We start from the raw sequence: 57,671 nt of genomic DNA, 5'->3' as shown, positions 1-57,671 counted from the left end.
AGGAAAATCAGGGATACGTCGTGCTTATGAGACAGGTCGTGGAAAGATCGTTTGTCGGGCAAAATTAGATATTGAAACTTTAGCCAATGGGAAAGAAAGAATTGTCATTACAGAAATCCCTTATATGGTAAATAAGGCAAAATTAGTGTCTCGTATTGCAGAATTACATAGGGAAAAAAGAATTGAAGGCTTAACCTATTTGAATGATGAATCTGACCGAAATGGGATGAGGATTGTTATTGAAGTGAGAAAAGATGTCTCTGCTCACGTTTTGGTCAATAACCTTTACAAGTTGACCCCTCTTCAAACGAATTTTGGCTTTAATATGTTAGCTATTGTTAATGGCGTTCCAAGGACACTCAGTCTAAAAGAAATATTAGTTCATTATCTCAACCATCAAGAAGAAGTGGTTAGACGGCGGGCTATTTTTGATAAAAAGAAAGCGGAAGCTCGTGTTCATATCTTAGAAGGTTTGCAAGTAGCTTTAGATCACATTGATGCGATTGTGGCGATTTTGCGACAATCTAAGACTGGGGAAGAAGCCAAACAAATCTTTATGCAAGATTACGGTTTGAGCGATATACAAGCTCAAGCTATTCTAGACATGCGTATGATTCGCTTAACTGGTTTGGAAAGAGAAAAAATCGATGATGAGCATGCGCAATTGATGGATAAAATTAAGGAATATAACAAGATTTTAGCAAGTGAGCAAGAACGTTTCCGTATTATTCAAGAAGAACTAGCTGAAATTCGTCGAAAATTTGGTGATTCTCGTCGGACAGAACTTTTAGTTGGGGAAGCCTTAACATTTGAAGATGAAGATCTTATCGAAGAAGAATCAGTTGTGGTGACCTTGACGCATAATGGCTATATTAAGCGTCTTCCAGATCAAGAATTTAAGACACAAAATAGAGGTGGACGTGGTGTTCAAGGGATGTCGATGCATGACAATGATTTTATAGAAAACATGTTCGTCTGCTCGAGTCATGATGATATCCTCTTCTTTACGAATAAAGGGAAAGTTTATAAAATTAGAGGTTATGAAATCCCAGAATATAGTCGGACAGCAAAGGGCTTGCCACTGGTTAATTTATTACCAATCGAGGAAAACGAAACAGTTGAAGCTGTCTTGAACATTGATAACCAAATGAATGATGAAGAAGCTTATCTCTTCTTTGTGACCGAGTTAGGAATTGTCAAGCGAACGAAATTATCAGAATTCCAAAATATTCGAACAAATGGTTTGATTGCTATTGGTTTACGTGAAGGGGATGAAGTGATCAAAGTTCGCTTAACTGACGGGAAACAATATGTTATTTTGGGAACTCAAAAAGGACAATCGGTTACCTTTGAAGAAAAGGATGTTCGAGCGATGGGACGGACAGCTAGCGGGGTTAAAGGGATCAGTTTACAAGATGGGGATCAAGTTATTGCCATGGATACCTTTAGCCAAGAATGCGAAATTTTAGCGGTTACCGATAAGGGTTATGGTAAACGGACGCCTTCTTCTGAGTATTCCGTGCATAAACGTGGTGGTAAAGGGATTAAAGCCATTCATCTCACTGAAAGAAACGGACAGTTGGTAGCTCTACGTTGTGTGTATGGTAATGAAGATGCCATGATGATTACAGATAATGGTGTGGTGATACGTTGCAGTATCTCTGGTATTAGTCAAACAGGTCGATCCACTCAAGGTGTGAAGATCATGCGAGTTGATGAAAATTCCAAATTATCTGCTGTGACCTTAGTTGATCCTGAAGAAAATGAAGATCAAAAAGATGATGGCAATATAGTAGATGATAAATTAGACCAGCAAGAAGAGGGGGAAGAAACTTTATCTATGCCAACTTCTGAAGCGGTAAAAGAACATTTACAAGATTTTGCGTCAGAATTAGTGAAAGAAGACAAGTTAGACTCTAGTGATGATTAGATCTTCTTTTTCAGATAGGTCAATAGGAATAAATAAACAGCCCAAAGAATGAATGTCTTTGGGCTTTTAGCCTAGGTATAAAGCGTTTTACTTGCTACACTAATAAATAAGAGATAAAAGTAAAGAGGATACGATTGAGATAGAGATAAGTCAAGTAGAGTATATGGAAAAAGTTATACAAGGAGTGTTTCTCTGATGCTAAGACCGGAAAAAAAGAAAACACTAATATTATGTTGTTTTGTGCTTCTTTTTGTTAGTTTAGTAGCAAGCCTACCTTACTTTTACAAGACATTTGAGAATGGTTTTGTTAACCAAGTATCCTCTAAAAAAAGGGATAATAGACCAATTAAAAAGCTTATTTATAAGGATATGATTCAGTCAAAAGAAGGCGAGAAAGCAAAAAAAATTACCCCAGAAGCTTTGATGCCTAATCGCAATCATAATTATCAAGCACTTTCTTATGCATATAGTGCAAAATGGGTCAATGAAGTTTTGCAGGGGAAGAAACATATAACGGGTAAGAAATTAGTTTTTTTAACATTTGATGATGGACCCAATAATGTGATAACCCCTAAAATATTAGATAAATTAAAAAAAGAAAAAGTTCCTGCCACCTTTTTTACTGTAGGTAAAGAGATAGGGAAGGAAAAGAGAAGCATTTTAAAAAGGGAAATTAAGGAAGGGCATGCAATAGCTCTACATTCATTTACCCATGATTACCATCAACTTTATCCAGAAAGAAAAGGCAATAAAGATGTCATCATTAAGGAAGTTAAAGCTAATCAAGATGCTTTAAAGAAACAACTTGGGGATCATTTTCATAGTAGTGTTTTTCGTTATCCTGGTGGTCATATGTCATGGAAAGATTTAGAGGAAAGTGATCAATTATTAAGTGAAGAAGGGATTCAATGGATTGATTGGAATGCAGCTAACGGAGATGCATTAGATGACAGTCAAGCTCCAAAGACTAAAGATGACATGATCACTTTTCATAAAAAAACGCTCAACTATTTTCCAGATAGAGGCATTCGCGTCATTTTAATGCATGATGCTGTTGGAAAAAAACTCACTTTAGAGGCTTTAGATGCCATAATTAGCTATTATAAACAAGAGGGTTATATATTTGCTGTATTACATTAAAAATTAGCTCAAATTAGCTCTGAGTTAAAAGTTCAAGCGAATATTTAAGGAGAAAATAGACTAAAAATAAAAGTAGCTGGATAATGTTTGTCGGTAAAAGAAAAAAGTAGACAAAAAGAGAAGTCTTTATTGAAAGTTGAGAGGTCTTTTGATAGAATTAATAGGCGTGAGTACTCTAAAAGAGGACTCTCCTTGCTTTCTTTAGAAAGAAAGCCAATAGTCCACAAGGAGGTGCAGAGAATGAGCAAATACGAAATCTTGTACATCATTCGCCCAAATATCGATGAAGCTGCTAAGAAAGAATTGATCGAACGCTTCGATAATATTTTGGTGAAAGATGGCGCTGAAATTGTCGAATCCAAGGATTGGGCAAAACGTCGCTTAGCTTACGAAATCAAGGATTTCCGCGAAGGGATCTACCATTTGATTACTTTAAACGCTAACGATTCTGTTGCTATTGATGAATTTGATCGTTTGGCTAAAATTTCTAGCGATATTTTACGTCATATGATCGTTAAATTGCCAGAATAATGAATGGAATTGCGCTGGCTTTTAAAGAGGTGAGTTAAATGATAAATAATGTTGTGCTTGTCGGACGGTTAACGCGAGAAGTTGATTTACGCTTTACCGGAAATTCTACAGCTGTTGGGACATTTTCTCTAGCTGTTGATCGCTCGTTTCAAAATCGAAATGGTGAAAGAGAGACAGACTTTATCAACTGTGTCATTTGGCGAAAATCTGCAGAAAATTTTGCAAACTTTACGCGCAAAGGATCACTTGTAGGGATCGAAGGACGTCTTCAAACGCGTAATTACGAAAATCAACAAGGCCAGAGAGTATATGTAACGGAAGTTATAGTGGATCGATTCTCCTTATTAGAACCTAGGTCAGTCACTGAACAACGTCCTGTAGGTGATTCACGTCAATCTTCCGGTCAATATAAAAACAATTACCAATCATCAATGGGTGGGAATAATAACGGATATCAGGGCACTAATCATGCGCCAATCGATCGACAACCGAGCGAACCAAGCTTTAGCGATCCATTTGCAGATGATGGTATGATTGATATTTCTAATGATGATCTCCCATTCTAAATAACTTGAGAGCTAATCATTTCAGCTAAGGAGGGATTTCAATGGCTGGACAACGTCGAGGCGGACGTAGACGCCGTAAGGTTTGCTACTTCACCGCTAACCATATTGACTACATTGATTATAAAGATGTAGAATTATTGAAACGTTTTATTTCCGAAAAAGGTAAAATTTTGCCACGTCGTGTAACAGGGACTTCAGCAAAATACCAACGTCCACTTACAATCGCTATTAAACGCGCTCGTGTAATGGGCTTACTACCATTCACAAATAACGACTAATATACTTTATAGTATAAAGTAAAGTCTTTCCATATTTTTGGAAAGACTTTTTTTTAACTTTTTTATTGTGGATAAACTGTGTGTATAATGAGTACCTTATTGGTTAATGCAACTTATTCACAAGAAACACGCTTGGTAAAAAGTTGTGGATAAAATTTGGGATAAGAAATACTGTAGAAAGAAAAAAATAGAAAAAAAGACGATAGTATCAAGCAATTTAACAAGTTAATGTTCTTGAAAATTCTGTGGATAATTGTGTGAAAAGGAGGAGTAGATTGACAAAAATCCCAGAGTATCATTCCTTATACAAAGTAAAAGTAAAATTGTGGATAAGTAATGTTTGAAAACTTATCCACAGATTTAAAAGAGGAATTCTTTGTGGTGAGTAAGGAATTATTCCATTTTAAAACTTTTCATCTACTTGTATTTTTGTGTTGAGGAGGAGGTCTTTTAGTTATGTTTAAACTTTATACTGTTCATGTTTTTGCTTACGAAGGAATAAGTTGAAACGACTTGTATTTTTTTTGCTAGATTTAACAAGTGTATATACACACTTCCGATAAGTAAAAAAAGATGAGATAGCTTTTTATCTAAGAGAGTTTAACTAGGCAAAAACTTACTTTGAATGGAATAGTCTTCATTTGTAGCATAAGAGTCTTGGCTGGAGCTGGAATTGAGAGGAAGCTTTTTTTGATATAAAGGTAAAAAAGTTAGAATTAGAAAGAGTAGGAAAATTTTCTATTAATGGAACTTTGTTAAAAGTCCAAAGAACTTTAGTCAACCTTATGTATAAGTAGAAGTAAGAATTGATGTGACCTTAACAAAATTTTTGAGGATGTAAAAAAATATGTACGGATATTAATCACAAAATGTAGGAGTTAGTGCCTGTCAAGAAGTAACTATATGAAAAAAACGTGGGATAAAACAATGTCTATTCGTGGGGCGAGGGCTGTGCGTGGGAGTTTCATTTGATATGAGAGATGATTTAGAAATAAATTTACTGATGTGAAGTTGAACTAGCAATAATTCAAGCAATTCTTCTTGAAATTTAAGTTTATAAGCTTAGTCATACTAAAACGAATAGGGGTGGGATAGAAAATTAGTAATTATTTATTCGACGTGAGTGTAGCTAGGGATAAGTAATAGGCATTGAGGAGAATGATTTTTATAAAATCAATATTAAATGTTTCACGTGAAACAGTTGTTTTATTATTTACAGGTTAGTGGTTAAAGAGGAAAGTCTCAAAATTCTAACTCCTGCGTCCCCAAAAAAGCTCCATTAATAAAAAAATTGCACTCTTGCTATGGTGGATATTAAGTATTCTGATTGGACGGGCTTATCTGATGGACTGTAGTTGTTAGAGATTATAGATAATTCGTAAATTGTCATGTGATCTAAAAGAGGGAAGAAATATTGGCAAAATTCTTCACTTAAAACTGTTTTCCCAAGGGGATGGGTCAAGTAGCTAGAGAAATAGGGTTGAGCTGATTCTTTTTTTAGAGAGGTCATATTATATTGACCCTTGGGTTAAATCAAAGAAAAGACTATCAGAATTTTCTCTCTAAGGATAAAAGGTTAATCTACTCAAAAAAATAAGAGGGTAGACTTGCTGATCCAGAGTATACTTAAAAATTCCTACAAAACAAATTTTAAAGAGAAAAGTATGACAAAAACAGATATTTAAGTATAAGGATGAGGGTCTAAAAAATTGGATTATTTATTATGTAGCAAAATCTAAATAAGAAAAAATGACCAGCAGACTGTTTCACGTGAAACACTCTACTGGTTAAAATTTTATCTTTCTTAGAGTTTCTTCCAGTCTTTTCGCTATAGTTTTTCAAACTTTTAACTATTGATGTAAATTTAAAGTTAAGGGGGGATAATATAGAGAAAAGAATTTAAAGAATAATAATATTTTTATGACTAATCTCGCCTATCTGAACTTTACCGCTCTTTAATACATATAGGCAAAGGACAGGACCTTTAAAAGTAGTAAGATAGTGACTGATTAAAACTTTACCCCTTTTGAATACGTAGAAAAGAAAAAAGGGAAAGGTAAATTTATTTCTCTTAAAATTTACTCTTTATCTTTAACTAAAGATAAATCCCCCCTCTCCTGGACATAGTAAATAATTATGTCCACCTGTTAAAGAAATAAATAGAGAACTGGTGAATTTTATGAGCAATATCAGTAAAAATGTTAGTGCTAAAAATACATTTTGTAAACTGTCTCTTTTAAGACTTGAATATTAGTAAGCGCAGTATAATTAAATCGTTAATTCTAAATATGAGTTTCTTCCCTTTCCCAGCTATGATAGAAACTTAGAGTAGAAGATTTATGATTAACAAAAAAGGAAGGAAAATAAATTGTTTCACGTGAAACATCGGAATTAAAGAGGAATGTAGGAATTGTTTCACGTGGAACATCGGGAATTAAAGAGGGGTGTAAGAATTGTTTCACGTGAAACATTTGAAAAAAGTAGGCGTCCGTTTCATTTTAGATAAAAAGAAAAAAGTGTCTCAATACAATTATAAAGAAAAAATTTACCTAGAGAATTTACTAAACTTTTCAAAGTTAATAGATAAATTTTTTGGGAGGGAGAGTAAAACTCATTAATTTTTTCGCTAGGTATTAAGAAAACTTTATTGATAATGTAGTTAAAAAAAAATATACAAAATAATTAAAAAGTAACTCTTATAGAGGAAAGTTCGTATAGATATAAATATACTTAAAAAAAGCGAACGTGTGTTCTATATGTATCCAAAAAAAGCCAATAATGGTATAATAGTAGATACTTATAGGCTTAATTACTTTTCCAATACTATGAGGAGTGAATCTTATGAAGGCTTGGAAAATAGATCATCTCCCAGAGTTTATACGGGCAAATAGAGTTAAAATTCCTATTCTAATCATTTTGACCTTACTATTCATCATTTTGGTTATTTCTTTTTTTCATGATTGGAAGTTTGGCTTAACTATTCTATTCCTATTCTCTATTGTCGTGGGGGTTCTCGTATTTCTCTCGGAATATTTGATTGACCAAACCAATAACTATATAACAGACCTATCTTATCGTATTAAGCAAGGTGAACAAGAGGCATTAATACGTATGCCTATTGGTATTATCCTTTACAACAAAAATGGGGAAATTCAGTGGGCTAATCCATATTTCAAAAAAATCTTTAATAAGAAAGATATTTTAGGCAGACCAGTATCAGAAATTAGTCAAAAGTTAGCAGATGTGATTGAAGAAAGTGAAGATGAAGAACTAGTATCCCTAGAAACTAATCATCGCTATATTGATGTGTCAGTTCAAAAGGATATTCGGGCAGTTTTTTTAATGGATACGACACGTTATTCAAAAATAGCTGTAAAATATAAAGATTCACGGATTGTATTTGGTCACATTTTCTTAGATAACTATGATGAAATATCCCAATCATTGAGTGATAGGCGCAAGTCGAACTTGAATAATTTTGTGACCAATCAGTTGAGTAATTGGGCAAATCACCACAACATCTATTTAAAAAGGGTAGATGATGATCGTTTTATAGCGGTTCTTACAAGGCAACGTTTATCTATTTTGGAAAATGAAAAATTTGAAGTCATAGATACAGTTCGTGAAACAACGGCTCGGCAAAATTATCCACTAACATTGAGCATGGGTTTTTCTTATGCTGATGAAAATGAAGATATGGATAACTTTCATGATATAGCACAAGTGGCTCAGTCTAATCTAGATCTTGCTTTGGGGCGTGGAGGAGACCAAGTAGTAGTCAGATCCAAGGAGGAGAAATCCCGTTTCTATGGTGGAAAAACGAATCCAATGGAAAAAAGAACTCGTGTACGTTCCAGAATGGTAGCTCAAGCCTTGCGTGAGCTCATGAAGGATTCGGACCAAGTTATTGTCATGGGACATCAATATCCTGACATGGATGCTTTGGGATCTGCTTTAGGGATTAGGCGGATCGCACAGATGAATAATACAAGAGCCTATATCGCTATTAATCATGATGAGTTAAATAATGATGTCCGCAAGTTAATGAGTGAAATTGTTAAAGATAGTGATATTGCACCATATATTGTGGAATCGAGCGAGTTATTGGATAAAATAACGCCAAAAACTTTAGTTGTTTTGGTGGATGTGCATCGTCCGTCTATTGTATGTAACCAAGAGATATTAGAGGCATGTCGTCAAGTTGTTGTGATTGATCACCATAGAAGAGGGCAAGAATTTCCAGAAAATCCAGTTTTGGTATATCTGGAGCCATATGCCTCATCTGCAGGGGAATTAGTGACGGAATTGTTTGAATATCAATCAAACGAAGCGGATCCAATTTCGAAAATAGAAGCAACAGCGATACTTGGAGGAATTATCGTCGATACTCGCAATTTCTCGCTTAGAACGGGATCTAGAACTTTTGATGCCGCAAGTTATTTGAAGAGTTGTGGAGCAGATACCGTTATGATTCAGCGATTATTAAAGGAAGATATTAATACATATCTTTTACGTAGCGAGTTGATTGAACGGGTAGAAGTTCTAGACGGGCGAATAGGTATTGCAGCAGGGTCAGAAGAACGTCTTTATAATCCAGTTGTCGCCGCTCAGACAGCAGACACCTTATTATCTATGGAAGATATTGAAGCTTCCTTTGTGATTACGAAGAGGGAAGACGGTCGAATTGGGATTAGTGCTAGGAGTTTAGGTACTCTCAATGTTCAAACGATAATGGAATTGATGGGTGGTGGTGGACATTTATCCAATGCCGCAACTCAAATTAAAGATAAATCCGTCGAAGAAGTTAAGAAAGAATTGATGGATATTTTGAAGAAAAAAGTAGAAGAAGATGAGGAGGACTAAGAGATGAAAGTTATTTTCTTACAAGATGTTAAAGGTCAAGGTAAAAAAGGTCAGGTAAAAGAAGTAAAAGATGGCTATGCCCAAAACTTCTTAATCAAACAAGGTAAGGCTAAAGAAGCCACTAAAGCTTCCTTAGCTAAACTAAGAGGGCAAGAAAAAGCGAGAGAAAAAGAAGAAGCAGAACATTTAGAAGATTGTCGCCAATTGAAAGCACAATTAGAAAAAGAAGGGACAGTAGCTGAAATAAAAACAAAAGCTGGTGAGGAAGGAAGAGTTTTTGGCTCAGTACCTTCTAAACAAATTGCAGAAGCCTTTAAAAAACAATACGGTTTAGATATCGATAAAAGAAAGATACAATTGGATGAACCGATCAAAAGCTTAGGTTACCGTCAAGTGGAAGTTAAATTACATCCAGAAGTAACGGCAACAGTAACGGTTCATATTGTCGCAGAATAGCAAAGGAGGATAAGCTTGGAGGATATTTTTCAAGGGCAAGTTCCACCCCAAAATATTGAAGCTGAACAGTCAGTTTTAGGGTCTATATTTTTAGATCCAGATCGAGTGGTTGGTGTGTTGGAATATTTGACGGTAGATGATTTTTACCGAAAAGCCCACCAACAAATTTTCCAAGCCATGCTAGATTTAAACGATCGTGATGAAGCTATTGACTTGGTGACGATCAGTAATCTTTTAGAAGAAAAAGGTCAATTGGAAAATGTAGGGGGACTGACCTATTTAGCTGAATTAGCGTCTAGTGTACCTACTGCGGCCAATATTGACTATTATGCTCAAATTGTTAATGATAAGAGCTTACTTAGACGCTTGATTCAAACCGCTACGACTATTGCGAAGACAGGTTATGAAGACCAAGGTAATGTAGCAGCTGTTTTGGATCAGGCGGAACAAGGTATCTTAGAAGTTTCTGAAAGAACAAATCGATCAGGTTTTAAAAGAATTCGAGATGTTATTGATCAGTCGATTGAAACGATAGAAAATTTAGCTAAAAATGACTCTTCAGTAACAGGCATCCCAACTGGCTATGAGGATTTAGACCGAATGACTGCAGGTTTGCAAGATGATAACTTAATTATTATCGCCGCTCGTCCAGCTGTAGGGAAAACAGCCTTTGCTTTGAATATAGCCCAAAATGTAGGAACAAGAGCTAATGAGGTTGTCGCTATTTTTAGTTTAGAAATGGGAGCTGAGTCTCTAGTTAATCGGATGTTGTGTTCAGAAGGCAATATCGATGCCTCCAATTTGCGAACAGGAAACCTCTCTGAGGAAGAATGGGATAGTTTGATCATGGCTATGGGAACCCTTGGGCAATCCAAAATATTCATCGATGACACGCCTGGTATTCGGGTAGCAGAAATAAGAGCTAAGTGTCGTCGTTTGAAACAAGAACAAGGGGATTTAGGCTTAGTGGTGATCGACTATTTACAGCTAATCGAAGGTTCAAGAAAAGAAAATCGGCAACAAGAAGTTTCTGAAATATCTCGACAATTAAAGAAGTTAGCTAAGGAATTATCTGTTCCCGTTATTGCTTTGTCACAACTTTCTCGGGGGGTAGAACAGCGTCAAGATAAACGGCCTGTTTTATCTGATATTCGAGAATCTGGGTCTATTGAACAAGATGCGGATATAGTAGCCTTTCTATACCGTGAAGATTATTATCGGTCTGAAGATGGGGAAGAACAAGAAGATAACAATATCATAGAAGTAATTATTGAAAAAAACCGGGCTGGTGCGAGAGGGACAGTTCAGTTAATTTTTATGAAAGAATACAATAAATTTACGTCTCTAGCTAATCCAGGACTAACGGAAGCAATGGCTCCACCAATGTAAAGCTGTCAAAGTTTTTAGGGATCAGAAAAAAATGATATGTAGTGTATTATAACAAGAAAGTGGGATTCCAGAGAAATGGGATCCCCTTATTTTTGTGGAGAGAAAAAGTGAAAATTTGAGATCTGAGCTAGAAGAAAGATAGTCTGTTTTTTCTTGCAGGTATCATTAATTATTGATACACTGATAATGTTGGTTTTCAACGGAATAAATTAAGAATTAAGAGGTGTCGACATGTCTTCAATTGTCGTGGTTGGAACGCAATGGGGCGATGAAGGGAAAGGGAAAATCACCGACTTCTTTAGTCAACAAGCTGATGTGATTGCTCGTTATGCTGGTGGCGATAACGCAGGACACACAATTGTTTTCGGTGGGACTACCTACAAATTGCATTTGATTCCTTCTGGGATTTTTTCAAGTGACAAGCTTAGCGTTATTGGAAATGGGGTAGTGGCAAACCCTAAATCTTTGGTTGAAGAATTAAATGGATTGATTGAACAAGGTGTAGATGTATCTGGTCTTCGTATTTCAGATCGAGCACATGTCATTTTGCCTTATCATATTCTTCTCGACAAGTTACAAGAAGAAGCGAAGGGCGATCAAAAAATTGGAACGACCTGTAAGGGGATCGGGCCTGCCTATACGGATAAAGCTGCTCGTGTTGGGATTCGTATGGTCGATTTATTGGAAAAGGAAACTTTCCATGATTTATTGAAACGCAATCTAGATGAAAAGAATGCTATTTTTACCAAAATTTATGGGCATGAAGCTCTCGACTTTGATGAAATCTTTGAAAGTTATTATGCATACGGTCAAGAGTTGAAGAAATATGTTGTAGATGCTTCTGTTCTATTGAATGATGCATTAGATGAAGGTAAAAAAGTCTTATTTGAAGGTGCTCAAGGGGTTATGTTGGATATCGATCAAGGGACATATCCATTTGTCACCTCATCGAACCCATTAGCCGGTGGGGTAACAATTGGGACTGGTATTGGCCCAACCCGTGTTTCCGCTGCTATTGGTGTTTGCAAGGCCTATACCTCACGTGTAGGGGATGGACCTTTCCCAACTGAATTGTTTGATGAAAAAGGCCATCATATTCGTGAAGTAGGTCATGAATATGGGACGACTACAGGACGTCCTCGTCGTGTAGGTTGGTTTGACTCTGTGGTTATGCGGCATACTAAGCGCGTGTCAGGTATCACTCATCTATCTTTAAACTGTATTGATGTTTTAACAGGTTTAGATAAAGTGAAGATCTGTGTGGCTTATGAAAAAGCTGACGGCAGTCGGATTGAAAGTTATCCAGCCAGCTTGAAAGAATTAGCTGGTTGCACACCAATCTATGAGGAATTAGACGGTTGGACAGAAGATATCACGTCTTGTCGTTCTCTAGAAGAATTACCTCAAGCAGCCCAACATTATGTGAAACGCATAGAAGAATTAGTTGGAGCAAAGATTGCTACTCTATCTGTGGGGCCAGATCGTGATCAAACTAATATCTTAATTAACGTTTGGGAAGAATTTTAAAGATAAAGAGGCATAATGCCATAGAAAAAGCTAGTCTTTTAGGTGCCATTAGGGAGTCTTTAAGGCTAGCTTTTCCTTATATTGGCTATATACTTCTTCCTGACTTTGACACCAAAAAAACAAAAAATCGGGTAAAGCTGTCTTGACTTTGACAGTTAAAAAATAAAAAAGCGAGTATAGATGTTGATTTAACAACGTTTATACTCGCTTTGCTTTTTTTGATCTGTATATACTAGAGTTTCACTCGTGTAGTTCTTCCACCAAATGCTAAGGGCTTTATTCGATATAAGCAAAATATAGCTCAAAAAGTTTGAGGCAGAGTTTGTATTTATTGGTATTTTTCAGGCGCATCTGGTATGTCGTCTGGTTCCACATGAATATCAACGAAGGAAATATGGTGCTTTTCAGCTAACATCTTTTCAATTTCTTCCGTAATATGGTGGCTATCTCTCACGTTTAATTCAGGATCAACAGAAATGGTAACGTCCATATAAATTTTTGACCCATAGACTCTGGCTTTTATTGAATCGACATGAGAAACCGCTGGATGGGAAAAGACAGTTGCTTCATAACTTTCAAGTTTATCGACTTTAAAACCATCTGTTAGATCAAAAACAGCTTCTTTAAAAATTTCGATAGCTGTTTTAAGGATGATAATAGAGACAAGAAGAGCCATGACTGGATCGAGCCAAAGGAAACCATACCTTGCTCCAATAAGGGATAGGGCTGTAGCCAAACTGATAAGAGCATCGGATAGGTTATCTTTAGCTGCTGCTTTTAGCCCTTTGGAATTCGTTTGTCTGGCCAGTCTCATGTTATAAAGATAAATAGAGAAAATGACAATAGCAGACAAAAAGGCGACGAGTATGGTTAGAGGGTGTGAATCTAGAGTGGATGATGGTCCATACGTAAAGCTGGTCATGGCATTGGATAAGACGCTAAAACCGATAAAAAGCATGAAGATAGAGGTAATAAGGCTAGCGATAGGTTCATATTTATAGTGGCCATAAGCATGGTCGGAATCAACGGGTTTCCTGGCGAGTTTAAGACCTGCCATAATAGTTATTGAAGAGAGTGTATCCGAGCAATTATTGAAACCGTCCGCCTGAAGAGCATGTGAATGAAAAATAAAGCCGACAAGTATTTTGGCCACCGCCATGATCATATAGACCAGTAGACTAAGTTTAGCCCCTTTTTCAGCATTTTTAATGGCTAAGTCACTATCTGACGTTAGAAAATCTGACATATGAACTCCTTTACTTTGCCTGATGTGATAAAAAGTAACACGAAATAAGTAAATACTCTTGACAGATGAAAAAAGTTAAGAGTAAAATAGACTCCGTTAGCAAATAGATTCATTATAAAGGAGAGGAAAAGGAATGGCAAGCAAGGCACTGCGTAAGTCAAGATCAGTTTTCCCTATTGGGACGGTCATTCGTTTAACCGATTTGACAGCTCGTCAAATTCGTTATTATGAAGAAAAAGGGCTTATTTCACCAAAGCGCACTGACGGGAATCGTCGCCTTTACTCACTGGATGATGTGGATCTTTTGTTAGACATTAAGGATATGTTGGAAGATGGTCTGTCTATTGAGGCTATCCATCAACAATTCCAAGGTCAAGAGGGAAATAATATCGTCGGAAGCCTAACGGATGAAGACGTTCGTCAATTGTTTCATCAAGAATTTTTAACCCTGAGTCGCCTAGATTCGACGCAGAGGTAAATGAATTAAAAGGAAGGTGTAAAAATGCCACGCTACACAGCAGATGAAATCCGGAAGAATGCCCAAGAAGAAAATGTTCACTATCTACGTCTAATGTTCACAGATATTTTGGGAACAATCAAGAATGTTGAAGTGCCAATTCGTCAATTAGATAAAGTTTTAGACAACAAGATGATGTTCGATGGATCTTCTATTGAAGGATTTGTTCGGATTGAAGAAAGTGATATGTATCTCTACCCAGATTTGGATACTTGGTTGATCTTCCCATGGTTAAGCCGTGAAGATGGGAAAATCGCGCGATTAATCTGCGATGTGCGTACAGTTGATGGTAAACCTTTCCCAGGAGACCCACGTTCTAATTTAAAACGTTTATTAGCTGAAATGAAAGAATTAGGCTATGATTCCTTTAACTTGGGACCAGAACCTGAATTCTTCCTCTTCAAATTGGATGAAAAAGGACAACCAACACAAGGTTTGAATGATAATGGAGGTTATTTCGACTTGGCACCTACTGACTTAGGTGAAAACTGTCGTCGAGATATTACACTTGAATTGGAACGTCTAGGCTTTAATGTCGAAGCATCTCACCATGAAGTAGCTCCAGGACAACACGAAATTGACTGGGAATACGCTGATGTCGTGACAGCTTGTGACTATATTCAAACTTTCAAGTTAGTTGTAAGGACTATTGCTCGTAAACACGGCTTGCATGCCACTTTTATGGCTAAACCTCGTCAAGGTATTTCTGGATCTGGTATGCACTGTAATGTTTCCTTATTCAAAGATGGGGAAAATATGTTTTATGATCCAAGTGCAGAAAATGGTCTCAGCCAAACTTGCTTGCATTTCTTAGCAGGTGTTTTAAAACACGCTCCAGCCATGACAGCTATTTGCAATCCAACGATTAATTCCTATAAGCGCTTGGTACCAGGTTTTGAAGCGCCAGTCTATATTGCCTGGAGTAGCCAAAACCGGTCACCATTGATTCGTATTCCTGCTTCTCGTGGCAAATCTACCCGTATCGAAGTTCGGAGTGTTGATCCAACGGCTAACCCATATTTAGCCTTAGCAACTATTCTTAAGGCTGGTTTAGAAGGGGTTAAGGAAGAAATAGAAGTTCCAAAATCTATTGATCGCAATATCTACAAGATGACAGCTAAAGAACGTCTGGAAGCTGGTATCCATGATTTGCCAGAAAGCTTACGTGAAGCTATTCAAAAGCTTAAAGAAGATGAAGTCATTCAAGATGCATTGGGAACACATATTTTCCAAAACTTTGTAGAAGCTAAAACAGTTGAATGGTCAGCTTACCGTCAACAAGTAACAGAGTGGGAGCGAGAGACTTATTTCAATTATTAAGTCTTTTACAAAAGATCGCTAGTAGAATAAAATGGTGGAATGAGCTCTCTTGTAGGGCTCATTTTTTGTCTAGTAGGAAAGTAAATAATAGCTTTTTAGATAGACTTTGTTAGCTAAATCCCCCCAAATTTGTCCACTGAGCGTTGGATAAATTTGGGGGGTTTAGCTTGATGTGAACTGCTCCCTTTAAGTTAAATGCTAGGCACTCACTTAGAAGGGCAGTTACTATTCAAAACTGCGATTGCTTAGTTGAGTAGTTATTTCCAATTTCCTTTATAGAAAAAGTCTATCTTTTTACTGTCTAAAGGAAAGGATTATAGAAGCGTGTTTTATTGGTTAAGGTAATGGCAATAGCTAAGATGAATAGAAGACAGGCGGTGACTAGTGTCAGATAGTCGGCTTTCTTTAAAGGGCTTTGGCTATACCATGTGCGTTTATTTTTCTTACCAAAAGCACGTAATTCCATAGCATTAGCGATAATCTCAATCCTATCCAAACTAGTCAAGATTAAAGGGATTAAAATCATGGCATAGTTTTTAAGACGTTGAGACAGCCTAGCATTTTTCGATAGATCTACCCCTCGCATTTGTTGAGATTTGGAAATAGCAAAGAAATCTCGTTGGATATCTGGAATGTAGCGAAGAGCAAGAGAAACGGCATAAGAGACCCGATAGCTGACACCTATTTTGTTTAAGGAAGCAGCAAATTCTGTAGGGTGAGTCGTGGTAATAAAGAGGAGGGCAGTAGGGGTGACGACGAGGTATTTCAGTAAGACATTAAAAAGGTAGAAAACTTGTTCAGCTGTGATGTTGTAGTGACCGATTCCTTTTAGCAGAACGTGAGAAGTCCCATAAATTTTTACGCCTTCTTGTGGTGAGAAGAGATAGATAGTGATGGTATTTAAAGCCAAGAAGAGCAGGATGAGGCAAAAAACGAATTGTATTTCTTTGAATTTAACATGAGAAAGTTTAAAGATGATCAGACTCATGATTAACATAAAAAGAAGCACCCTGGTATCGTAACTCACCATAGCAGCGGTTGAAAAAAGTAGAAAGAAGACTAATTTAGTGAGCCCACTCAAGCGATGAACAAAAGAAGGACGGTTAATATAAGCTAAAAGTTCACGCGCCATAAGGATTGACCTCCTCACTGTGAATAAAGCAGGCTACGAATTTTTCTCGATCAGAGAGCCCTACTTGATCAGCTAATTGGTAAAGAGAAGTTGGGAGGAGATGAGCCTTTTTTGTCAGCGCTTGATTGCCTAAGATAGTGACAACAGCATCATCTGCTAGGACTTTACCATCTGTTAGGACGATTGCTCGATTGGTATATTCCATCATCAAGTGCATATCGTGAGTGATCATCAAGATGGTCATACCTTTTTGATTGAGTTCTTTTAGGAAGGACATGAATTCTGTGTAATGGTGTAGGTCTTGTCCAGCAGTAGGTTCATCCAATATCAAGATATCCGGTTTTAGGACTAATATGGCTGCTATAGTGACCCTTTTCTTTTGCCCAAAACTTAAGGCGGATATAGGCCAATGACGAAAAGAATAGAGCCCACAAATTTTGAGAGTAGCTTCTACTCTTTCTTTGACTTCTTCCTCACTCAATCCTCGAAGTCTTAAACCTAAAGCTACTTCGTCGAAGATAAGAGCTTTGGAAATCATTTGATTAGGGTTTTGCATCACAAAACCAATAGCTTGAGCACGTTGTGTAATAGAGTCCTGAGAAATATCTCTCCCTCTCAAAAGAATTTGCCCACTGTCTTGTCTTTCTAGTCCGGTGATGACTTTTGATAGGGTAGATTTACCAGCTCCATTTTTCCCTACGATACTAACCATTTCTCCTTCAGATAGGGTAAAGTTAATCGATTTGAGGAAGGGTTGATTATCTTGATAGGAAAAATTAATATTTTTCAGTTCGAGAAGTTTCTGCCCCTTAAAATGGGAGTGAAAGTCATGATGAGCATTAAACCATTGGCGAACTTTCTTTTTATCCTCTTCCGGAAGAGAGAGGGTATCAATGGAACTAGGATGTAATTCTGGCCTAATATTTATACCAGCAGATTTTAAAGCCGTGATATAGAGGGGTTCTCGTAGTTGATATTGTTTGAGTAAGTCGCTAGCTAATAATTCGTTAGAAGAAAGGTCGGCGACAATCTTTCCATCATTCATAAGAATAATGCGATCGACTGGTCGGTGGAGGACATCTTCTATTCGATGTTCTACAATGATGACTGTTTTCTTACTTTCTCTATGTATCCGATCAATCCATTCAATGGCCATCTTACCTGTATAGGGATCGAGATTAGCGAGAGGTTCATCGAATAAAAGGGTGGAGACATGGTCCACCAAGATGCCTCCTAGTGCGGTACGTTGTTTTTGACCGCCAGATAATTCGTGGATAGAGGCGGATAGCTTTTGGGACATATCTACCGCATGTGCAACCTCTTCGACCATTTGATGCATACGACTTTGTTCTACTGCATCATTTTCAAGGGCAAAAGCTATGTCTTCTCCAACGGTTAAGCCTACGAATTGACTATCAGGATCTTGTAGGACAGTTCCAATGTGTGTGGAACGCTCAAAAAGGTTAATATTTTTGGCATCTATCCCCTGAAGTGTGAGAAATCCAGTCATTTCACCAGAGTAAGAAAAAGGGACAAGGCCATTTAAGCAATGGACGAGGGTGCTTTTTCCGGATCCGGATGGTCCTGCGATCAAAATCTTCTCGCCAGCATAGATATCTAAATTGATATGTTTGAGGGTTGGCTCTTGTTGGCTAGTGTATTTGAATGAAAAATCTTTAAAGGATATAATCGGGGTCGCCACAGTTTCCTCCTTACTTAGCCCAATAAGGCCAAATGTCAATAGATACGTATGGGGTTATTCTTTTGTTAGACTATTGGCCTTTGTTTGTGTTTTAGCGTAAGCTGCTAAAATAGCTGTGCCAATGACTGCGACAGTGATTATGTTGGCTAGGCCAGCGACAAAACCTTGAGTGAAAACTTTTTTGGCTGGTTCAGCATAGATGAGAATATCTAAGATAGGGGCAACTAAGCCAAACCCAATAGCTTGAGTGAGTATTTGAGCCAAGTTAAATTGTAAGATTTGTTTTTTACTTAAAGATCCAGAAAGAGAGCCTATATTTTTAGTCAGAAGGCCTATACCTAAACCAACTACACCTGATACGACAACCCAGCTCCACCAAACAGAACCATAGCTAGTAAAGTCTGTTAAGGCATGTCCGATGAAGCCTATTAACATACCAGCAGTTGGGCCAAATAAGCTAGCCATAACTGCTAAGAAAGGGTAGGACGTTTTAATGGAAGTATTTGGAATAGGGGTAGGAATATCAGCAAAACGAGATAAAATGACAAAAACGGCAGCTCCTATCCCAATAGCAACAATGGTACGAATAGATAATTGATTTTTTTTCATCTTAATTCTCCTTTATTTTTTTTAAGCGAATTTGCCAAGTCGCTCCACCAGAGATATGGTAGGCATGAGCGAAGGATCCTTGATTCATGGCAACCCCTAATTTATCTAGTGAATTGATGAATAAGAGGGCGTCACCACAAGCTGTTTCAGCAAAAGAATGTCTGAGGGTAAGCATATTTTGATAGACCACAGAGCGGTTTGAGGCGATAGTGACCAATACTTTATCTCCGTAAGTAAAGCCTAGATCAAAAAGCATGCTGCGATCTAGATTAGTCCATAAATTTCCAAAACGGACGTCTAAAATATCAATAGAGCCTATTATTTCACCATTATCGGCTACTTCTGCTTGATGAATTGGTAAGCGAATTAATTGATTAACATCTAGTTCAGGGCCGACTTCTTCGAAACTGATGAGACCACTAGCTAAGCGAGCACCGGCATAAGCATAGACATCTCGACCGTGGAAGGTGTAGGAATCTCCTGAATTAGGGAGGCGATTGACAGTTTCATCGATCTGACGTAGGGCAACGACACCAATTTCTTCTTGTATATGGGTTAGACTACCATTATCAGGTGTTACAATATAATGGCCTGAAGCGGTTTTAGCGACAACACTTAAACGATTGGTACCTACACCAGGATCTACTACCGAGACAAAAACAGTTCCTTTAGCCCAGTAACGGATGGTCTGTAAGAGGCGATAAGACGCATCCCAGATCATGTATTGAGGGATTTCATGCGTTAAATCATAAATGTGCAAGTTTGGGTCAACGCTTAGAGCAACCCCATACATGGCACTGACAGCTCCGTCACATAAGCCAAAGTCAGTTTGTAAGACGAGTGCAGCTTTCATGGCAATTCCTCCTTAACTGCAACAGAATAATTGCAATTTCATTATACTGAATTCCCCTAATAACAACAATCTAACTAGAGAAGCTTATCTAGGAAAAAGTCAATATGGAATAAGATAAGTTTGAAAAAGTTTAGAGGGATTGGATTTTTCTAAAAAAGAATGAAATTGATCTAATCATTAAGAAGAATATGGTAAACTAAGTCATAAGGATATGAAGAGGGGTATGAAAATGAAACAAGGGGCATGGCGAATTGCAGGTCTTTTGGGACTTTTAATCATCTTTTTGTCAGCTTGTCAAGCACCATTAGATGAAAAAAAGCTCCCTAAGCAGTTAAAACAATCGGTCGTCAATATTCACAATTATCACTTTTTATATCGTCGTGAAGACTATGATGCCAATTCAGGGGATGTGACAGACAAGACCATTTCTAATGGGAGTTTGTTTGAAAATGGCTCTGGAGAAGGTGCAAGAATTGATAAGAAGAATGGACGCTTTGCTGATAAGATTGAGGTAGTTTCTAACGGAAAGGAAGCTTACTATCATCAAAGATCTGGTCAATGGCAGCATTCTTTGGAACCTAAGACGGTGCTTAGAAATATTGTCAGTTTGAGTTATAGTGATGGAAATAAGTTGATCTTGCATCAACTGAAGAATATGACTTTCCAAACTCAGGGAAAGGAATGGATTGGTGAATTGCAACTCACTAAGCGTTCTGAAGTATCACAATTTTTGAGAGAATTGAATCAAGCAGGGGCTAGTGTGCGTACTTTATCTATAAGAACCCATATTAGTGTAAAGGATCATCGTATATCGTCAATTCGGGTCTTAGGTTATAACGGAAAGAAGAAACTAGTTGTGCAATTTTCCTATCATTTTGACCAATTTAATCAACAAGATCAACCTAGTTTTAAAAGGGTAAGTCGTCAACCAGCTTAATGGACAAAAGCTTGTCGTAGTTTTTTAGAGCTTGAATCAAACTTTAAAGAAAAGCGCAATGAGTGAATGCATTTGTTGCGGTTGTTTCTAGCTTTTTAGAGGGAGAGTTTTTCTGCTTAGGGGTATAAGCTTACTATTTACTAGCTATCATTAAAGGAGGTGAGAATATGAGAAAAAGAGGATTTGAAGTTGTGGAGGCTTATGCAGAAAAGAATATCCATTTACCACAACGTCAAACCAAAACGGCAGCTGGATATGATTTTGAAGCGGCTGAAGAGATAGTTTTGCCGTCATTTTGGAAATTATTGTTTATGTATTCTTTAGGGCAAATCAAAGCTTTTTTTGATGGAGCAAAATGTCATGAGGAAGAAGTCGATCAATTGCTCAAACCTCGTCTAGTGCCAACAGGAATCAAGGCGTATATGGGGGACGATGAGTATTTACAACTTGCCAATCGTTCTAGCAATCCATTGAAACATCGCTTAATTTTGCCGAATGGGGTTGGAATTGTAGATAGTGATTATTATAACAACCCAAATAATGAAGGGCATATTCAATTTCAGTTGATGAACTATGGGTTACGAGATTATACCATAAAAAAAGGCGAACGCATTGGACAAGGTATTTTTCTTCCATTTCTTAAAGCGGATGGAGATCAAAGTGTTGACCGTGAACGTACAGGTGGATTTGGTTCATCTAAACGCTAAGTTGAAAGGATAAAGAAGAATCAGGGAGCTGAGAGAAAAAGATGGCAAAGAAGAAGGCAAGAACGATTTATTTATGCGATCAATGTGGGTATGAATCGCCTAAGTGGATGGGGAAATGCCCGAATTGTGGGGAATGGGATGCGCTAAAGGCATTTACGCCACAAGAAGCAACGATAACTTCTTCAAAAAGCATCTCTCGCTATAATAGTAGACCTCAAGCCATGAAAGAGATTAGTGGTCAGGAAGTAGAACGCTTAACTACTGAAAATAAAGAATTGGATAGGGTTCTAGGTGGAGGTTTAGTCCCTGGCTCTCTGGTGTTGATTGGTGGAGATCCTGGGATTGGAAAATCTACCTTGCTCCTTCAAGTGGCTGCGCAAATGGCTAATAGAGGAGAAAAAGTCCTTTATGTATCTGGAGAAGAAAGCGAACACCAAATTAAACTTCGAGCAGAACGAATGGCGGTGAGTAGCCAGGAGGTCTTGGTTTATTCGGATAGTCAGTTAGATCGTGTGGTTCAAGTGGTCGAATCAGTTCAGCCTAAACTCTTGATAGTGGATTCTATTCAAACGATGCAAGACCCAGATGTGGCGGGGATGCAAGGTTCTGTTTCTAATGTAAGGGAGGCTACAGCTAGCTTTATGAAGTTGGCAAAATCTCTGAATGTGGCTACTTTTATCGTTGGTCATGTTACAAAGGAAGGAAATATAGCTGGTCCTCGTATGTTGGAACATATGGTCGATACGGTACTTTATTTAGAAGGGGAAAAATTCCAATCTTTTCGTATTTTAAGATCGGTAAAAAATCGTTTCGGTGCAACTAATGAAATAGGTGTATTTGAAATGACCAGTCAAGGTTTGACTGAAGTGACTAATCCATCAGGTTTATTCTTAGATGAGCGTTTAGCAGAGGCTTCTGGTTCAGCAGTTGCTGTTTCTTTAGAAGGAAGTCGCCCAATTTTGTCAGAAGTGCAATGTTTGGTGACCCCAACTGCTTTTGGCAATGCTAGACGGACAACGAGCGGTATTAATTTAAACAAGGCTACTTTACTCATGGCTGTATTGGAAAAAAGGGCAGGTCTTTTCCTACAAAACCAAGATGCTTATTTTAAGTCAACTGGGGGATTACGCTTAGATGAGCCAGCTATTGATTTAGCTATTGCGATGAGTATTGTATCCAGTTACTATGATCAAGAAACCAAAGAAACTGATTGCTTTGTTGGCGAAATTGGTTTGGCTGGAGAAATTCGTCAGGTCAATCGCATAGATGAGCGCATTTACGAAGCGGAAAAATTAGGTTTTAAGCGTATTTTTGTCCCTCAGAATAACCGTTTCCAAAACAAATCGACATCCATTGAAGTATTGCCTGTACGAACGGTGAATCAGGTTATTCGACAAGTGTTTAAACGTTAAAAATAAAAAAAGAAAGGAGAGGAGAGGATGAGGAAAAGACTCATTCGTATTATCTTCTTACTGATTGGAGGAAGTTTAGGGGGATCCTACCTGCCAGCTTTTTGGCAAACTGTGGGATTTTCTCAACTACCTTTCAATCATATTGTCATTAACATCTTGATTGGTGCACTTATTTTTTATTTATTATCTTTTGTGTGTATGAATTTTATTCTAGAACTCTTGGATAGGGCAGATGCCTATATTGAAAAAGTGTCTATAGCAAATCTTATATTGGGAATTACAGGAATTGTCATCGGGCTTTTATTAGCCACCTTGATTTCTTTTGCGATTACAGCCTTTCGATTGCCAATTGTTAGTCAGGTTGTTCCACCTATTTTAGCAGTAGGATTTAGTTATTTAGGCTACAAGTCTACAACTACTCGAATGAATGACATTCTTGCTTTGTTGCAATATTCAAGAAAGAAAGCCCATAAAGAAGCAAAAGATGCTGAAAAACATGATGCTCTCATACTTTCTAAGGAGAAAAAACAAGCTTTAATAGGGCCAAAAATTTTGGATACTTCTGTTATTATTGACGGACGGGTTCAGGATATTTTGAAAACAGGTTTCTTAGAAGGAACTATTTTGATTCCAAACTTTGTCTTAAAGGAGTTACAATTGATAGCTGATTCATCGGATAGCCTAAAACGTTCCAAGGGGCGTAGAGGGCTAGACATCTTGAACGACTTACAAAAGTTGGAAGATGTCGATGTAGAAATGTGGGAAGGCGACTATGAAAATGTGCCAGAAGTGGACAGTAAATTAATTCACTTGGCTAAAGAACTCGACGGAACTGTCGTGACGAATGATTTTAATTTAAATAAAGTTAGCGAATTTCAAGGTGTATCAGTATTGAATATTAATGCGCTAGCTAATGCTGTCAAACCGATTGTTATCCCTGGTGAAAAGATGAATGTCACGGTTGTTAAGAGCGGGACAGAACGGCGTCAAGGGGTGGCTTACTTAGCAGATGGTACCATGATTGTTGTCGAAGACGGGCAAGGACATATCGGAGAAAATGTCGATGTTGAAGTGACAAGTTCTCTTCAGACTGCTGCAGGGCGGATGATTTTTGCCAAATTAGAAGGAAAATAACTAAAATGAATGGAAGGAATGCTTACTATCAAGGGATAGGGCATTCTTTTTTTTTATCAGAAAAAAAGCCAGTAAAAACCGAACGAATAACTAGATATAGCTATAACTATTCGCTATAATTCTTCTTACCGATGAATTTTTGAGTATAACAGCGTATAATGGAGCCAAGAATAAAAGAAAGGTGTGGGAAAATGAATTACTTGAAGGAACGCATTTTGAAGGATGGAAAGGTTTACCCGAATAATGTTTTAAAGGTTGATTCCTTCTTAAACCATCAGATTGATCCTGCTGTAGTTAATGCGGTTGAAAAGTTAATGTATGAGCACTTTAAAGACCGTAAAATTACTAAGGTCATGACCATAGAAGCTAGTGGGATAGCGCCTGCCATTATGGTTGCCAATCGTTTCAATGTTCCTATGTTGTTTGCAAAGAAAACTGTGCCTTCAACCTTGAAAAATCAAGAAAGATATCATGCATTAGTTCATTCTTATACCAAAAACACTGATAGCGATGTCATTGTTTCCAAACAGTACATTAACAAAGATGATCATATCTTAATTATTGACGATTTTTTAGCGAATGGAGAAGCTGCAAAGGGGCTTGTTAGTATTGCTCGTCAGGCTGGCGCTACAGTTGCAGGTGTGGGAATTGTCATTGAAAAGTCTTTTCAACCAGGTCGTCAGTTATTAGAAGAAATGGGTCTAGATGTGTATTCCATTTGTCGGATTCAATCACTTGAAGATGGACAAGTGACTTTTGTTGATGGGGATGAATAGGAGAGCTAGATAATGAAGGAACAAACAAGTAATCATTTCGAACACATGAAAGATCCTCGTAATATTATTTTAGGGATTCAACACTTGCTAGCCATGTACGCCGGAGCAGTCATTGTTCCTTTGATAGTGGCTTCGGCCTTAAAGATGACTATAGCGCAAACTACCTATCTAGTAGCCGCAGATATTATGATGTCTGGATTGGCAACTTTCCTGCAAGTATATAGGGGACGTTATATTGGCATTGGCTTACCGGTAGTTTTAGCCTGTACCTTTACTGCCGTATCTCCCATGATCCATATCGGTCAAACAAAGGGGATCGGTGTGATGTATGGAGCAGTTTTCGTTTCTGGATTAGTCGTCATGCTTTTAGCGCCAATTTTTGCTAAATTGAACCGCTTCTTCCCGCCAGTCGTCATGGGATCAGTGGTCACTCTTATCGGGGTAACATTGATGCCAGTAGCGATGAACCATATAGCAGGTGGCCAAGGGGTTAAAGATTTTGGTTCATTAAAGAACTTGGCAGTTGCTTTTTTAACTTTCTTGGTTATTTTATGCCTCTATCGCTTCTCTAAAGGATTTTTGCAATCTATTGCTATTTTAATTGGCTTGTTATTAGGGACTTTGGCTAGCGCGGCATTGGGGATGGTCGATTTAAGTCCTATCGCAGAGGCTCACTGGGTGCAATTACCAAGTCCATTTCACTTAAGCACTTTTAAATTCGATTTTCCGAGTATTGTGACTATGTCTATTGTGGCGATTGTGTCGATCATTGAATCCACAGGGGTTTATTACGTTTTGGGAGATATCACAAAGCAAGCCATCAAAGAGGAAGATTTACGGAGAGGCTACCTATCAGAAGGTTTAGCCGTCATGTTGGGGGCTTTGGTCAATACATTCCCTTACACGACCTATTCTCAAAATGTTGGTTTGATTCAAATGTCAGGGGTCAAGAAACGTGCTGTTATGTTCAACATGGTTATTTTAATGCTATTAGCAGGGTCTATTCCTAAAATAGGAGCTTTAGCGACCATCATTCCTCAACCAGTTCTCGGTGGAGCTATGCTGTGTATGTTTGGTTCGGTATTAGCATATGGAATTAAAATGTTGGGTCAAGTCAATCAAGATGATTCGAGCAATATGATGATCATTGCTTGCTCTGTTGGAATAGGCTTAGGTGTGACAGCTGTTCCAGGAGTATTTGCACAATTACCAGACAGCTTAAGCTGGATTACTGGCTCAGGAATTGTCTTAGGAACAATTACGGCAGTTGTATTGAATCTTTTCTTCCACGGATGTAGAAGTGAAAAGTAAGGAAACTTGATGAGATAAAATATAAGGAAGAGGGGCTAGGAGAAGGCCTTTCTATAAAAAGAAAAGCACGTCAATTGTACGTTTATTCGTACGATTTGGCGTGCTTTTTTATCTATTGATTGAGGGTAGGCTGATCCAAGAGCCTATTTCCCTCAACTTGTGTTAGTTGGGTAAAAGCTAGAAAACAAGAATACTAGCATGTTTAGCTATGTGTTCAGAAGAATGACGTCATTGGAATAATTTGGGCAGTGTGCGGTGATATAAAAAAATTAGTCAAAACTTAGGACACGATTATCAATTGGCAGGAATGATTTATCGCCTGCAGCAGCTTCGATGGCGCCAAATGGCATTTGACTGCGTAAGCGCCAAGATTTTGGAAGATGGAAAGCTTTTTTAACATCTTCGTCAATTAAAGGGTTGTAGTGTTGGAGGGAAGCTCCGATACCTTGTTCAGCTAGGCTGGTCCAGACATTCATACTTGCAGCCCCATTAGCTTGTTCTGACCATGGTTGAAAATTGTCCGCATAGAGAGGGAATTGTTCTTCTAATTGGTGAACAGTGTCTTGGTCTTCAAAAAACAAAATAGTGCCGTAAGCTGCTTTGAAGCCATCTATTTTTGCTTTTGTTGCTTCTAGGGCTTCTTGCGGAGCGTCAGCATTAACGCTTTTTAAGTGATCCCAAACGATATCCCATAATTTATCATGGGACTGATCAAAAAGGATAGCTGCTCGAGTACTTTGACTATTGAAGGCAGAAGGAGAATGTTTGATTGTATCTTTCACTAGCTGAGTCAATTCGTTTTTGCTAGTGGTCACATTTTTAGATAGGGCATAAATAGAGCGACGTTTTTCTAGTAGTGGTGTGAGTTGAGAATTCATGATAGAAAAGCCTCCTTATAAAACAAGAATAATGATTTACAATTATAGGGTATAGGCTAAAGAAGCTTTTGTAAAATGATCTGCTTAAGGAAGGAGGATTATATGACTGTGAACATATTATAAAATTTCATCATTTGCAGGTCGTATGTAGAAATTTTTAGTTGACGAATGAGTTCTTTATTTTTTGTTTTTTGCCGCTTACTGACTAATATTTTGAAGGTAACTGGCATTAAAGGACGGGAAGAAATCCCTGAAAATAAGGCGAATTTTTCCTCTTCATCATTATAGGAGGCAGGGATGGATATTTTTAATTCTTCCATGGCCATTGTTTTATTTTGAAGACTAAAAATGCTGATCACATCATAGTGTACAAGTCTACCGACATAGGTATACTCACATAATTGGTAACGGCTGACATCTGAAATATTAAAGTAGAGTTTAGCTTCGAATACACCTTTTTCTTGTGGATAAGGCTTGGTGATTAAGACGGATTCGTTCAAGGATTTATTCCTACCATCGTAAAAATAGACATAGAACTTATTAACTGTTCTGAAAAAATTTGGAATGGAATGACTAATCGTGAGAGGAGCTTCTTCTTTTGGTATATATAATAATTGATCCACTGTCACCTCTAAAGCTTGTGCAATATCAAATAGGGTCTGAATATCAAGAATAATTTGACCACTCTCATATTTGGCAACAGTCGCCTTACCCTTATTAATTTTGAGTCCAAGAGATTCTTGGGTTAAATTGGCACGCTTACGATAGAAACGTATATTATCTCCGACAATAGGGCTTATATTTTCCATTTTGAAGTCTCCTAAAAATTGATTTTCCCTATAGAGGGGGCTAGAAACTTGCTCCTTAAGTTTAAGTATAGGGAAAAGAAGGGGATAAATCAATTTTAAAGAAACTTTATGGTATAGAACTCTACTTTAAGGAAACAAAGCCCCTTTTTAACTTTTTATTGAAATAGCCTATACTTGTATGTAAGGGGTTACAAATAAGAAAGTGTTGAAAGGGAGAAGAGAAGATGCGTTACGATTTTGATGAGATTATTGATCGACAAGAGACCAATTCCATTAATACGGATGGCTTTAGAGATTTTATTTTTCATGCCGGTCCAGATATGAAGTTTCCATATGCTGATGATGAATTTATTCGGATGTGGATTGCTGATATGGAATTTGCTTGTGCAGAACCCATTCGTCAGGCTATTCAAAAACGATTGGATCGGAAAATATTTGGCTACACCATTATGAACTTAGACACGGCCTACCATAACTCCCTAACAAAATGGTGTCAAAAAAAATATGATTGGTCTTTTCCACGAGAAGAATTATGTTTTTCTACTGGGGTTATTCCAGCCTTGTATCAACTAGTTGAACTAATTTGCCAGCCAAAAGAAAAAGCGATGATGGTGACTCCGGCATATGGCTTCTTCAAACATGCGGTTGACTACAATCAAATTGCTTGCGATTGTTCTCCGTTAATTGTTGATTCAGGTCACTTTAGGGTTGATTTTGAAGACTTGGAAAGAAAAGCTTCTCAAAAGGAGATGAAACTTTTAATTTGGTGCAACCCTCAAAATCCATCTGGGACAGTTTGGACTAAGGAAGAGTTAGAACGGGTGATCCGTATTGCTGAAGAGAATGATTTGTGGTTGATTTCAGATGAAATTCACTGCGATATTCTTCGTCATGGTGTGCGACATATTCCGCTGGCTAAACTAACAGATTATAAGAAACTCATTACCTGCATGTCGGCTAGTAAGGTCTTTAATATGGCAGGTCTACAATTTTCTAACATCATCATTCGTGATCCTCAATTAAGAGAACAATTTGTTTTAAGGGACAAAAATGTAGGTTTTGTGAACCCCTTGTCTATCGTGGCGCACAAGGCGGCTTATGATGAGGGCGAAGAGTGGTTGGATCAATTAAAGACCTATCTCGATTTAAATTTTTCCTATGTCAAAGATTTCTTAGCTAAGGAACTTCCTTTAGCAGAATTTGAAATTCCTCAAGCTACCTATCTTGCTTGGGTCAACTTGAATGCCTATTTGGGAGATATTGATGATCTACCACGTTTCTTTGCTTATGAAGCAGGTATTCTTTTAGAAGGTGGGGATGATCTTTTTGTAGGGAATGCGAAAGGCTACGTTCGTTTGAATCTCGCTATGCCACGGAAAACTCTAGAAAGGGCAATGCAACGCATGAAAGAAGCAATTCTAGAGCATGCAAACAAGAATAAAGCTAAAGCATAGTTAGTTAGCAACAGATAGAAGAGAATCGTTTCGTTTAAAGGGAGATGGACAAAGGTCATCATAAAGTGACGATTAGTGGAATAAAAAGTTGGGAATAGACTTTAATCAGGAGTTAGGAAAAAGGTGTTGCTGAGTATATAGCTACTCATCAACACCTCTTTTTGCCTACTCGGATAAGGGGAATTAGAAAAAAATACTAGATGTCGACTGATCGATACAGTCCTATTACTGACATCTCATTGACTATTGTTAGATCAGCTTTTATCTGTAGAATTTGCCATGGCTAAGGCTGTCCAATCATTATGCCGATAGACTAAGAAACCAAAGACCACAATGAGACAGTTGGATAACAACATGGCAATCCATACAGTGCTAGGACCTAGATTGGCAAAAGTTTTTAAGAGCCAAATAATTGGTAAACGCAAGCACCACAAGCGTCCAATTGTCATATACATGGAATATTTAGTTTGACCGCATCCTTGGAAAAAACCAATGTAAGCTGAGAACATACCCATGAAAAAGATAATAAAAGCAGAATAATAAAGATACTCAATGGCTAAACGCCAAAGTTCTGGGTTAGAATTGTTTTTGATAAAGATACCTAGCAATTGATATTTGAAAATAATTACAAGAATACAGGAAATGACAGAGGTGACTAAGATGATGGTCATGGCACGATTAAAAATTTTATGGGCGCGGTCATAGAGCTGAGCGCCCATATTTTGACCGATAATGGATGTCAGAGCACCTCCAACGCCCATTTGTGGTTGAGTTAGAAGGTCTGTGACACGATTAACCATGGAATAGGCAGCTAAGGTAGTTGTTCCGTAAGATTGGATAAAGCCGTTGAGGATAGTGAATCCCATGGCAGAACCACAATAGCCCACTGCAGTTGGAGCGGCAATTTTTGCAATGACCTTAATAGTTTCAATATCAGGCTGGAGTCGTCGGAAGGAAAAGCGGATGCTTGACCGACGATGAGTTTGCCAAATGATGAGGAAGAGTAGGAAAAGTTTTGATAAGACCGTTGCCCAGGCTGCCCCGCTGATTCCTAAGCCAAGACCGTTGATATGAAGGAAGTCTATACGCTTAAAGATAAAAATGGGATCTAAAATGATATTGGTCACAGATGAAAGGATAGAGATCTGTGTGATGACTTTAGTTTGACCCTGAGCATTGAGGATAGCCTGAAAGCCAAAGTAAGTAAAGTCAAAAAAGAGACCTAAGTAACTAATTTGTAAGTAGATGATGGACTTTTCAAGTAATTCACCTCTTGCTCCCATCCAAGACAACATAGAAGGAGATAAGAAGTAGCCCAGTGATGACATGATGAAGCCAATAACAAAAGTCATGAGTACGGCATTATGGGCGTATCTACTGGCGTGTGTAGCTTGCTTTGCGCCGATCATTTGGGCGATTAAAGCAGTGGAACCAATGCCAATCCCTAAGCCGATAGCAATAAATAGAAAGTTAAGTGGCCAAACAAAAGCTGTTGCAGAAAAGTCTATAGCGGATATTTGAGCCACAAAAAGCCCGTCAGTTAAATTAAACAAGGTTCTTACCAAGTTATTTAACATGAGCGGAACAGAAATGGTCAGAATCACTCGATTCATTGGACCTGTTGTTAAAAAGTTATCGGTATAGTTTGTTTTTTTCATGGAATCACCTGCCTTTATTATAAGGGATAGAAAGAGAGATTACGAGGGGGAGGGTTGCTAATCCTTTTATTTTAAAGCAATTGGATCTGTAGAGGGAGAAATGTAAGGATGTTCCCTGTGTATGGGAAAGAGTGTAAAAATAAGCTCACAAAGTCTTCTAAAGGGTCGCTTTTGAGATGGGATTTTATTTGGTTGCTTAGTGAGAAAAGAGTATAATGAAGTTGTTAGGAATACCGACTTAAGGCTTTTAGGGAGCGGTATTTTACAGAAAACAATATGTAGTAATTAAACGTTTTATGAAGTGACTAGAGAACTTCTTAGCGCAGGGAAAGGAAGTGAAGAAAAATGTCATTAAAGGATGAAGAAAGAAAAAAAGCAATTGAAGAAGAAGCTCGCAAAGAACTTCTAGAGGACAAAAGCTTGAAGGAGAAAGTAGAAGAATCCACAGAGGATTGCTCTAGCTGTATGGATACGCATAGCATTGCCGTCACTACTGAAGAAGAGTTTCAAGAACTTTTAAAGGGATTGTGTGATGGCGAACCATTTAACTAGACTAGAACTAGTGATTGACTTGTTTACCCATGATAGGGGGCTTGACCCAAAAGCGTCTGCATGTTAAAGATACTTTTAGGGGATGATTGGCACATCTATCATGGGTGTTTTTATTGTTGTAGGCTGGACTTCTCGAGTTGATTCTAAGAAAAATGTGCTGTCATGATAAGATGAGGAAAGGAAGATTAAATAGGCGATTGCTGAAGTATATCTTTGAAAAAAGAAGGCGAGTAGTGAAAAATGCTTGCAAAGTCCTAGAGAAATGGGCTGATCGGGTTACCTTGGGGGTTATTTGTGATATAATAGCGCTGAATGATTTCTAAAGAGGGGAAGAGAAATATGTCAGATCGAATTCGTGTGCGGTATGCACCAAGTCCAACAGGGCATTTGCACATTGGGAACGCTCGAACAGCACTATTTAATTATTTATTCGCACGTCGCCATGGTGGGGACTTTGTGATCCGTATCGAGGACACCGACTTGAAAAGGAATATAGCAGATGGTGAAAGTAGCCAATTGTCTAATTTGCATTGGTTAGGGATGGACTGGGATGAAGGTCCAGATTTCAAAGGGGAATATGGTCCTTACCGTCAATCCGAACGTCGGGCGATCTATGACCCCCTTATCCAACAATTGTTAGATGAAGGCAAGGCTTATCGTTGCTACATGACGGAAGAAGAATTAGAGGCTGAACGTGAAGCTCAACGTGCAAATGGAGAAATGCCTCATTATGGAGGACAACACGCCCATTTAACAAAAGAGCAAGAAGAAGCTTTTATTAGGGAAGGGCGACAATCTGTGGTGCGCTTCCGTGTGCCAACTGATGGGGTTTACCACTTTGACGATATAGTTAAGGGCTCAATTAGCTTCGAAGGAAGAAGTGTAGGTGGAGACTTTGTTATCCAAAAACGTGATGGCATGCCAACTTATAACTTTGCTGTAGTAGTGGATGATCACATGATGGAAATCACTCATGTTCTTCGTGGGGATGACCATATTGCTAACACGCCTAAACAATTGATGATCTATGAAGCCTTTGGGTGGGAAGCTCCAAAATTTGGGCATATGACCTTGATCATTAATTCTGAAACTGGGAAGAAGTTGTCTAAACGAGATGAAACAATCTTGCAATTTATTGAACAATATAAGGATCTAGGTTATTTGCCAGAAGCTTTGTTCAACTTTATTGCCCTTTTAGGTTGGTCTCCAGTTGGGGAAGATGAATTATTTACTCGTTTAGAGCTTATTGACATCTTTGATGCAGATCGTTTAGGGAAATCTCCAGCAGCTTTCGATAATAAGAAATTGGAATGGATTGCCAACCAATACTTCAAGAAAGCAGATTTACATGCTGTAGCTCCTCTAGCCATTGAACAATTGATCAAGGCTGGTTTAGTCACTAAGGAAGAAGCTATTGAACGAGCAGAATGGTTAACACGTATTGTTGGACTCTACCAAGAACAAATGGCTTATGCAGCTCAAATTGTTGACTTGGCTCACTTGTTCTTTGAAGAATCTATTAGTTTTGGGGAACATGAAAAAGAAATTCTTGCAGGGGAACAAGTTCCGACTGTTTTGAAAGCTTTTAGGGAAGCAATTGAAAATACCGATGAATGGACAGCAGATAATGTGATGGCTGCTATAAAATCTGTTCAAAAGTCGACTAAAATCAAGGGTAAGAATCTTTACATGCCTATTCGTGTAGCAACCAGTGGAAGTGCCCATGGGCCAGCTATTGGTGAGATGATTGAAATGTTAGGAAAAGAACGTGTCCTCCATCATTTAGATATTGCTGAAAAAGCTATAGCTTAAACAGATAAGATAGGAAAGACAGGATGAAAGAGCAGTCGGAATTCCGACTGCTTTTGTCCAATTTTACAGGATAAATCAAAGGACTCTGCCCGATGAGAAGTTTAGAAAGGAAGTGAAGGGATGATCCGTTTATATAACACATTAACTAGGCAAAAAGAAACGTTAAAACCTCTTGTTGAAGGTGAAATAAAGATGTATGTGTGTGGGCCAACTGTCTACAACTATATCCATATTGGGAATGCACGTTCAGCGGTTGCTTTTGATACCATTCGGCGGTATTTGACATTTAGAGGATACAGGGTAACTTATGTTTCCAATTTTACTGACGTGGACGATAAAGTCATTCGTGTAGCCAAAGAAACTGGGCTAAGTGTGAAAGAAGTAGCGGACAAATATATTGCCGCCTTTTTTGAAGATGCTGGGGCTTTAAACGTTCAAGCAGCTACTGTCCATCCACGTGTTATGGATCATATGGATGAAATCATCTCTTTTATCAGTGATCTAATTGACAAGGGTTATGCGTATGAATCAGAAGGGGATGTTTATTATCGGACAAGCCACTTTAAAGATTATGGAAAGTTGAGCGATCAAAGTTTAAGTGAATTGAAAGCTGGTGCAAGTGAACGAACGGCTTCTGAAGACGATCGGAAGAAAGAGCAATTGGTAGACTTTGCTTTATGGAAAAGTGCTAAAGCAGGAGAGATATCATGGACCTCTCCTTGGGGGGAAGGACGCCCTGGTTGGCATATTGAATGTTCTGTTATGGCTGGGCACTATCTTGGGAAGACAATCGATATACATGCAGGTGGGCATGATTTAACTTTCCCTCATCATGAAAATGAAATAGCCCAAAGTGAAGCGCATAATGGTCAAGAATTTGCTCATTATTGGCTACATAACGGTTTTGTAACCGCGGCTGATGGGGAAAAAATGAGTAAGTCTTTAGGGAACTTTACTCTTGTACATGATTTAATCAAAGTAGTAGATCCTAAAGTAGTGCGTCTTTATTTGTCTTCTGCTCATTATCGTCACCCTCTCGTGTTTAGTGAAGAGAAATTGAAAGAAGCTGCAAGTAATTTAGAACGCTTCAAAACCTGCATGGCGAATATCGATTACCGTTTGGGACAAGAAACAGCTGAAGGTAAAAGTTTAACGGTAGAGGAAGAAGAGGAGATTAACTCTTATTATTCGAAATTTATCGAAGCTATGGACGATGATTTTAATACGCCAAATGGCTTGGGAATTATCTTTGAACTGAGCAAAGCACTCAATTTGGAAACGGCAAAAGAAGAGACCTCAGTGGCTAAGCTGAAAGCTGGACGAGAACTCTTGGTTCGCTTGTTGGAAGTCTTTGGGATAGAAGTAAAAGAAGATGCGAAAGAGCTTTTGGATGAAGATGTTCAAAAACTCATTGATAGGCGGAATGAAGCTCGAGCAGGTCGTGATTTTAGAGAAGCTGACCGTATTCGGGATGAATTGAAGGCTAAGGGGATTATCTTAGAAGATACTAATCATGGAACCCGTTGGAGACGTGAAAATAATGATTAAGGACAAGGCCTTACTCAAATCGTTAGAAGAAAATGCAGAAAAAGCAAGCCCTCTTAGGAGCCAAGCTAATGGATTGGCTCTAGCTTTTTTAGGGGATGCTGTCTACGACGTGGGGATTAGACGCTACCTTTTAGAGGCGGGCTTGACTAAACCTAATCGCTTGCACCGAAAAGCCACCCAATATGTTTCTGCCAAAGCGCAAGCTAAAATTGCTCAAGCGATGATCGATAGAGGAGAATGGACAGAAGAAGAACTGGCTGTATTTAAGCGTGGGCGCAATGCTAAATCGCATACTTCTGCCAAAAATAGTGATATCGTGACCTATCGAATTGCTTCTGGGTTTGAAGCGGTTATGGGCTATTTGTCCTTAGATGGGCAGGAGGAGCGCTTAGGGGAACTGATCCAAAAATCTATAGAAGTAATTGAAATGAATGCTGAAAAGGGGAAGGAGGAAGCTAATGGCTAGAAAAGACGAGCGTCCGTCTCGCCCTCGCTCTGGGACGAAAGTAGGAAGGAACGGCGTTAAATCAACATTTAAATCGAAAAAACGTCTGATAAAAGCTAACGATAATAAAGAAGATAACTTGAAAAAAGGTAAAGAAAGCGGGGATTTCTCTAGTGAGATGATCTACGGCAAACATGCTGTCCACGCTGCTTTGACCTCTGAAGTGGACTTTAACAAATTATTTGTTCAGGATGGATTGTCTAAAAAGGATAGCCAGACTATACTGAAGCTAGCTAAAGAGAAAGGGCTTCCTATCCAATTTGTTCCAAAAACAAAGTTAGCTGAATTAAGTCATCAGGCTGCCCATCAAGGTTTTGTTTTGAGTCGAGCGGCTTATAGCTATCAGCCTTTGGAAGCTATTTTTGACTTAGCGGATGAATTACAGGCACCACCATTTATCATCATGTTGGATGGTATAGAGGATCCACATAATTTGGGCTCTATTTTACGGACAGCAGATGCAGTTGGGTGTCATGGGATTATTATTCCGAAGCATCGTAGTGTTTCTCTAACAGGTACAGTAGCAAAGGTTTCTACAGGAGCTATAGAGCATGTGCCAGTTGTCCGAGTGACCAATCTTAGCCAAACTTTGGAAACTTTAAAGGCAAGAGGTTGTTGGATCTTTGGAACGGATATGCAGGGTGAATCTTACACAGAATGGGATGCGACAGGACCTTTAGTGCTAGTTATTGGTAACGAAGGAAAAGGGATGTCCCCACTGGTGAAGAAAAATTGCGATCAATTGCTTACCCTTCCAATGATAGGACATGTTCAAAGTTTGAATGCTTCAGTGGCTTGCGGCGTTCTAGCGTATGAAGTTTTAAGAAAGCGGAAGTTGTCATGAAGCGGCGCCTGTTGATTGTGGATGGTTATAATATCATCGGCGCCTGGCCGACCCTTGCAAACTATCAGAAGAAGAATCAGTTAGAAGAAGCACGAGATGAACTCCTTTTTCGCTTATCGGAGTATGCTAAATTGACAGAAACTGCGATTGTTGTTGTTTTTGATGCCCAGTTTGTCCCAGGTATTGAACAAGTCTATGATCAGTATCAACTATCCGTTGTTTACACTAAGGAAGGTGAAACGGCCGATAGTTATATTGAGCGGACAGTTAGGGAGTGTCTTTCGCCCTTGCTTTTGATTACGGTGGCAACGAGCGATTTAGCTGAACAATGGCTAGTTTTTCAGCAAGGCGCCCTTAGAAAGTCAGCTCGAGAACTATACAAGGATGTGGCTGAGGCTCATGAACGAGCCGTTTTGGAGAGCCGTGATTATCGTAAACACGGGGTCAAACGTCATTCTCCTTGGAGAGCGGATCAGTTGCTACAATTAAAAGACTTGTTGCATGACTTGAGTCAAGAAGATGGATCATCTAAAGAATAAAGAGAACGACTAATCTGACAGGATGGAATTGATGGTGAGAAAGGAAGAGCCATGGAGGAAACTGTCGATGAATTGGTCGTTCTTTTTCAGCAAGATGAGAACGAAGACTATTTTATTCAGTTGGTGGAGCGCTTCAAAAATTTGATCTATAAGTATCAGGCCCTTTATCCGATCAAAGGGATGACGGCAGAAGATTATTTTCAAGAAGCTTGTATAGTTCTGTTTAAATCTGCGAAGATGTTTAAAAAGCAAGAGGCATATGGATTTGCCTTTTATTTTAAAACAGCTTGGAAAAATCGCCTATGTAGCTTGATGCGTAAACAATATAGTGAATGGCGAGGTTTAGGACAACAGGTATCGATAGAAGATTTCCACTCGACTATGGATAGTGGACAGGATATATTAAGGTGGATTGCCTTTATTGAAAAGCCAGAGACATCCGCTATAATCAATGAAAGTCTAGAAACTTATCGTGCTAGTCTGTCCCCTTTGGAAGATCGTGTGTTTACACTGATGCTTTCGGGTTATTCTGATGAAAATATTGCCAATGATCTACATTTGACTGTAGATCAAATCGGCTCTGCTAGGCGAAGATGTAAGAAGAAGTTACACCTTAGTTTAAAAACTGATGACACTTGCTCACATGACAAGAGATCAAGTTAGCTATTCTAATGGGATAGAGAGAAGCTAGCTATAGACCTCTAGAGAATTAAGCTGATGATTTTCAGAAATAAAAAAAGCATCTAGTTACAGGAAAAGTCAATTGTAAGGATTAGGATGTATTTCAATAGTGATAAAAGCGCATTTTTCATTTGACAAAGAGGACGGGCCTCTTTATGATTAAGGAGGACTTGTTAGCTCTATTATCGAGGACAAGTTGAGCGATATCGGCAAAGGAGGTCTGTCTCTTGGTCAAGAAGAAAAAGACAGGGTTAGCTTGTACAGTGTGTGGCTCGCGTAATTACACTATTCACCCGAGTGATCATCGGCAGGAACGGATTGAAATCAACAAGTTTTGCCGGTACTGTGGCAAGCATACGCCACATAAGGAAACAAAGTAGACTTATAAAAAGTAGGACAGCCCATGAGTGGGTAGGCAATAATGAGGTGAAATGATGGGTTTTTTGAAGAACGTAATGGATGAAATGCGTCAAACAACTTGGCCAACTAGCGAAGAAGTGAATCGTTATACTGTGACAGTTATCAGTGCAGTCATGCTTTTTGTGGTTTATTTTGCTCTGGCAGATTACGGGATCGATAAACTTTTCTCTACATTCATCCGATAATGTGGTAAACTATTTTGTAGAAGTTCTATGCAACAAACCTTTTCGTCCTCGGAGAGGTTTTTTGTTTAGAAAAAAATATAGGCTATTAAGCAAGTTTGAAGAGAGAATTATGTAGGGAAGAATGTTGAAGGAAAAGGAAAGGTGCCAAGATGGAAACAATTGAAACAGGTAAAGAGTGGTATGTTTTACATACTTACTCTGGTTATGAAAATAAAGTGAAAGAGAATCTCTTATTGAGAAAAAATAGCATGGGGATGGAGAATAATATTTTTGACGTTATTGTTCCTGAAGAAGAGGAAGTCGAAATCAAAGATGGTAAAGCAAAGACCAAAGTTCAAAATACCTTCCCAGGTTATGTTTTGGTTCAAATGATTATGTCTGATGAAGCTTGGTTTGTTGTGCGAAATACACCAGGTGTCACGGGATTTGTAGGCTCACATGGGGCAGGGAGTAAACCAGCGCCTTTACTAGATGAAGAGATTGAAGTTATTCTTCGCCGTATGGGCAAGGAAACACCGAAAATTGAATTGGATATCGAAGTTGGGGATTATGTGACGATTACTGATGGGGCCTTTACGGGGATGTCTGGTCGTGTAGAAGCGAAGAATGATGAAAAACAATCGCTCCGCGTAACAGTCGAAATGTTTGGACGAGAAACGACAGCAGAAATCGAATACTTCCAAGTGAAGAAGGAAGATCTCTAGTAGAGATGGGAAAATTGAAATAAAAGTCAAAAAATAGCGAAAAAAAGTAGAATACTATCTTGTTAAACTCGCTACATTATGGTAAAATACCGCAGTACATGTCCTGGAGAAGTCCAAGTCATGAACAAGTGTGGGAGGGAAATAGGAATCCCATTCAACCACATCACGAACAAACAAGGAGGTCAGTTTCGTGGCTAAAAAAGTTGTAAATGTCGTTAAATTGCAAATTCCTGCAGGGAAAGCATCTCCTGCTCCACCAGTTGGTCCTGCATTGGGGCAAGCTCAAGTTAATATCATGGGCTTCTGTAAAGAATTCAATGCGCGGACTCAAGAACAAGCAGGTTACATTATTCCTGTTGTGATCAGTGTTTATGAAGATCGCTCATTTGATTTCGTAACGAAGACCCCTCCAGCAGCTGATTTATTGAAAAAAGCGGCTAAGACCGACAAAGGCTCTGGGGAACCTAACAAGAAGAAAGTCGCAACAGTAACTCGTGACCAAGTTCGCGAAATTGCTGAAACAAAAATGCCTGACTTGAATGCAGCAGATGTCGAAGCAGCAATGCGTATTATCGAAGGAACCGCTCGTTCGATGGGGTTCGAAGTTAAAGAATAATTTTCGCAAGGTGCTAGACAATTGAAAGCTCCAGCCAAGGGTCCTATGTACCAAAGAGCTTTCGTGGGAGGTCTACCCGTTAAAACCACAAAATAGGAGGAATAACATTGGCTAAAAAGAGTAAACAATATGTAAATGCTGCAGAAAAAATCGAAAAAGGCAAAGCCTACTCGCTCGATGAAGCTGTAGCTTTAGTGAAAGAATTAGACTTCGCTAAATTTGATGCATCTATCGATGTAGCTTATAAATTGAACTTGGATACACGTCAAGCAGATCAACAATTACGTGGAGCATTTGTATTGCCTAATGGTTCTGGTAAGACTCAACGCGTATTAGTTTTCGCTCGTGGTGAAAAAGCTAAAGAAGCTGAAGCTGCAGGTGCTGACTATGTTGGGGAAGCAGAATTAGCAGAAAAGATCCAAAACGGATGGTTTGATTTTGATGTTGTTGTAGCTACTCCAGACATGATGGGCCAAGTTGGTCGCTTAGGTCGTGTGTTAGGTCCTAAAGGCTTGATGCCAAACCCTAAGACTGGTACAGTTACAATGGATGTGAAGAAAGCTGTTGAAGAAATCAAAGCTGGTAAGATCACTTACCGTACGGACAAAGCTGGTAATGTACAAGTTCCAGTTGGTAAAGTTTCCTTCGACGATGCTAAGTTAATCGAAAACTTAAAAGCTTTCCATGCAAACATTCTTCGCTTACGTCCAGCAGCTGTTAAAGGTCGCTACGTTCGCTCTATGACTATTTCATCTACTTTTGGTCCTGGGGTCAAAGTTAACTTTAATGAATTAGTCTAATAAATTAGTAAAAAAGACTTGACCGATTGTGCCCTTGTTGGTACAATCGGACAAGTGATATGTTCCGAAGACAGTAGGTGGCTTTTCCTTAATATCCTACCGAGGGAGAAATATACAGTGTATGTGTATCTCTATGTCTTCAGGCATGGAGTTTTTTTATTAAAAAAAACTCTATTTTAACTAAAGCTTGGAGGTGAAAGAATGGCAAAAGAACAAGTAATTCAACAAAAACAAGCGATTGTTGATGAAGTAGCAGATCGTATGCGTCAAGCAGGTTCTGTATTAGTCGTTGATTATTTAGGTCTTACTGTTGCGGAAGTAACGGAATTACGTTCCCAATTACGTGCAGAAGGCATTAGCATGCAAGTTATCAAGAACACGATTTTACGTCGTGCAGCTGAAGCAGCTGGTATTGAAGGCTTGAATGATAGCTTCGTAGGTCCAACTGCTGTTGTATTCGGTGGTGAAGACGTTGTAGCTCCAGCTAAGATTGTTGCTGGCTTTGCTAAAAAAGCAGAAGCTTTGGAAATCAAAGGTGGCGTTATCGAAGGCAAGGTTGCTACACTCGAAGAAATCAACACAATTGCAACTCTACCAAGTCGCGAAGGCTTGCTATCCATGTTGCTATCTGTTCTTCAAGCACCTATCCGCAATACTGCTTTGGCAGTCAAAGCTGTTGCAGAAAAGGGCGAAGAAGCTGCTTAATGGTCGCCTAGCGTATATATAAAGATTTAACTGAACTTACCTAACTAAGGAGGAAAAATAATGGCTTTAAATATTGAACAAATCATTGCTGACATTAAAGAAGCAAAAGTAACTGAATTAAACGAACTCGTTAAAGCAATCGAAGAAGAATTTGGCGTAACTGCTGCTGCTCCTGTAGCTGTAGCTGCTGGTGCTGCTGATGGTGCTGCTGAAGAAAAAACTGACTTCGATGTAGTATTGGCTTCTGCTGGTGACTCTAAGATCAAAGTTATCAAAGTTGTTCGTGAAATCACTGGTTTAGGCTTGAAAGAAGCTAAAGCATTAGTTGATGGCGCTCCTGAAACTCTTAAAGAAGGCGTAGCTAAAGCTGAAGCTGAAGAAATGAAAGCTAAATTAGAAGAAGTTGGCGCTTCTGTAGAATTGAAGTAGTCTATTCTTTTATCTGCCGTCTTCCCGTTATGGGAAGGCGTTTTTTTGTATGGGCACTTTGTCAAATTTTGTTGTTGTAAATTTTTTAGAGAAAATCACTCTTCTTCGGGGGAGTGATTTTTTGCACTTTATAAAATCTCTCTTTTTTTTTCAATAGCCTTCAAGAAATTTACCCAGTGCTTCATTAGCGGGTCGATTAATTTCATGTGGGTGTAGAGAGCAAAATGTAAAATAAATGACGACTAGCTATAATGAAGAAAGGGTAATGAATAAGGCTAAATCCTTTATAAGATATGAATTGTAAAATAGCCCTTCTTTAAAAGCTTGACAATACAACTCAAATATAAAGGTCAAATAAAATCAGTAAAAAATGTTGACAAATACTGACCAAAGGACTAAGCTATAGTCAGAGGTTGAGAGAAAGAGATTTGACCTCTATCACTTAAGAAGAGTGATCAATTAAGGAGGAATGCTGTATGTTGTTACCTAGCTTGTTTAGAGATGCTGATTTTGATCGGTTCATGTCTTCGTCTTTTGATCCTTTTAAAGATGTATGGGGAAATAACCGAACAGCTTTTCCTAGCATGCCTACCGATATTAAGGAGAGTGAAAACTCTTATGAATTAACTATCAATCTTCCAGGTTTTTCAAAAGAAGATATACAAATTGGCTTGAGAGATGGTTATTTGACTATTAAGGCAGATCATAGCGATAAAGAAGAAGAAAAAGATGATGAAGGTAACTTTATTCGCAGAGAACGTTATAGTGGATATTTGGAACGTAGCTTCTATGTTGGAGATAAAGTCAACGAAAAACAAATTAAAGCAAAATTCGATAAGGGAATTTTACATTTGGATGTAGAGAAACCTTTAGCTGTAGAAGAAGATTCAGTTAAAGCGATTCCTATCGAAGACTAAGATTAAGTGGTGAAGGTAAATCCTTTCAAGGCTTGACCATGAAGTTGGAATTACTTTGACCAGTTGAGAGATAAACTCATAGGATATATCTCTTGATAGATTTTAGTCTAAGAGATGAATCGAGTTCTATTCTTGCAGGACAAGTAGCCTGCCATCCACGTCAATTTATCATTTTAAGGAGGTTGAGATGTCATTCTCAACCTCTTTTCTATTTGTAAGTCAAAAAGACTTAAGGTCAGCTGATTGAATGCTAGTTATTTTTTTAGCAATCATAGGAGCATATGAAGGGAGAGAGTTTAACTGCTCTCTCTGGTTTTTATAGAAAGGAATTGCCTTCAGTTTTATAAGTTTCTTTTTGAGAGAAAGTTAGGCAAAAGATCATTTTCTTTAGGGAAAGATGGTAAAATGCTAGAGAAGACTTTGTTGCTAAAGCCATTAAAAGTGTTTTAGAAGCTAAAAAGGAGGAAGCTGATGACGAGTCATTATTATAGCCAGCAACCTGATGTAAAAAGTAAACCTAGCTTGGTACAAGCCAAATTACGTGGGAAAGACTATGAATTTACTACTGATCATGGCGTCTTCTCTCGTCAAGGGATTGATTTTGGCTCCCGTATATTGATTGAAAGTATCCCAGAAGAATGGTTGCAGGAGGCCCATTCTCTTTTAGATGTAGGTTGTGGTTATGGGGTAATGGGAATTAGTTTAAGCCGAGGATTTTCCATCGAACTTGACCAAGTTGATGTGAACGAAAGGGCTTTAGAATTAACGCGATTAAATCGACAACGCTATGGCATTAAGTTAGGTGAAGTTTTTTTGTCTGATGGTTATAGTCAAGTTGGAAAATATGACTATGACTTGATTATTTCTAATCCGCCTATCCGAGCGGGTAAAGCAGTAGTCCATCGCATATTAAAAGAATCCTACGATCATTTAAGAGAAGGGGGCCGATTTGTTTGCGTTATTCAAAAAAAACAGGGGGCGCCAAGTGCAATGGATGCTTTAGAAAAAACTTTCGGGTCAGTCGATAGGCTTGCGAGAGAAAAGGGCTATTGGATTTTATCAGTTCAAAAATGAATGAGACGCTGAGTTAGGAGAAAGATAGGAAGATGGAAGAAGATAGTAAAGCATTAATAGAGTTAAGACGGGAGTTTCATCGTTTGGCAGAACCTGGTTGGATGGAATATCGTACAACGGAACATTTAATTAAGGCCTTGCAAGATGATCGCATTCTCTTGCATTATGGAAAAGAGATTTACGCTGGGGAGCGTTTAGGCTTGCCGACTAAAGAAGAAAAAGAACGCTATTCGTCTGGCCTACACCTAGCTATTGAAAAAGCAGAAGAGGTTCTCGAGGGATATACCGGAGCTATTGCTGTAGTCGAAACCGGAAAGGAAGGGCCGACTATTGGCTTTCGATTTGATATTGATGCCTTGCCTTTAAAAGAGTCGACGGATGAAGATCATCTTCCCCATCGATTACACTTTGAATCCGATCATCTAGGGGCAATGCATGCATGTGGTCATGATGGGCATATGGCTATTGGTATTATGTTCACGAAATGGTTAGCTCAACATGCAAAGCAACTTAAAGGGAAATTTATCGTAGTATTTCAACCAGCTGAAGAAGGCGTTCGTGGTGCCAATGCCTTAGTGAATGGAAAGTGGTTAGAGCAAGTAGATTATTTCTTTGGGATGCATATAGGGATGGGTTTAGCCAGTGGAAAAATTTGTGTAGGGACTGAAGATATACTGGCAACCGAAAAAATTGATGCCATCTTTACCGGAAAGTCAGCTCATGCCGGAGCCCACCCAGAAGAAGGGCGTAATGCTATACTTGCAGCAGCTAGTGCGGTTTTGGGATTGCATAGCCTACCTCAAGATGCTAATGGACTGGCAAGGATTAACGTAGGTAAAATTGAAGGAGGGAGTGGAAGGAATATCGTAGCTAACCATGCGCAGCTTGCCTTAGAAATAAGGGGAAGTAATGAAAGAGTCATGGAGGATTTAAAAGCAGGGGTAAAACGGATTTTAGAAGGAGCAGCTATTCAATATGGCTGTCATTTAGAAAGCTCTTGTAAGGGGCGCGCAGAAGCTTGGTATGATAAGGATAAACTTTTTCATGATCAACTCACTATCTTCCTTCAAAACAAGGGCTATGCTTTATCGGACTTTTCGATGAAGGGATCAGAAGATGTCGCTTTGTTCTTGAATAGGGTACAGGAACATGGTGGAAAGGCCATGCATTTTATGTTGGGCTCTGATTTAAAGGCGGCTCATCATCAAGAAGCTTTTGATTTCAACGAAGAGGATTTGATAACAGGACTGGATTTGTTTAAGGATCTCGTTCGTTTTTTGATGACAAATCCTATAGGGAATAAATAAACATATAAGGCTGATTCTTTCTCTAGGGGAGGAGTCAGCCTTGTCGTATTAAAAGCTAGGATAGGAAAGGGGAAAAGGATAAATTTAATTAAGTCGATGCTTCAATGGGGGGGATGCGTTTTGGGGTGCTTGAGAAGATAAAATAGGAGTGGGGGCTGTAACATTTGAATAAGCAAGCAGTTAAGGAAAACTTTCAGAAAAATGCTTGCATATAGGAGGAAAAATCTGTATAATTTATCTGGTACGATTGTTGGAAAATAGTCTGTGCCCAGTGAAATATTGTCCACTGTGCACATAATTGCGAACAAAAGGGAAAATTCTACCGAGAATTCAGAACTTTTGTCTTTTTTTTGTCAAAAAAAGGGCTCTTTTCTTATTTGTAACACAAAGTTAATATTCGTAATAAAACTGTAGCATTACTTTTTGGATATAGGGGTGGAAATCTTGCTAGGACATAATGTCAATTATGGGAAACACCGGGTACGGCGGTCTTATGCCCGAATCGGTGAAGTGTTGGAATTACCGAATTTGATCGAAATTCAAACCAATTCTTACCAATGGTTCTTGGAAAAGGGTTTGATTGAAATGTTCCAAGACATTTCTCCAATCGAAGACCATTCAGGGAATTTGGCGTTGGAATTTTTAGATTATGAATTGCAAGAGCCAAAATACACGGTAGCAGAAGCTCGGGCACACGATGCGAACTACTCTGCACCAATGTATGCTAATTTGCGCTTGGTGAATAAAGAAACAGGTGAAGTAAAAGAACAACAAGTCTTCTTTGGCGACTTCCCATTGATGACGGACATGGGGACTTTTATTATCAATGGTGCTGAACGGGTTATCGTTTCTCAGCTCGTTCGTTCTCCTGGCGTTTATTTCCATGATAAAGTGGATAAAAATGGACGTGAAAGTTATGGAGCTACGGTGATTCCTAACCGTGGGGCTTGGCTAGAATATGAAACAGACGCTAAGCATATTTCTTATGTGCGTATTGACCGAACTCGGAAAATCCCATTGACTGTTCTTGTTAGAGCTTTGGGCTTTGGTGGGGACGATCAAATTTTGCAACTCTTTGGGGATTCTCCAACATTACGTTTAACGATTGAAAAAGATATCCACAGAGATAGCTCTGATAGCCGGACAGAAGAAGCTTTGAAAGAAATCTATGAAAGATTACGTCCAGGCGAACCTAAAACGGCAGAAAGTGCTCGTAACCTCCTAAACGCTCGTTTCTTCGATCCACGTCGCTATGATTTAGCACCAGTTGGTCGTTATAAGATCAATAAGAAATTAAGTTTGAAGACACGCTTGATGCATCAAACCTTAGCAGAAAACTTAGTGGATGAAGAAACTGGTGAATTGTTGGCTAAAGACGGGGATGTGGTCGACAAGGCTTTGATGGAAAAATTGGCACCTTATTTGGAAAAGGGTTTGAATGAAATAACCTTAACGCCATCTGAAGATGGGGTGATCAAAGAGCCAATTGTTATCCAATTATTTAAGGTATATTCAAAAGAAGATTCAGACCGTGTAGTACATGTTATCGGTAATGGAAATGTTCATGAAGATTTTAAACATTTATTAGCTAGTGATGTGATTGCTTCTTTGAGCTACTTCCTTAACCTTTATGAAGGAATGGGAACAACTGATGATATTGACCACTTAGGGAACCGTCGTATTCGTTCAGTTGGGGAACTCTTACAAAACCAATTCCGTATCGGTTTAAGTCGTATGGAACGTGTGGTTCGTGAACGTATGTCTATTCAAGACATTTCTACTGTTACCCCACAACAATTAATCAATATTCGTCCAGTAGTGGCGGCGATCAAAGAATTCTTTGGTTCTAGCCAATTGTCCCAATTCATGGACCAAACGAACCCTCTTTCTGAGTTGGCTCACAAACGTCGTCTATCTGCCTTAGGGCCTGGTGGGTTGACGCGTGACCGTGCGGGTTATGAAGTTCGGGACGTTCACTACAGTCACTATGGCCGTATGTGTCCAATTGAAACGCCTGAAGGACCAAATATTGGTTTGATTAACTCCTTGTCCACTTATGCGAAGATTAATAAATTTGGATTTGTTGAAACACCTTATCGTCGTGTTGACTGGAGAACGCACAAGGTAACCAATAAGATTGATTACCTCACAGCTGACGAAGAAGACTTATATACTGTAGCCCAAGCTAACTCCAAGTTAAATGAAGATGGTAGTTTTGTAGAAGACGTTGTTATGGCGCGTCGAGTAAGTGAAAATATCGAAGTTTCTGTTGAACAAGTGGACTACATGGACGTTTCTCCAAAACAAGTAGTTGCAGTAGCTACGGCATGTATTCCTTTCTTGGAAAACGATGACTCTAACCGTGCTTTGATGGGGGCTAACATGCAGCGGCAAGCTGTGCCGTTGATTAACCCTAAAGCTCCATTTGTAGGAACTGGGATGGAATATGTGTCGGCTCATGACTCAGGGGCAGCTTTAATTTGCCGCCATGATGGAGTTGTTGAATATGTTGATGCGGATGAAATTCGGATTCGCCGTCCTGAAGGTCAGTTGGATAAGTACGAAATTGTCAAATACCAACGCTCTAACTCAGGAACTTGCTATAACCAACGACCTAACGTTCATTTGGGCGAGCAAGTTGAAGTAGGGGATATCATTGCTAACGGTCCATCTATGGAAGATGGAGAATTAGCTTTGGGGCAAAACCCGTTAGTTGCTTTCATGACCTGGGAAGGTTATAACTACGAAGATGCGGTCATCATGAGCGAACGTTTAGTGAAAGATGATGTCTACACGTCAATCCATATTGAAGAATTTGAATCAGATGCCAGAGATACGAAACTTGGACCTGAAGAAATTACTCGTGAAATTCCAAATGTTAGCGAAGATGCCTTGAAGGATTTAGATGAAATGGGTGTTATCCGTATCGGGGCAGAAGTTCGTGATGGAGATATCTTGGTTGGGAAGATCACACCTAAAGGGGTAACTGATCTTTCTCCAGAAGAAAAACTTTTACATGCCATCTTTGGTGAGAAAGCGCGTGAAGTTCGTGATACGTCCTTACGTGTTCCTCATGGTGGTGGCGGTATCGTTAGAGATATCAAGATCTTTACTCGAGCTAATGGGGATGAACTTGCTCCAGGTGTCAACATGCTTGTTCGAGTTTACATCGTTCAAAAACGTAAAATTAACGAAGGCGATAAGATGGCTGGGCGTCACGGGAATAAAGGGGTCGTTTCCCGTATTCTTCCGCAAGAAGATATGCCATATTTACCAGATGGGACACCAATTGATATCATGTTGAACCCATTAGGGGTGCCTTCACGGATGAACATCGGTCAGGTGCTAGAATTGCACTTGGGGATGGCTGCTCGTGAGCTAGGTATTTATGTAGCGACTCCGGTATTCGACGGGGCGCAAGATACTGATGTATGGGGTACCGTTAAAGAAGCAGGTTTGGCTAAGGATGCCAAGACTATTCTTTATGATGGACGTACAGGTGAACCGTTCGATAACCGCATTTCTGTTGGGGTTATGTACATGATCAAGTTAGCTCACATGGTTGACGATAAATTGCATGCTCGTTCGACAGGCCCATACTCCTTAGTTACGCAACAACCTTTAGGGGGTAAGGCGCAATTTGGGGGGCAACGTTTCGGGGAAATGGAAGTTTGGGCTCTGGAAGCTTACGGTGCTGCTCATACACTACAAGAAATCTTGACCTACAAATCAGATGATGTTGTTGGACGTGTGAAAACTTATGAAGCTATCGTTAAAGGTCAACCAATTTCTAAACCTGGTGTGCCAGAATCATTCCGCGTTTTAGTGAAAGAATTGCAATCGCTTGGTTTGGATATGAAGATCCTTGATGAAAATGACGAAGAAATTGATTTGAATGGTATGGAAGAAGAAGCCAGCATTTCTTATGGCAAGGTAGAAGCATTCTCTTCTAAACCTGCTACTAGAGAATATGAAGAAGAAAAGAATCTGGTAAACGATGACACGGAAGATTTAGAAGAAGATTTAGCAGATGAAAGTGAAACTGTTGAAACATCTTCTGATGAAACCCCGATGGATTAGAATTGCTAATCGGAATGGGAGGTTAGCCCTTTGATTGATGTAAATAAATTTGAAAGTATGCGCATTGGCTTAGCGTCTCCAGAAAAGATTCGTAGCTGGTCTTATGGGGAAGTTAAGAAGCCGGAAACAATTAACTATCGGACTTTAAAACCAGAAAATGACGGGCTGTTTTGTCAACGGATTTTTGGTCCTGTAAAAGATTTAGAATGTGCTTGTGGTAAACACAAACGCATGAGTGAAAAAGGTAAAGTTTGCGAACGTTGTGGAGTAGAGGTAACTCGATCTAAAGTACGTCGGGAACGCATGGGGCATATTGAATTAGCTGCCCCAGTCTCCCATGTTTGGTATTTTAAAGGCATTCCATCTCGTATGGGCTTATTGTTAGATATGAGCCCTCGTGCTTTGGAAGAAATCATTTATTTTGCTTCCTATGTGGTAACTGATCCAGGTGATACTGGTATGGAAGTGAAACAATTGTTGACAGAACGGGAATACCGTGAACGCAAACGTCAATTTGGGAACAGATTCCAAGCAGCCATGGGTGCAGAAGCAGTGAAAACTCTCCTGGCCAATGTCAACATTGATAAAGAAATTGAAGAACTACGTGAAATGTTAAAGACTGCAACGGGTCAAAAACGGACTCGGGCTATCCGCCGTTTGGATATCTTAGATGCCTTTCAAGAATCTGGCAATGATCCAACTTGGATGGTCTTGGATGTTATTCCAGTTATTCCTCCAGATTTACGCCCAATGGTGCAACTTGATGGGGGTCGGTTTGCAACTTCTGATTTGAATGACCTTTATCGTCGGGTAATCAATCGGAATAATCGTTTGAAACGCTTGTTGGATTTGAACGCTCCGAATATCATTGTTCAAAACGAAAAACGTATGCTCCAAGAAGCCGTGGATGCCTTGATTGACAATGGTCGACGTGGCCGTCCAGTAACTGGCCCTGGTAATCGCCCATTAAAATCTCTGTCTCATATGCTGAAAGGGAAACAAGGGCGCTTCCGTGGAAACTTATTGGGTAAACGTGTAGACTATTCTGGCCGTTCTGTTATTGTCGTTGGACCAAACCTTAAGATGTATCAATGTGGTTTGCCAAAAGAAATGGCTCTTGAACTCTTTAAACCATTCGTGATTAAAGAATTAGTTGAACGGGAAATGGCCGCTAATATCAAGAATGCTAAACGGAAGATCGAGAGATTTGATAATGACGTTTGGGGAATCTTGGAAGAAGTCATTAAAGAACACCCAGTTCTATTAAACCGGGCACCTACTTTGCACCGTTTAGGGATCCAAGCCTTTGAACCTACTTTGGTAGAAGGGCGGGCTATCCGTCTTCACCCATTAGCCTGTGAAGCGTATAATGCCGACTTCGACGGGGACCAAATGGCTGTTCACTTACCACTTAGCCAAGAAGCTCAAGCTGAAGCCCGTATTTTAATGTTGGCTGCTCAAAACATCTTGAACCCTAAAGATGGTAAGCCAGTTGTTACTCCTTCTCAAGATATGGTCTTGGGGAACTATTATCTCACCATGGAAGAAGAAGGCAAGAATGGTGAAGGGATGATCTTCTCTAGCGTAGATGAAGTAATCCTTGCTTATGAAAATGGTTGTGTTCACCTACATACGCGTATTGCCTTCGATCCTAAAGCCTTGAAGGAAAAACCATTCTCTGATTGGCAAAAAGAACGATTGATGTTAACGACTGTCGGGAAGATTATCTTTAACCAAATCATGCCAGATGAATTCCCATATTTGAATGAACCAACGGCTGAAAACTTAGAAGTTCAAACCCCTGATAAATACTTTGTAGAACCAGGGACAGACATTCGTCAAGTCATTAAAGAGTCTAAGTTGGTATCACCGTTTAAGAAGAAAAACTTAGGGAATATCATTGCCGAAGTCTTCAAACGCTTCAAGATTGCTGAAACCTCTAAGATGTTGGACCGCATGAAAGATTTGGGTTATCATATTTCTACTCGTGCTGGTTTAACAGTAGGTATAGCAGATATTACTGTTGTGGATACCAAGGCAGAAATTCTAGAAGCAGCCCATAAGAAAGTGGATCAAATTACCAAACTCTACCGTCGTGGGTTAATCACAGATGCAGAGCGTTATGAACGAGTTATTGAAGCTTGGAACGTAGCGAAGGAAGAACTGCAAAATGAATTGATGGATTCCTTGGATGACCGAAACCCTATCTTCATGATGTCGGATTCTGGGGCGCGGGGGAATATCTCCAACTTTACTCAGCTCGCCGGGATGCGTGGGTTGATGGCCGCTCCTAATGGTAAAATCATGGAATTACCGGTAACGTCTAACTTCCGTGAAGGGTTGACCGTCTTAGAAATGTTCGCTTCCACTCACGGGGCTCGTAAAGGGATGACTGATACGGCCTTGAAGACCGCCGACTCTGGTTACTTAACTCGTCGTTTGGTTGATGTGGCGCAAGATATTATTATTCGTGAAACGGATTGTGGATCAGATCGTGGCTTGAAGATCTCTGCTATTATGGAAGGCAATGAGGTTATTGAACCATTAGAAGAACGTCTAATTGGCCGCCATGCTCACAAGACAGTCCGTCATCCGGAAACAGGCGAAATTATTGTCAGAAAGAATGAAATGATGACAGAAGATATCGCTCGTAAGATTGTTGATGCTGGGATCAAAGAGGTAAGCATACGCTCAGCCTTTACTTGTGATACTCGTCATGGGGTCTGCAAGATGTGTTATGGCCGCAACTTGGCAACCGGTTCAGAAGTTGAAGTTGGGGAAGCAATCGGAACTATCGCCGCTCAATCTATCGGGGAACCAGGGACTCAGTTGACCATGCGTACCTTCCATACTGGTGGGGTTGCTGGGGACGATATCACTCAAGGTTTGCCTCGGGTTCAAGAAATTTTTGAAGCTCGCCATCCTAAAGGGCAAGCGGTGATCACAGAGGTAACCGGTGAAGTTATTTCTATTGATGAAGACCCAATTGCTCGTGAAAAGAGCATGACGATAAAGGGAGAAACGGATACTCGTACTTACGAAATTCCATATACCTCTCGTGTGAAGGTAGCAGAAGGGGACCATGTCAAACGTGGTCAAGCCTTGACGCAAGGGTCTATTGATCCTAAAGAGTTGCTCCGTGTTCGTGATGTCTTGACAGTTAAAAACTATCTCTTACGTGAAGTGCAAAAAGTTTACCGTATGCAAGGGGTAGAAATTGGCGACAAACACATTGAAGTAATGGTTAACCAAATGTTGCAAAAAGTTCGGATCATGGATCCAGGCTCCACTAACTTGTTGCCAGGAACAATGATGGATATTGGAGACTTCTTGGATGCTAATAATAAGGTGATTAAGTCAGGCGAAATGCCTGCGACAGCAAGACCAGTTCTTCTGGGGATCACTAAGGCATCTTTAGAAACTAACAGCTTCTTATCTGCTGCCTCCTTCCAAGAAACGACTCGTGTCTTAACTGATGCAGCCATTCGAGGTAAACGTGATACCTTGCTCGGCTTGAAGGAAAATGTCATTATCGGTAAGATGATTCCTGCTGGGACAGGGATGCAACGTTACCGGAAGATGAAGCCTTCTACAGAAACAGAAGAATTAACCAACTCTGCATATCGCTTGTCTGATGGTCAAGTGCAAAATGTTTCAGCTGAGGGATCTTCAAAAGAATAAATGAAATGTCTAGCTAGAGCTTATGTAAAAGGGTATCTAAGAAATAGATGCAAACACACAGTCCCTAGGGCAAAAACCTCTTTATAAAAAGTTCTAAATAAGATAGCAAATAGCACGTCAAAAGTACAGACAAATGTACAATTGACGTGCTATTTTGTTTGCTTGTCGTTAGGGAAAATGCTGATGAATTATACATATAATATAAAACTTTTTGGCGAAGAAGATCATCTTTTCTAAAAAATGGCAACAACAAAACTTGACAAAATGCCAGAATTCCTCAAAAAGGCAATTGGATAAAACGCTAGAACTTAGCTTTGCCTAGCCCCTTCTATATAAGGAGAATTTGCTTTTTATGAGCTTTAGAGGTGGTGTAAAAGATAGGTAGCCAAAGAGAAATAAATCATTAGGCCACAAGCGTCATTGATCGTCGTAATAAATGGTCCTGAAGCAACGGCAGGGTCAATTCCTACGCGGTCGAATAGCCCAGGGACCACGTAACCAATAACAGTAGATACACTCAAGGTTGCCCACATGGAGACAGCGATAATTCCAGAAAGGACAATATTCTTGTATAAGAAGAAAGAGAGGAAGAAAATAGAAATTCCAGCAGCCAATCCAATAAGGGCACCGGCTAAAAATTCTTTTATCATGATGGAGAAGAAGGTTTCTTCAGATTCCTCGCTCATGGTTAAGCGTCGAACGGAAACAGCTAGAGACTGGGTTCCAACGTTACCAGCAGAGTCCATGATAATGGGCATGAAAGCTGCTAATGCGACAACCTTGGAAATAGTGCTTTCGAACATAGCGATTAAGTTCGCCGAAATTAATCCTAAGAAGATAAGAATAACAATCCAGAGTACACGGTGTTTGGCGATTTGGAAGACAGATTCTTCGTCATCATCTTCTTCATCACTAGTTGAAATACCAGCGAAGCGGTGGAAGTCTTCAGTAACTTCTTCTTCTAAAATATCCATAACGTCATCGACAGTAACAATTCCAAGGAGAACATTATCAATAGTAATAACAGGAACCGCAACTAAGTCATACTCTTGAATGACATGGGCGACATCTTCTTGGTCATCAATCACATGAACAGAGACAATTTGTGTGTTCATCAGATCCTTCATTGGTGTATTACCTGGGGAAAGTAGAAGTTCTCGAATAGAGACTACCCCCTGGAGATGAAACTGTTCATCAACAGCATAGATATAGTAAAAAGTTTCTGCGCGGTGGCCAATATTCCTCATAGTTTGGATAATGTTATCTACGGTATCGTTAATATCTACAGTAATTACTTCGGTGGTCATGATGGCGCCGGCTGTTTTGGCTTCGTGTTGAAGCATGCGTTCGATAATAGCACGGTCTTTTGGCTTCATCATTTCTAGAAGGTTTTGACGTTTATCTTCTTCTAAGCCGTTGATAAAATCGACCACATTATCATCCGCTACATAGGAAAATACTTCTCTCAAGTAATCTTTCGGCAAGTAGTTTAAAGATTCTTCACGATCTTCTTGCTCCATCCAATCGAAAATTTCAGAGAATTCAAGCGGAGTTAGAAAATTGATAATTCTAGCCTTTTTTTCTTTGGGTAATTCAATAAATAGTTCTACTTGGTCATTTTCATGTAATTTAAGGAAAAGATCTCGAAAACGTTCACGATCTCCTTGTTCCCCTGCAGCTAAGATGTCATCTCTATAAGCTTTACTCGCTCGATTATTTTCCTCTTCCATTCGTAGCAAGCGTTCTTCATCTTTTGTTACCATAACATCCCTCACCTTTCCTCGATCGGCTGAACCGATATATTTGGAAGTCGAACGACCGTGTTGCAGAGTAAAAAATGCAAAAAAACACGCTGAATGAGAGCGTGTGATTACCAGTAGATCTCTAGGGGTATCTGCACCTCATCGTATCGATTTTAGCTCTGATTAGCATAGGCAGAACCAGCCACATTAGAACATCCCTTAATTCGAGAAATTCTGCTGACCCATTGGCGTCTTTGGACATTTCTGGGCAGTGGCTTGTCTCTAATTCAGTAGCCTCACCTAACAAGGTTATTCAATTTCCACTAATATTATAGCCCATTGCCCATATTAAACAATAGCAGATGAACTGTTTTTTAAGAAAGATTTACTGATTGAATAAAAAGAGGAGGATTATAAAAGAATACAATAATTTAAAGCTACAAAAACATGAAAGTAAATTATGAAAGCTTGAAGGAAAAGCAAATGATAGCGGTTCTAATTTTGAACAAAACAAATATCTATGATATATTTAAAATGTTGGGTCTAGAGCTAGTATAGGTTTTCATGAACGTATTTTTATGAATGAATGCTTATACAGGGGAAGAGGTAATTGACTCTTTCTGAAGGATCCCACAGTAATGGTGAAAAAAGAAAGGAGAAGTACAATGCATAAAAAGTTAGATTCAATCGGAACTTTAGCGATCCTAGGTGCGGTATTGGCAGGTCTTATTGCCCTACTGTCAGTCGGTGGAAATCCTGGGAATATGGCCTTATGTACGGCTTGCTTTATTCGAGATATTATGGGGGCTCTCGGTCTTCATTCTGCACCACCAGTGCAATATTTTAGACCGGAAATTGTTGGCATTATTTGTGGAGGATTCATTGCGGCTATAGTTTCTGGGGAATTCAAACCGACTAGTTCGGCTAATCCGGGCTTACGATTTGTCGGCGGACTTATTTTAATGATAAATGCCTTAGTTTTCTTAGGATGTACTTTACGTATGGTCATTCGTTTAGCTGCTGGGGATCTTAGTGCTGTTGTTGGATTGATTGGCTTTATTGTGGGGGTATCTGCTGGGGTCTACTTCCTTAAACGTGGATTTTCTCTTCCTAAGGGTGAAGAAACGGCTAAGGGGAATGGTTACGTTCTGCCAGTTATTTTTGCTGGCCTATTCATTCTGTTCCTGCTTGTACCAAGTATGTTCCATTTTTCGAAAATGGGGCCAGGTAGCTTCCATGCCAATGTAGCCTTATCCTTAGTAGCAGGTTTAATTTTTGGTGCAATTGCTCAGAAAATACGTCTATGCTTTGCTGGAGCATTTCGTAATGTTATCATGATTCGAGATTTTAAGATGATAACGCCGATTGTTAGCTTATTTATTGTTTTAACGATCTTTAATATAGCTACTTCACGTTTTGCACTTGTCCCATTTGGCCCAATTGCTCATGCGCAACATCTTTGGAATTTCTTGTCTATGTTTGCTGTAGGATTAGCAGGTATTCTCTTTGGAGGTTGCCCAGTACGCCAAGTGGTTTTAGCGGGGACTGGCCATGGTGATGGTATTGTCACAACAATTGGGATGATGGTTGGAGCTGCTATGGCACATAATTTTGCTTTGGCTTCGGGGCCTGCTATGGCTGCAACAGCAGAAGCTCCAGCAGTTGCCGGTGGACCAGGTATAGCAGGGCAAATAGCTGTAATACTGTCTATTGTTATCTTATTTATTATTGCTTTCCGCTACAGTTCCAAGAAATAAGGGTATTAGATGGGGGAAAAATATCTTTATCTCACATTTTCTACAACAGCCGATGCTATAGCCTGTGAGAAAACGTGTAAGGCTCATGGCATTAAAGGACGCCTGGTAGCTGCTCCTAGGCAAATGTCGGCTGGTTGTGGGTTGGCTTTTCGAAGTGGGCTAGAAGAAAGAGAAGCTCTTGAGGGTATTTTAGCTAGTCAAGCTATTAATATAGAAAAGATCCAAGAAATATAAAAAAGGAAAAGGTCACCAAGGAGGTAGGTGACCTTTTTGGGTGAGCTAAATTAAGAAGGGCAAAAATTTATAGAGCTGTCAAACTTTAACAGAGGAAGAATAGGAAAGGAAAGATGACTTGAAAAAAGATAAACAAGGATGAAAGAAAGTGCAATAAAAGGTAGAAAAGGAAGCTCTTTTTTTGTTTTGCGGTGCCTAAAGAAATAATAAGCTTGCCATACTAGGGCTAGTCCACTAGCGAGTAAATTGAGTAAGATAAATGGGGAAAAAGGAAGGTAACAAGCTAAAAGGGATAAAGCTTTTATATCTGCCCCACCTAAGCCCCCCTTTAGAGATAGGCTCATACACCAAAGAGAAAAGTAGACTAACAAGAGGGCAAAGTAATGGTGGGGAGATGGAGAAAGTTGGATCAAGAAGAACATGAGAATCCAAAAGCGATCGGGTATAGAAAGGATCATACAATCGACTACGCTAGAACTTAAAAGTAAAATACCGATAAGAAAAGCAAGGCAGTTAGAAAGAGAGGGGGAAGTCCCATAAAAAAGTCCAGTAGTCCAGATGCCAGCGCAAATTTCCCCGAATAGATGATAAGAGGGGATGGGATAGTGGCAGTAGCGACAACGACCACGAAGAATGATATAGGAAAAGACAGGGATTAAGTCAAAGCAACGTAGGCTAGTCTGGCAATGGAAGCAATAAGATCTAGAACGACGCGGTACTTGGTAAATCCATCTAGTGCACTGGGCGGTTAAAAAGGAAAAGAAAGAACTGCCATAAAAAAAGAGTAAAACACAAGAAAAGGCAGGGGCAAAATAGTTTTTTTCCATAGACTTTTACCTCCGATAAAAATTAGGCAGCCAAAAGAAGGATGATTTTCTACTTCGGTAATAAACTACGCAACAAAAAGGGAAAATGATGTGCGTTTTTTTGAAAATAAACTTTCTGTCAAAAATAATAAATAAGTCTTCTTCTCCTGAAAGATATGGCGCATAAAAATGAAGAAAGGATAGTTCCTTTTTTAAAATAGAATTGGTAAAAAGCAAAAAAAATTATTTTTTATCTTTACAAGGTAAAGCTTCTGTGTTAGTATATTTAATGCGTTCTTCGAAGAAGGACGGCGACATTTGTCAAAAAGATTTCAAAAAAATAAAAAAGTTGTTGACAAATGAATTTCGAAATGCTATTATGTAATAGTTGTCGCTTCTATAAGACGACAACGGTTGACCTTTGACAATTGAACAAAAAGACGCACCAAAATGTGTAGGGGATGTTGACTCAAGCAGTCACATCAAACCTAAAATTTCTGATTGGTTTTGGATAACCAATCGTGCCAGTAGGCAAAATCGTTGAGCTAATTCAACTTTCTTTCATGAGAGTTTGATCCTGGCTCAGGACGAACGCTGG

The 57,671-nt window shown here is 39.1% G+C and carries 49 protein-coding genes, 1 riboswitch and 1 other annotated feature (1 of these 51 running past the window's edge); of the genes, 39 read left to right on the top strand and 10 right to left on the bottom strand.

Features of this window, described 5'->3' with window-relative positions:
• The 9 genes from gyrA to D3H64_RS07715 all read left to right on the top strand — a co-directional run.
• Positions 1-1,930: the 3' portion of a DNA gyrase subunit A gene (gene gyrA, locus D3H64_RS07755; protein ID WP_255421008.1), read on the top strand. 692 nt of this gene lie to the left of the window's left edge; 1,930 of the gene's 2,622 nt are visible here — the last part of the coding sequence; its start codon lies beyond the left edge, outside the window; it ends in the stop codon at positions 1,928-1,930.
• A gap of 195 nt (positions 1,931-2,125) precedes the next feature.
• Positions 2,126-3,070: a polysaccharide deacetylase family protein gene (locus tag D3H64_RS07750; protein ID WP_121565680.1), complete on the top strand. Its 945-nt coding sequence runs from the start codon at positions 2,126-2,128 to the stop codon at positions 3,068-3,070.
• Positions 3,071-3,310: 240 nt separating this feature from the next.
• Positions 3,311-3,601, top strand: coding sequence for a 30S ribosomal protein S6 (gene rpsF, locus D3H64_RS07745; protein WP_121565679.1), 291 nt, complete (start codon positions 3,311-3,313; stop codon positions 3,599-3,601).
• Between the two features lie 38 nt (positions 3,602-3,639).
• Positions 3,640-4,167 carry a single-stranded DNA-binding protein gene (ssb, locus tag D3H64_RS07740; RefSeq protein WP_121565678.1) on the top strand — a complete coding sequence of 176 codons (528 nt, stop codon included), beginning with the start codon at positions 3,640-3,642 and terminating at the stop codon, positions 4,165-4,167.
• Between the two features lie 41 nt (positions 4,168-4,208).
• On the top strand, positions 4,209-4,445 hold the full coding sequence (gene rpsR / locus D3H64_RS07735) for a 30S ribosomal protein S18 (protein ID WP_121565677.1): 237 nt from the start codon (positions 4,209-4,211) through the stop codon (positions 4,443-4,445).
• Positions 4,446-7,286: 2,841 nt separating this feature from the next.
• A complete protein-coding gene (locus D3H64_RS07730; protein ID WP_121565676.1) occupies positions 7,287-9,308 on the top strand; it encodes a DHH family phosphoesterase in 2,022 nt (673 codons plus the stop codon).
• 3 nt (positions 9,309-9,311) lie between these two features.
• On the top strand, positions 9,312-9,764 hold the full coding sequence (gene rplI / locus D3H64_RS07725; protein WP_121565675.1) for a 50S ribosomal protein L9: 453 nt from the start codon (positions 9,312-9,314) through the stop codon (positions 9,762-9,764).
• A gap of 15 nt (positions 9,765-9,779) precedes the next feature.
• Entirely contained in the window at positions 9,780-11,153 is a 1,374-nt protein-coding gene (gene dnaB / locus D3H64_RS07720) for a replicative DNA helicase (RefSeq protein ID WP_121565674.1), read from the top strand.
• Positions 11,154-11,384: 231 nt separating this feature from the next.
• Positions 11,385-12,680 carry an adenylosuccinate synthase gene (locus D3H64_RS07715; protein WP_121565673.1) on the top strand — a complete coding sequence of 432 codons (1,296 nt, stop codon included), beginning with the start codon at positions 11,385-11,387 and terminating at the stop codon, positions 12,678-12,680.
• A gap of 328 nt (positions 12,681-13,008) precedes the next feature.
• On the opposite strand, the gene D3H64_RS07710 is transcribed toward D3H64_RS07715, so the two are convergent.
• The gene (locus D3H64_RS07710) at positions 13,009-13,926 is read right to left on the bottom strand and encodes a cation diffusion facilitator family transporter (RefSeq protein WP_121565672.1); all 918 of its coding nucleotides are present in this window, start codon (positions 13,924-13,926) and stop codon (positions 13,009-13,011) included.
• A gap of 133 nt (positions 13,927-14,059) precedes the next feature.
• Here D3H64_RS07710 and D3H64_RS07705 point away from each other — a divergent pair, with 133 nt between their 5' ends.
• Both D3H64_RS07705 and glnA read left to right on the top strand, forming a co-directional pair.
• Positions 14,060-14,404: a MerR family transcriptional regulator gene (locus tag D3H64_RS07705; RefSeq protein ID WP_121565671.1), complete on the top strand. Its 345-nt coding sequence runs from the start codon at positions 14,060-14,062 to the stop codon at positions 14,402-14,404.
• Between the two features lie 24 nt (positions 14,405-14,428).
• Positions 14,429-15,763 carry a type I glutamate--ammonia ligase gene (glnA, locus tag D3H64_RS07700; protein ID WP_121565670.1) on the top strand — a complete coding sequence of 445 codons (1,335 nt, stop codon included), beginning with the start codon at positions 14,429-14,431 and terminating at the stop codon, positions 15,761-15,763.
• A 301-nt stretch (positions 15,764-16,064) separates the two neighbouring features.
• Here the strand turns inward: glnA and D3H64_RS07695 are convergent, their stop codons facing one another.
• From D3H64_RS07695 to D3H64_RS07680, 4 genes are read right to left on the bottom strand one after another with little or no spacing between them, the layout of a single operon-like run.
• Positions 16,065-16,901 (bottom strand): energy-coupling factor transporter transmembrane protein EcfT, encoded by an 837-nt coding sequence (locus tag D3H64_RS07695; RefSeq protein WP_199700151.1) that lies wholly within the window; start codon positions 16,899-16,901, stop codon positions 16,065-16,067.
• Positions 16,885-18,597 (bottom strand): ABC transporter ATP-binding protein, encoded by a 1,713-nt coding sequence (locus tag D3H64_RS07690; protein WP_121565668.1) that lies wholly within the window; start codon positions 18,595-18,597, stop codon positions 16,885-16,887. The genes D3H64_RS07695 and D3H64_RS07690 overlap by 17 nt, the downstream gene beginning before the upstream one ends.
• Before the next feature lie 54 nt (positions 18,598-18,651).
• Positions 18,652-19,206 (bottom strand): ECF-type riboflavin transporter substrate-binding protein, encoded by a 555-nt coding sequence (locus D3H64_RS07685; protein ID WP_121565667.1) that lies wholly within the window; start codon positions 19,204-19,206, stop codon positions 18,652-18,654.
• 1 nt (position 19,207) lies between these two features.
• The gene (locus tag D3H64_RS07680; RefSeq protein ID WP_121565666.1) at positions 19,208-20,059 is read right to left on the bottom strand and encodes an S-adenosyl-l-methionine hydroxide adenosyltransferase family protein; all 852 of its coding nucleotides are present in this window, start codon (positions 20,057-20,059) and stop codon (positions 19,208-19,210) included.
• Positions 20,060-20,282: 223 nt separating this feature from the next.
• Between D3H64_RS07680 and D3H64_RS07675 the strand changes: the two genes are divergently transcribed.
• From D3H64_RS07675 to D3H64_RS07650, 6 genes are all read left to right on the top strand, one after another.
• Complete coding sequence (locus tag D3H64_RS07675; protein ID WP_147429907.1) at positions 20,283-20,996, top strand: hypothetical protein; 714 nt, start codon at positions 20,283-20,285, stop codon at positions 20,994-20,996.
• A 167-nt stretch (positions 20,997-21,163) separates the two neighbouring features.
• Positions 21,164-21,703: a dUTP diphosphatase gene (locus tag D3H64_RS07670; protein WP_121565664.1), complete on the top strand. Its 540-nt coding sequence runs from the start codon at positions 21,164-21,166 to the stop codon at positions 21,701-21,703.
• Positions 21,704-21,744: 41 nt separating this feature from the next.
• Entirely contained in the window at positions 21,745-23,115 is a 1,371-nt protein-coding gene (gene radA / locus D3H64_RS07665) for a DNA repair protein RadA (RefSeq protein WP_121565663.1), read from the top strand.
• 27 nt (positions 23,116-23,142) lie between these two features.
• Positions 23,143-24,249 carry a PIN/TRAM domain-containing protein gene (locus D3H64_RS07660; protein WP_121565662.1) on the top strand — a complete coding sequence of 369 codons (1,107 nt, stop codon included), beginning with the start codon at positions 23,143-23,145 and terminating at the stop codon, positions 24,247-24,249.
• A 191-nt stretch (positions 24,250-24,440) separates the two neighbouring features.
• Positions 24,441-25,025, top strand: a complete 585-nt coding sequence (locus D3H64_RS07655) for a xanthine phosphoribosyltransferase (protein WP_121565661.1) — start codon at positions 24,441-24,443, stop codon at positions 25,023-25,025.
• A 12-nt stretch (positions 25,026-25,037) separates the two neighbouring features.
• Positions 25,038-26,336 (top strand): nucleobase:cation symporter-2 family protein, encoded by a 1,299-nt coding sequence (locus D3H64_RS07650; protein WP_305000261.1) that lies wholly within the window; start codon positions 25,038-25,040, stop codon positions 26,334-26,336.
• Between the two features lie 269 nt (positions 26,337-26,605).
• On the opposite strand, the gene D3H64_RS07645 is transcribed toward D3H64_RS07650, so the two are convergent.
• Both D3H64_RS07645 and D3H64_RS07640 read right to left on the bottom strand, forming a co-directional pair.
• Complete coding sequence (locus D3H64_RS07645) at positions 26,606-27,214, bottom strand: nitroreductase family protein (protein WP_121565660.1); 609 nt, start codon at positions 27,212-27,214, stop codon at positions 26,606-26,608.
• Positions 27,215-27,312: 98 nt separating this feature from the next.
• Positions 27,313-28,023, bottom strand: a complete 711-nt coding sequence (locus D3H64_RS07640; protein ID WP_121565659.1) for a helix-turn-helix domain-containing protein — start codon at positions 28,021-28,023, stop codon at positions 27,313-27,315.
• Between the two features lie 224 nt (positions 28,024-28,247).
• On the opposite strand from D3H64_RS07640, the gene D3H64_RS07635 reads away from it, so the two are divergent.
• Positions 28,248-29,477 (top strand): MalY/PatB family protein, encoded by a 1,230-nt coding sequence (locus tag D3H64_RS07635; RefSeq protein WP_121565658.1) that lies wholly within the window; start codon positions 28,248-28,250, stop codon positions 29,475-29,477.
• A gap of 254 nt (positions 29,478-29,731) precedes the next feature.
• Here D3H64_RS07635 and D3H64_RS07630 read toward each other — a convergent pair whose 3' ends face one another.
• Positions 29,732-31,135, bottom strand: a complete 1,404-nt coding sequence (locus tag D3H64_RS07630) for an MATE family efflux transporter (RefSeq protein ID WP_121565657.1) — start codon at positions 31,133-31,135, stop codon at positions 29,732-29,734.
• A 345-nt stretch (positions 31,136-31,480) separates the two neighbouring features.
• On the opposite strand from D3H64_RS07630, the gene D3H64_RS07625 reads away from it, so the two are divergent.
• The 19 genes from D3H64_RS07625 (at position 31,481) to rpoC (ending at position 52,534) form a co-directional block, all read left to right on the top strand.
• Complete coding sequence (locus D3H64_RS07625; RefSeq protein ID WP_121565656.1) at positions 31,481-31,687, top strand: hypothetical protein; 207 nt, start codon at positions 31,481-31,483, stop codon at positions 31,685-31,687.
• 339 nt (positions 31,688-32,026) lie between these two features.
• The gene (gltX, locus tag D3H64_RS07620) at positions 32,027-33,499 is read left to right on the top strand and encodes a glutamate--tRNA ligase (RefSeq protein ID WP_121565655.1); all 1,473 of its coding nucleotides are present in this window, start codon (positions 32,027-32,029) and stop codon (positions 33,497-33,499) included.
• Between the two features lie 120 nt (positions 33,500-33,619).
• Entirely contained in the window at positions 33,620-35,047 is a 1,428-nt protein-coding gene (gene cysS, locus D3H64_RS07615; protein ID WP_121565654.1) for a cysteine--tRNA ligase, read from the top strand.
• The gene (locus D3H64_RS07610) at positions 35,013-35,513 is read left to right on the top strand and encodes a Mini-ribonuclease 3 (RefSeq protein WP_233554919.1); all 501 of its coding nucleotides are present in this window, start codon (positions 35,013-35,015) and stop codon (positions 35,511-35,513) included. Before cysS ends, D3H64_RS07610 begins: the two co-directional genes overlap by 35 nt.
• Positions 35,506-36,396, top strand: a complete 891-nt coding sequence (gene rlmB / locus D3H64_RS07605; protein ID WP_121565652.1) for a 23S rRNA (guanosine(2251)-2'-O)-methyltransferase RlmB — start codon at positions 35,506-35,508, stop codon at positions 36,394-36,396. Before D3H64_RS07610 ends, rlmB begins: the two co-directional genes overlap by 8 nt.
• Positions 36,393-36,935, top strand: coding sequence for an NYN domain-containing protein (locus D3H64_RS07600; protein ID WP_121565651.1), 543 nt, complete (start codon positions 36,393-36,395; stop codon positions 36,933-36,935). Before rlmB ends, D3H64_RS07600 begins: the two co-directional genes overlap by 4 nt.
• 51 nt (positions 36,936-36,986) lie before the next feature.
• Positions 36,987-37,598: a sigma-70 family RNA polymerase sigma factor gene (locus D3H64_RS07595; protein ID WP_121565650.1), complete on the top strand. Its 612-nt coding sequence runs from the start codon at positions 36,987-36,989 to the stop codon at positions 37,596-37,598.
• 245 nt (positions 37,599-37,843) lie between these two features.
• Entirely contained in the window at positions 37,844-37,996 is a 153-nt protein-coding gene (rpmG, locus tag D3H64_RS07590) for a 50S ribosomal protein L33 (RefSeq protein ID WP_121565649.1), read from the top strand.
• Positions 37,997-38,050: 54 nt separating this feature from the next.
• Positions 38,051-38,221 (top strand): preprotein translocase subunit SecE, encoded by a 171-nt coding sequence (gene secE, locus D3H64_RS07585; RefSeq protein ID WP_121565648.1) that lies wholly within the window; start codon positions 38,051-38,053, stop codon positions 38,219-38,221.
• Positions 38,222-38,370: 149 nt separating this feature from the next.
• The gene (gene nusG / locus D3H64_RS07580; protein WP_121565647.1) at positions 38,371-38,925 is read left to right on the top strand and encodes a transcription termination/antitermination protein NusG; all 555 of its coding nucleotides are present in this window, start codon (positions 38,371-38,373) and stop codon (positions 38,923-38,925) included.
• A gap of 190 nt (positions 38,926-39,115) precedes the next feature.
• A complete protein-coding gene (rplK, locus tag D3H64_RS07575) occupies positions 39,116-39,541 on the top strand; it encodes a 50S ribosomal protein L11 (protein ID WP_121565646.1) in 426 nt (141 codons plus the stop codon).
• Positions 39,542-39,648: 107 nt separating this feature from the next.
• The gene (gene rplA, locus D3H64_RS07570) at positions 39,649-40,341 is read left to right on the top strand and encodes a 50S ribosomal protein L1 (RefSeq protein ID WP_121565645.1); all 693 of its coding nucleotides are present in this window, start codon (positions 39,649-39,651) and stop codon (positions 40,339-40,341) included.
• A gap of 46 nt (positions 40,342-40,387) precedes the next feature.
• Positions 40,388-40,508, top strand: a sequence feature (ribosomal protein L10 leader region).
• A 34-nt stretch (positions 40,509-40,542) separates the two neighbouring features.
• Positions 40,543-41,046 carry a 50S ribosomal protein L10 gene (rplJ, locus tag D3H64_RS07565; protein ID WP_121565644.1) on the top strand — a complete coding sequence of 168 codons (504 nt, stop codon included), beginning with the start codon at positions 40,543-40,545 and terminating at the stop codon, positions 41,044-41,046.
• A gap of 60 nt (positions 41,047-41,106) precedes the next feature.
• A complete protein-coding gene (gene rplL / locus D3H64_RS07560) occupies positions 41,107-41,475 on the top strand; it encodes a 50S ribosomal protein L7/L12 (RefSeq protein WP_121565643.1) in 369 nt (122 codons plus the stop codon).
• A 476-nt stretch (positions 41,476-41,951) separates the two neighbouring features.
• Complete coding sequence (locus tag D3H64_RS07555) at positions 41,952-42,392, top strand: Hsp20/alpha crystallin family protein (RefSeq protein ID WP_121565642.1); 441 nt, start codon at positions 41,952-41,954, stop codon at positions 42,390-42,392.
• Between the two features lie 471 nt (positions 42,393-42,863).
• Complete coding sequence (locus tag D3H64_RS07550) at positions 42,864-43,466, top strand: class I SAM-dependent methyltransferase (RefSeq protein WP_121565641.1); 603 nt, start codon at positions 42,864-42,866, stop codon at positions 43,464-43,466.
• A 32-nt stretch (positions 43,467-43,498) separates the two neighbouring features.
• Complete coding sequence (locus D3H64_RS07545) at positions 43,499-44,773, top strand: amidohydrolase (RefSeq protein WP_121565640.1); 1,275 nt, start codon at positions 43,499-43,501, stop codon at positions 44,771-44,773.
• Between the two features lie 444 nt (positions 44,774-45,217).
• Complete coding sequence (gene rpoB / locus D3H64_RS07540) at positions 45,218-48,853, top strand: DNA-directed RNA polymerase subunit beta (RefSeq protein ID WP_121565639.1); 3,636 nt, start codon at positions 45,218-45,220, stop codon at positions 48,851-48,853.
• A gap of 30 nt (positions 48,854-48,883) precedes the next feature.
• Entirely contained in the window at positions 48,884-52,534 is a 3,651-nt protein-coding gene (gene rpoC, locus D3H64_RS07535) for a DNA-directed RNA polymerase subunit beta' (protein WP_121565638.1), read from the top strand.
• Between the two features lie 359 nt (positions 52,535-52,893).
• Here the strand turns inward: rpoC and mgtE are convergent, their stop codons facing one another.
• Positions 52,894-54,297 carry a magnesium transporter gene (gene mgtE / locus D3H64_RS07530; RefSeq protein WP_233554918.1) on the bottom strand — a complete coding sequence of 468 codons (1,404 nt, stop codon included), beginning with the start codon at positions 54,295-54,297 and terminating at the stop codon, positions 52,894-52,896.
• 130 nt (positions 54,298-54,427) lie between these two features.
• Positions 54,428-54,591, bottom strand: a riboswitch (M-box (ykoK) riboswitch).
• Between the two features lie 350 nt (positions 54,592-54,941).
• On the opposite strand from mgtE, the gene yedE reads away from it, so the two are divergent.
• A complete protein-coding gene (gene yedE, locus D3H64_RS07525) occupies positions 54,942-56,033 on the top strand; it encodes a YedE family putative selenium transporter (protein ID WP_121565637.1) in 1,092 nt (363 codons plus the stop codon).
• Positions 56,034-56,042: 9 nt separating this feature from the next.
• Positions 56,043-56,267: a DUF3343 domain-containing protein gene (locus tag D3H64_RS07520; RefSeq protein ID WP_121565636.1), complete on the top strand. Its 225-nt coding sequence runs from the start codon at positions 56,043-56,045 to the stop codon at positions 56,265-56,267.
• A gap of 50 nt (positions 56,268-56,317) precedes the next feature.
• Here the strand turns inward: D3H64_RS07520 and D3H64_RS10595 are convergent, their stop codons facing one another.
• The gene (locus D3H64_RS10595) at positions 56,318-57,094 is read right to left on the bottom strand and encodes an A24 family peptidase (RefSeq protein ID WP_121565635.1); all 777 of its coding nucleotides are present in this window, start codon (positions 57,092-57,094) and stop codon (positions 56,318-56,320) included.
• Between the last annotated feature and the right edge of the window lie 577 nt (positions 57,095-57,671).

It is taken from the genome of Atopobacter sp. AH10, assembly GCF_003664595.1.
GTDB lineage: Bacteria > Bacillota > Bacilli > Lactobacillales > Aerococcaceae > Atopobacter.
The sequence above is the reverse complement of the archived record's forward strand: the minus strand, read 5'-3'. Positions and strand labels throughout refer to the sequence as shown.

Bases quoted from the DNA above. Each gene is read 5' to 3' on its own strand.
- D3H64_RS07750 (WP_121565680.1), top strand. From the start codon at position 2,126: ATGCTAAGACCGGAAAAAAAGAAAACACTAATATTATGTTGTTTTGTG.
- rpsF (WP_121565679.1), top strand. From the start codon at position 3,311: ATGAGCAAATACGAAATCTTGTACATCATTCGCCCAAATATCGATGAA.
- ssb (WP_121565678.1), top strand. From the start codon at position 3,640: ATGATAAATAATGTTGTGCTTGTCGGACGGTTAACGCGAGAAGTTGAT.
- rpsR (WP_121565677.1), top strand. From the start codon at position 4,209: ATGGCTGGACAACGTCGAGGCGGACGTAGACGCCGTAAGGTTTGCTAC.
- D3H64_RS07730 (WP_121565676.1), top strand. From the start codon at position 7,287: ATGAAGGCTTGGAAAATAGATCATCTCCCAGAGTTTATACGGGCAAAT.
- rplI (WP_121565675.1), top strand. From the start codon at position 9,312: ATGAAAGTTATTTTCTTACAAGATGTTAAAGGTCAAGGTAAAAAAGGT.
- D3H64_RS07715 (WP_121565673.1), top strand. From the start codon at position 11,385: ATGTCTTCAATTGTCGTGGTTGGAACGCAATGGGGCGATGAAGGGAAA.
- D3H64_RS07710 (WP_121565672.1), bottom strand. From the start codon at position 13,926: ATGTCAGATTTTCTAACGTCAGATAGTGACTTAGCCATTAAAAATGCT.
- D3H64_RS07705 (WP_121565671.1), top strand. From the start codon at position 14,060: ATGGCAAGCAAGGCACTGCGTAAGTCAAGATCAGTTTTCCCTATTGGG.
- glnA (WP_121565670.1), top strand. From the start codon at position 14,429: ATGCCACGCTACACAGCAGATGAAATCCGGAAGAATGCCCAAGAAGAA.
- D3H64_RS07685 (WP_121565667.1), bottom strand. From the start codon at position 19,206: ATGAAAAAAAATCAATTATCTATTCGTACCATTGTTGCTATTGGGATA.
- D3H64_RS07680 (WP_121565666.1), bottom strand. From the start codon at position 20,059: ATGAAAGCTGCACTCGTCTTACAAACTGACTTTGGCTTATGTGACGGA.
- D3H64_RS07675 (WP_147429907.1), top strand. From the start codon at position 20,283: ATGAAAATGAAACAAGGGGCATGGCGAATTGCAGGTCTTTTGGGACTT.
- D3H64_RS07670 (WP_121565664.1), top strand. From the start codon at position 21,164: ATGAGAAAAAGAGGATTTGAAGTTGTGGAGGCTTATGCAGAAAAGAAT.
- radA (WP_121565663.1), top strand. From the start codon at position 21,745: ATGGCAAAGAAGAAGGCAAGAACGATTTATTTATGCGATCAATGTGGG.
- D3H64_RS07660 (WP_121565662.1), top strand. From the start codon at position 23,143: ATGAGGAAAAGACTCATTCGTATTATCTTCTTACTGATTGGAGGAAGT.
- D3H64_RS07655 (WP_121565661.1), top strand. From the start codon at position 24,441: ATGAATTACTTGAAGGAACGCATTTTGAAGGATGGAAAGGTTTACCCG.
- D3H64_RS07650 (WP_305000261.1), top strand. From the start codon at position 25,038: ATGAAGGAACAAACAAGTAATCATTTCGAACACATGAAAGATCCTCGT.
- D3H64_RS07645 (WP_121565660.1), bottom strand. From the start codon at position 27,214: ATGAATTCTCAACTCACACCACTACTAGAAAAACGTCGCTCTATTTAT.
- D3H64_RS07640 (WP_121565659.1), bottom strand. From the start codon at position 28,023: ATGGAAAATATAAGCCCTATTGTCGGAGATAATATACGTTTCTATCGT.
- D3H64_RS07635 (WP_121565658.1), top strand. From the start codon at position 28,248: ATGCGTTACGATTTTGATGAGATTATTGATCGACAAGAGACCAATTCC.
- D3H64_RS07630 (WP_121565657.1), bottom strand. From the start codon at position 31,135: ATGAAAAAAACAAACTATACCGATAACTTTTTAACAACAGGTCCAATG.
- D3H64_RS07625 (WP_121565656.1), top strand. From the start codon at position 31,481: ATGTCATTAAAGGATGAAGAAAGAAAAAAAGCAATTGAAGAAGAAGCT.
- gltX (WP_121565655.1), top strand. From the start codon at position 32,027: ATGTCAGATCGAATTCGTGTGCGGTATGCACCAAGTCCAACAGGGCAT.
- cysS (WP_121565654.1), top strand. From the start codon at position 33,620: ATGATCCGTTTATATAACACATTAACTAGGCAAAAAGAAACGTTAAAA.
- D3H64_RS07610 (WP_233554919.1), top strand. From the start codon at position 35,013: ATGGAACCCGTTGGAGACGTGAAAATAATGATTAAGGACAAGGCCTTA.
- rlmB (WP_121565652.1), top strand. From the start codon at position 35,506: ATGGCTAGAAAAGACGAGCGTCCGTCTCGCCCTCGCTCTGGGACGAAA.
- D3H64_RS07600 (WP_121565651.1), top strand. From the start codon at position 36,393: ATGAAGCGGCGCCTGTTGATTGTGGATGGTTATAATATCATCGGCGCC.
- D3H64_RS07595 (WP_121565650.1), top strand. From the start codon at position 36,987: ATGGAGGAAACTGTCGATGAATTGGTCGTTCTTTTTCAGCAAGATGAG.
- secE (WP_121565648.1), top strand. From the start codon at position 38,051: ATGGGTTTTTTGAAGAACGTAATGGATGAAATGCGTCAAACAACTTGG.
- nusG (WP_121565647.1), top strand. From the start codon at position 38,371: ATGGAAACAATTGAAACAGGTAAAGAGTGGTATGTTTTACATACTTAC.
- rplJ (WP_121565644.1), top strand. From the start codon at position 40,543: ATGGCAAAAGAACAAGTAATTCAACAAAAACAAGCGATTGTTGATGAA.
- rplL (WP_121565643.1), top strand. From the start codon at position 41,107: ATGGCTTTAAATATTGAACAAATCATTGCTGACATTAAAGAAGCAAAA.
- D3H64_RS07555 (WP_121565642.1), top strand. From the start codon at position 41,952: ATGTTGTTACCTAGCTTGTTTAGAGATGCTGATTTTGATCGGTTCATG.
- D3H64_RS07550 (WP_121565641.1), top strand. From the start codon at position 42,864: ATGACGAGTCATTATTATAGCCAGCAACCTGATGTAAAAAGTAAACCT.
- D3H64_RS07545 (WP_121565640.1), top strand. From the start codon at position 43,499: ATGGAAGAAGATAGTAAAGCATTAATAGAGTTAAGACGGGAGTTTCAT.
- mgtE (WP_233554918.1), bottom strand. From the start codon at position 54,297: ATGGTAACAAAAGATGAAGAACGCTTGCTACGAATGGAAGAGGAAAAT.
- yedE (WP_121565637.1), top strand. From the start codon at position 54,942: ATGCATAAAAAGTTAGATTCAATCGGAACTTTAGCGATCCTAGGTGCG.
- D3H64_RS07520 (WP_121565636.1), top strand. From the start codon at position 56,043: ATGGGGGAAAAATATCTTTATCTCACATTTTCTACAACAGCCGATGCT.
- D3H64_RS10595 (WP_121565635.1), bottom strand. From the start codon at position 57,094: ATGGAAAAAAACTATTTTGCCCCTGCCTTTTCTTGTGTTTTACTCTTT.